This window comes from Nocardiopsis sp. NPDC007018 (assembly GCF_040635075.1).
Taxonomy (GTDB): domain Bacteria; phylum Actinomycetota; class Actinomycetes; order Streptosporangiales; family Streptosporangiaceae; genus Nocardiopsis.
The window spans coordinates 115343-173013 of sequence record NZ_JBEYHA010000005.1 but is presented as its reverse complement, the minus strand read 5'-3'; the positions used below and the strand labels follow the sequence as shown (position 1 = coordinate 173013).

The following is a 57671-nucleotide window of genomic DNA, read 5'->3' as shown; positions in this document are numbered from 1 at the left end:
TCGCCGGCACCCAGGCCGCCATCTGGCACTTCAGCAACGACATGGACCTCGGCGAGGGCAACTCCGATGCCGTCGAGAAGGTCTACGCCTACCTCGTCGACAACGCCGAGGACACCGAGCGCGAGCCCGGCGCGGCGCTGAGCGTCACCCCGTCCACGGCCGAGGGCACCACCGGCCAGGTCGTCGGCGAGTTCCTCATCGAGACCAACGCGTCCGAGATCCCCGTCGACCTGACCGCCCCCGAGGGCGTCACTCTGGTCGACGTGGAGTCCGGCGAGGCCGTCACCACCGTCGACGACGGCGACAAGGTCGGTTTCTCGGTGCCCGCCGACGCCGAGGCGGGTGAGGCGTCCTTCAGCCTGGAGGCCACCTCCACCGTCGAGACCGGTCGCCTCTTCCAGGGCAAGGACCCGAAGAAGCCCACCCAGACACTGATCACCGTGGACGGCGAGCCGACCAACGCCACCGCGTCGGCGTCGGCGACCTGGACCAAGGACACGCCCACGGTCCCGCCGACCGACGAGCCCAGCGAGACCCCCTCGCCGAGCCCCAGCCCGAGCCCCAGCCCCACTCCGGAGCCGAGCCCGACCCCCGAGCCGAAGCCGACCCCGCCCGCCGACGACAAGCCGACCCTGCCGGTGACCGGTGGCGCCCTCGCGGGCCTGGTCGCGGCCGGTGTGGCCGCGCTGGGCGCGGGCGGCGCCGCCCTCTACCTGAGCCGCAAGCGCAAGGCGGCCCACGGTGAGGGCACCGACGCCTGAGTGTCGACCCGCTGAGGCCGGTACTCCGGCCAGGCGGCACCGGCGTCCGTGAGGACGGCCGGAGCACCGCAGGGCCAGGAGAGAACCGACCGGGGCCCGTCCACGTGAGACATCACGGGGACGGGCCCTCCGTCTTTTTTGCCGTCGCCGCAGTTCAGGGCGACGGCGGCGAGAATTCCCCGAGTTCGGCTTGGAGGGACCCCGACAGATCGCTAATATCGGACAAGCACAAACCTCTGCTTCTGTGCCTCCGGGCTCTCTCGCAGCCCGAAGCCGCTCCGGCCCCTCCCGGACGCCCCCTCTTCCTCCGTTCGCCGCCGCACGACCCCGGTCCGTGCGGCACGGCACCTCATGACAGGACACGACGTGAAGCACTCCCCCAACCTCCGGACCACCGGTCGCGCGGGTCTCGCGGTCTCCGCCGCGGCGCTGCTGACCTTCGGCCTGGCCGCCCCGGCCGCCGCGGAGCCCGTGGAGACCTACGAGGGCTCCGTGCGCGCCCAGTACGTGGGCAACCACCAGACCGGCGAGACCGTCACCATGAGTACCGGCACGATCGGCACCAACCTCTTCAGGCTCCGCCTGGAGGACGGCAGCGAGCTGATCACCTACTGCATCGACATCGAGACGAACATCCGCTCGAGCGCCTGGTACAAGGAGGACAGCTGGGCCAACTACCCGGGCGAGGGCGCCTTCGCCGAGCCCGGCAAGGTCCACTGGATTCTCCAGCACGGTTACCCGGAGAAGAGCGCCCAGGAGCTGGCCGAGGCCGCCGACGGCGCCAACGCCGCCCGCGTCACCGAGAAGGAGGCCCTGGCCGCCACCCAGGCCGCCATCTGGCACTTCAGCAACGGCGCCACCCTCACGCGCGGCAAGGGCAACGTCAAGGCGATCTACGACTACCTGGTCGACAACGCCGAGGAGCTCCCCCAGGAGCCCGCCCCGACCCTGAGCGTCACCCCGAACAGCGCCACCGGCCAGGCCGGTGAGACCGTCGGCGAGTTCGAGATCTCGACCAACGCCCAGAGCGTCCCGGTCGACCTGACCGTCCCCGACGGCGTCGAGCTGGTCGACATCGCCACCGGCCAGCCGGTCGGCGACACCCTCAGCGACGGCGACAAGGTGGGCTTCTCGGTGCCCGCCGACGCCGACGCCGGCGAGGCGTCCTTCAGCCTGGAGGCCAACGCCACCATCAAGCAGGGCCGTCTGTTCAAGGGCGAGGACCCCGAGAAGGCGACCCAGACCCTGATCACCGCCGAGGACAGCGACGTCACCGTCAACGCCGAGGCCTCCGTCGAGTGGAGCGAGGCCGACACGCCCGCTCCGACGCCCGAGCCGTCCGAGACCCCCTCGCCGAGCCCGAGCCCGACCCCGGAGCCGACCGACGAGCCGTCGCCGAAGCCGAGCCCGTCCGAGAAGCCCAGCGAGGACGACAAGCCCGCCCCCGGCAAGGACGACGAGCCCAAGCTGCCCGTCACCGGTGGCGCGCTGCTCGGCCTCGTGGCCGCCGGTGTGGCCGCCCTGGGCGCCGGTGGCGGCGCCCTGTACCTGAGCCGTAAGCGTCGCAGCGGCAACGGTGCCGACGTGGAGGCCTAACCCCTCAGGTGTCCCGCTTCCCGGGGCCCGCTCCGCGCACCACGCGCGGGGCGGGCCCCTCGTCGTGTTCCACCTGACACGCGCGTCGGGCCCGAAGGTTCACACGCGGTCCCACATGGCTGATACCGGCCATGGCCCGACGGTTCCGTTGTGCGGCGCGCACGCTCCGTGAAATCCTCGGACGACGGACGCACCGCCCCCGCCCTCCTTCACCACCTGAACCGCACCGTTCCCCACGCCACAGGGGGACCACCTCAGGAAGAGAAGTGACGCACGTGTCCCTGCGCCTCCCCCCGCTCCTCGCCGCCGCGACCTCGGTACTCCTGGTGTCCGGACTCACGGCCCCCGCGGCGGCCGACCCCGCCCCCTACCAGGGGTCGGTGCGCGGCCAGTACACGGGCGTCGCCGAGCACGGCCACGCGGTCACCATGCGGGGGGAACCGTTCACCACCACCGCCACCTTCAACGTGCGTCTGGGCGAGGGCGACTCCGGCGGCGACCAGACCCTCACCGCGTACTGCATCGACTTCCGCACCGGGCTCGTCGAGGACGCCCCCTACCGCGAGGACCAGTGGGAGAACTACCCGGGCCAGGGCGACTTCGCCGAACCCGGCCGGGTGAACTGGATCCTGCGCAACTCCTACCCGGTGGTCGACGTCACCGAGTTGGAGGAACGGGCCGGGATGGCCCGCCTCACCGAGTCCGAGGCCCTCACCGCCACCCAGGCGGCCATCTGGCACTTCAGCAACGCCCTCGACCTGGAGCGCGTGGAGCCGAACCCCGAGCTCGACGTCAACGTCAACGCGGGCAACGTGACCCACCTGTACGACCACCTGGTCGACAACGCCGACGTCCTGGCCAACGAACCGACGTCCGCGCTCACCCTCACCCCCGGACGCGACTCCGGGCTCGCCGGTGAGGAGATCGGCGCGTTCACCGTGGAGACCAGCGCCGCCACCATCCCCGTCCGCTTGGAGGCCCCCGACGGCGTGGAACTGGTCGACGCCGAGAGCGGGGAGGTCCTCGACGAGGTCGCCAGCGGCGACACCGTGGCCGTCTCCGTCCCGTCCGACGCACCGGCCGGCGAGGCCGTCCTGGTCCTGGAGACGACGGCGTCCGTGGAGATCGGCCGCCTCTTCAAGGGCGAGGACCCCGACGAGCCCACCCAGACCCTCATCACCGCACAGGACAGCGACATCATCGTCTCGGAGACGGCCGCAGTGGCCTGGGACGCGGCGGGCGGCACACCGCCGCCGCTGGACCCGGAGCCCAGCGCCTCGGCGGACCGGGCCGCAGCCGCACCCGCCCGGGAGGGGCTGGCGCTCACCGGCGGAGCGGTGGCCGCGCTCGTCACCGCCGCACTCGTGGCCCTCGCCGGAGGTGGCGCGGCCCTGTACCTGGCCCGCAGGCGCCGGGCGCACACGCACACCACCGGTACGGAGTAGGCGCGTGGTGCCGTTGAGCCAGCGGCCGGTGACCTGTACTCGGGGCCGCGCGAAGCCGGGAACGCCCGGATGCCGGGGCGCACCGCGTTCGTTCGCGGTCCCCGCCCGCCGCGCCTTGGCTCCGCGCCTAGACTGGTCACCATGTGTGGCATCTCCGTGACCAGGTTCCGTCTCTCCTAGAGGCGGCGGCACCTCCTGATCGAGCCCGTCGCCCGAACACCTCACCCGGGCGGCTCCTCAGTGCTGCCCGGAACACCCCGAGACGACGGAGTTTCCGTGAACACGCACCGCACCCTGTCCGCCGCTCCGCCCGCGCCCGTCGCCGCCCCTCCCACCGTCCTGGCACGACGTGTCGCGCGCCTACGGGAGGTCGCCGAGGCCGACCCCCGCGTGGAGGCGGTCCTGCTCTACGGGTCCTGGTCCACGGGGGAGGCCGACGCCCTCTCCGACCTCGAGGCCTACGTGTACGTCACTGACGACCGGGACGGCCCCGACCTCCTCGGCATCCTCGACGGCCGGGAGTTCGTCTCCCGTGTCGCGCCGGTGCGGATCGCCCACACCAACCTCTTCGGCATCCTGGCCGTGGTCTTCGACGACCTCATGCGCGGAGAGTTCCACTTCGAGCCCGCCGGGACCGCCATCGCGGAGATCGCCTCCTGGAAGGGCATGATCCACTTTCCGGACCCGGAGGCCGCGGTACTGGTGGACCGCACCGGACGGCTCACCGAGGCCGTGCGTCCGCTCCGGGAGTTCGTCGCGCCCGACCCGGTTCCCACCGCCGAACGGCTCGTCGGCGAACTCGCCAACTGGACGCTCATGGCCGCGCACGTGCTGGCCCGCGGCGAGACCGCCCGGGCGCACGCGGCCCTGGCCACGATGGTCTCCCCTCCCCAACTCCAGCTGGTGCGGCTGTTGCGCGGCTCCACCGCGCACTGGCTCACCCCCAGCCGGGCGCTGGAGGCCGACCTGACCGCCGACGACGTGGCCCGGCACACCGGGACCACCGGTCGCGCCGAACCGGAGGAGATGCGTGCCGCGCTGAGGAACAGCTGGGCGTGGAGCCGCGAGCTGTGCGGCGAGGCCGCCGCGCGCTGGGGGGTCGGCGTTCCCGAGGACCTCCACGACGACGTCGCGCGACTGATCGGGTAGCCCGACGCGCACGAACGCCCTCCGGCTGGGCCGGAGGGCGTTCGTCGGGCGTGGCGGGCGCTGCCCGGGGCCGCGTCTAGGAGACCGCGTAGGGGCTGCGCGCGATCAGGGCGCCGTCCCGTTCGGTCAGGGCGCGCTCGACGGCGGCCGCGACCCGGTAGGTACGGTCGTCGGCGAGCGGCGGGGCCATGACCTGGAAGCCGACCGGCAGGCCGTCCTCCGGGGCCAGGCCGCACGGCACCGACAGCGACGCGTTCCCGGCCAGGTTGGACGGGATCGTGCACAGGTCGGCCAGGTACATGGCCATGGGGTCCTCGGCCCGCTCGCCGATCGGGAACGCGGTGGTCGGTGTGGTCGGCGAGACCAGCACGTCCACGTTCTCGAAGGCGGCGTCGAAGTCGCGCTTGATCAGCGTGCGCACCTGCTGGGCGCTGCCGTAGTAGGCGTCGTAGTAGCCGCTGGACAGGGCGTAGGTGCCGAGCATGATCCGGCGCTTGACCTCGGGGCCGAAGCCCTGCGCGCGGGTCAGCGACATGACCTCCTCGGCGCTGCGCGTACCGTCGTCGCCCACCCGCAGGCCGTACCGCATGGCGTCGAAGCGGGCCAGGTTCGAGGAGGCCTCGCTGGGCGCGATGAGGTAGTAGGCGGACAGGGCGGCGTCGAAGCTCGGGCAGGAGACCTCGACGACCTTGGCGCCCAGGGACTCCAGCAGCTCCACGGTCTCGCGGAAGCGCTGGCGCACACCGGGCTGGAAGCCGTCGTTGTCCAGCTCCTTGACGACGCCGACGCGCAGGCCCTCGACGTCACCGAGGCGGGCGGCGTCGACCACCGGCGGCACGGGGGCGTCGATCGAGGTGGAGTCGCGCGGGTCGTGGCCGGAGAAGGCCTCCTGGAGCAGGGCGGCGTCCAGCACGTTGCGCGCGAACGGGCCCGGGGTGTCCAGGGACGAGGCGAAGGCGATCATCCCGTACCGGGAGGAGCCGCCGTAGGTGGGCTTGCCGCCGACCAGACCGCACACGGCGGCGGGCTGGCGGATGGAGCCGCCGGTGTCGGTGCCGGTGGCCAGCGGAGCCTCGAAGGCCGCGACGGCCGCCGAGGAGCCACCGGAGGAACCACCGGGGACGCGGGCGGTGTCCCACGGGTTGCGGGTGATCTGGTAGGCCGAGTTCTCCGTGGAGGAGCCCATGGCGAACTCGTCCATGTTGGTCTTGCCGAGGATGACCAGACCGGCCCCGCGCAGGCGCTCGGTGACGGTGGCGTCGTAGGGGGGCTGCCAGCCCTCCAGGATCTTCGACGCGGCCGTGGTCGGCATGTCCTTGGTGGTGAACACGTCCTTGTGCGCGACCGGCACGCCCGCGAGGGGGCCGAGGTCGGCCCCGGCGGCGCGCCGGGCGTCCACGTCGCGCGCCTGGGAGAGGGCGGTCTCGCGGCGCACGTGCAGGAAGGCGTTGATGTCGCCGTCGACAGCCTCGATGCGGTCGAGGTAGGCGGTGGCGGCCTCCACGGCGGAGACCTCACCGGCCTTGACGGCGGCGCCGAGTTCGGCGGCGGTGAGCCCGATGACGTCGCTCATCTACTCTTCCTCCCCAAGGATGCGCGGCACCCGGAAGCGCTGGTCCTCCACCGCGGGGGCACCGGCCAGGGCCTGCTCGGGGGTGAGGCCGGTCCGGGCCTCGTCGGGGCGGTAGACGTTGGTCAGCGGCAGGGCGTGCGAGCTCGGCGGGATGTCGCCCTGGGCGACCTCCTGCACCTTGGCCACGGCGGTGAGGATGTCACCGAGCTGGGCGGCGAGCGTGTCGAGCTCGCTCTCGTCGAGCGCCAGCCGCGACAACCGGGCGAGGTGCGCGACCTCATCACGGGTGATGGCGGTCATCAGGTGAGAACCGTTTCTTCGGCGGACGGGTGATCAGGACAATCCTATGGTCCCGCCGCCGGTCCCGGTGCCGCTCCCTCGACCGGGACCCCCGCACCGGCGCGACCACCGGTCGGGCGGGATCGGGCCAGCGCCCCCCGGCCTACTGGACGGGCGTTCCGGTCTCGTGGGCGGCCACCCAGGTGAGAACGTCGCGGGCGGCCATCGGGCTGGCGAAGTAGTGCCCCTGCGCGGAGTGGCAGCCGGTCTCGCGGGCGGCCTCGGCCAGCTCACCGGACTGGACCCCCTCGGCGACCGCGCGCATCCCCAGCGCCCGCACCAGGGCGATCGCCCCGCGCACCACCGTGTGGCCGCTGGCGGTGCCGTCGACCAGGCGGGCGGTGAACGACTCGTGGATCTTCACCTCGTCCAGCGGCAGACCCGCCAGCTGGGCGAGGGTGAAGTGTCCGGTACCGAAGTCGTCGAGGACCAGACCCACCCCCAGCGCGCGCAGCCGTCCGACCGCCGCGGTGGCCGCCTCGGGGTCCTCGATGAGGGTGCGCTCGCTGATCTCCAGGACCAGCTGGTTCGGCGGGACCCCGTGTTCGCGCAGGGCGGCCGCGACCGCCTCGGGCAGGTCGGGGTCCAGCAGCTCGCGCACGCCCAGGTTGACCGCCACGGGCAGGTACAGCCCCTGGGCGCGCCACACGGCCGCCCGGGCCAGGGTGATGTCGAGGACCTGTCCGGTGAAGGCCCGGAACAGGTTGGAGTGCTCGACCACCGGCATGAACTCGTCCGGGGTGAGCAGTCCGCGTACCGGATGCCGCCAGCGGGCCAGTGCCTCCAGGCCCACGGGCCGGTCGTCGGCCAGGCTCACCTTGGGCTGGTAGTGCATCTCCAGGGCGCCCTCGGCGAGACCGCGGCGCAGTTCGCTGTACATGCTCAGCCGGGCGGTGGAGTTGCGGTCCTTGCCCGGGTCGTAGCACTCCACCCCCGTACGGTCGGCCTTGGCGACGTACATCGCGACGTCGGCGCGTTGCATGAGGAGCTCGAAGTCGGGGGCGTCGTCCGGGTACAGGGCGATGCCGGTGCTCACCTGGAGGTCGAAGTCCATGCCCTCGAGGCGCACCGGTTCGGCCAGCGCCCCCTTGAGACGCAGCGCCACCTCGCGCGCGGTGTCGGCGTCGCGCACCTGCGGGAGCAGGATGGCGAACTCGTCGCCTCCCAGGCGGGCCACCAGGTCGCTCGGTCGGACGCTGTGGATGAGCCGCCGGGACAGGGTCTGGAGGAGGCGGTCGCCGGTCGGATGGCCGAGGGTGTCGTTGACCTCCTTGAACCGGTCCAGGTCGAGCAGCAGCAGGCCGACCCTGCGGCCGCGCTGGTGGGCCTGGTCGATCTCCCGCCGGGCGCGCACGGTGAGGAGCTTGCGGTTAGCCAGGCCGGTGAGTTCGTCGTGGTTGGCCTGGTGGTCACGTTTCACCAGCAGCAACGCGCTCGTGTAGAGGGCCCCGAGGGAGAAGGCGAACAACGGCACGTAGAGCACCGAGTGGGTCATCGCGATGACGATGAGCGGCGAGAGGCTGAGCAGGACCGCGTTGACGTACACCTGCTGTCCCAGGCCCTTGAACATCACCTGGCGCATGGGGACGCGCTCGTGCATGGCCACGGCGCACAGCACGAGGACCCGGTTGACGACGAACGACGCGGTTCCGGCCAGGGCCACCCCCACCAACTCTCCTCCGGCGGGTACCCACGGGGTCGTGACGATCTCGGGCAGCGTGAGACGCAGGACGGCGTCGGCCACCCCCAGCGAGAGGACGTACTGGGCGGCGTTGAAGGCGGTGCGGTGGGGAGCGTGGCGGCGCGCCACCCCGGCGACGACGGTGGCGACGCACTGGAGGAGGGCGGCCACGGGCAGACCGTAGAAGATGACCAGCGCGAACGTGAAGGGCAGCGAGGTGGGCGCCCCGCTGCCGGGGGCCTGCCCCGGCATGGCGATGGGCCGGAGCTCACCGAGGATCACCATGCACAGCATCACCCAGACCAGCGGTTCCCTGGCCAGGTTGACGAGCTGCTCCAGGCCCAGTTCGACGCTGGACACGCCGAGCAGCGCCGCGCCCGCGACGGTGGACGCCGCCATGTAGAGCCAGAGCGGCGTCCCGACCCGCGGACCGATGTCCCGGGTGCTGATGGGGTCCTTCATCGGCGTCCTCGTGACTCAAGACCGTCATCCCGAATAGGGCTCTGTCCGTATCCGGTGGTGTTGTCGCACAGCTTACGGGGTTTCGTCACCAACTGTCGCACCACGTGAACTATCCGTGAAACGAATCGTCCGGGAGTAGGGGTCGGGGCCCGCGCGGGGCCCGCCCCGTACGGGCCCCGGGAGGCGCCCCCGTCCGTGACCGGGGCCGGGCGCCGCACCCCGCCCCGGTCGCGCCCCTAGGATTCCGGGGCCTCTTCGACGGGGTTCAGGCGCAGCCCCTCCGCGGCTTCGGGACCGGACTCCAGCAGCACCCTGAACCCGGCCTCGTCGAGCACCGGGACACCGAGCTTCACGGCCTTGTCGTACTTGGAACCGGGGGCGTCCCCCACCACCACGAACCCGGTCTTCTTCGACACGGAGGAGGTCGCGCGGCCACCGTTCTCGGCCACGGCCTCCTTGGCCCCGTCCCTGGTGAACCCCTCCAGGGAGCCGGTGACCACGACCGTCACGCCCTCCAGCACCCGGGAACCCGGCTCCTGGCCCTCGTCCTCCATACGCACACCGGCGGCCGCCCACTTCCGGACGATCTCGGCGTGCCAGTCGACGGCGAACCACTCGTGGATGGAGCGGGCGATGGTCGGACCCACCCCGTCCACCGACGCCAGTTCCTCCTCGGAGGCGGCGCGGATCGCGTCCATGGACCGGAAGTGGCGGGCCAGGTCCTCGGCGGCGCGCGGACCGACGTGCCGGATGGACAGGGAGACCAGCACCCGCCACAGCGGCTTGTCCTTGGCCTCCTCCAGCTGCTCGAACAGCTTCTCGACGGTCTTCTTCGGCTCGCCCCGCATGTTGGCGAAGAACGAGACCACCTTGGGTTCGCCGGTCCTGGGGTCGGTCTTGGGCTCGGTGGTGTCCGGGTCCAGGACGTGCGTGCGGATCGGCAGCAACTGCTCGACGGTGAGGTCGAACAGGTCGCCCTCGTCCCTGAGGGCGGGCTCGGCGGGCTCCAGCGGCTGTGTGAGGGCGGTGGCGGCGACGTACCCGAGCGCCTCGATGTCCAACGCCTTGCGCCCGGCGATGAACGCGACACGCTCGCGCAGCTGCCCCGGGCAGGACCGGGCGTTGGGGCAGCGCAGGTCGACGTCGCCCTCCTTCTGCTGTCCCAGTTCGGTGCCGCACTCGGGGCAGTGCTCGGGCATCACGAACGCGCGCTCGGTACCGTCGCGCCGGTCCGTCACCGGGCCGACGATCTCCGGGATGACGTCGCCCGCCTTGCGCAGCACGACGGTGTCGCCGATGAGCACGCCCTTGCGGGCGACCTCCTGGGCGTTGTGCAGGGTGGCGAACTCGACCTCGGAACCGGCCACCACGACCGGCTCCATCACCCCGTAGGGGGTGACGCGCCCGGTGCGGCCCACACCCACCTTGATGTCCACCAGCCGGGTGGTGACCTCCTCCGGCGGGTACTTGTAGGCGATCGCCCACCGGGGCGCGCGGCTGGTGGAGCCCAGCCGCCGCTGGAGGGAGATGTCGTCCACCTTGACCACGATGCCGTCGATCTCGTAGGCGGGGTCGTGCCGGTGCTCCTGGTAGTACGCGACGTACTCGCGCACCTCGTCCATGGTGGCCACGACGCGGTACCGGTCGCTGAGCGGCAGCCCCCACTCGCCGAGCAGGGTGTAGGCCTGCGACTGGCTGGTGAAGACGGTGTCCTCGGACCCGGCGGCGGGCGTGTGGGCGCCGACGCCGTGCACGATCATCGACAGCGGCCGCGTGGCGGTCACCCGGGGGTCCTTCTGGCGGAGCGAACCGGCGGCGGCGTTGCGCGGGTTGGCGAAGGGAGCGTGGCTGCCGTCGGCGGCGATGCGCTGGTTGAGCCTCTCGAAGTCCTCCACCGGCAGGAAGACCTCGCCCCGCACCTCCAGCAGTTCGGGGGCGGGGCGGACGCTCTCGTCGAGCTGCTCGGGGACCACCCCGATGGTGCGGACGTTGAGCGTGATGTCCTCGCCGACGCGGCCGTCGCCCCGGGTGGCGGCCCGGACCAGGCGTCCCCGTTCGTAGACGAGGTCGACCGCCAGGCCGTCGATCTTGAGTTCGCACAGGTAGGCGTCGACCGGTACCTCTGCGGAGGCGCGGTCGGCCCAGGCGGTGAGCTCCTCCGCGTCGAAGGCGTTGCCCAGGCTCTCCATGCGGACGAGGTGTTCCACCTCCGCGAAGTCGACGCTGATGGGCGCGCCGACCTTCTGGGTGGGCGAGTCCTGGCTGACCAGGATCGGGAAGCGGTCCTCGATACCGCGCAGTTCGAGCATGAGCCGGTCGTACTCGGCGTCGGAGACGATCGGGGAGCCCAGGTAGTACCGATAGCTGTGGTCGTCCAGCTCACGGCACAGCTCGGCGTGGCGGGCGCGTACCTCGTCGGGGACGGTGGTGTTGTCGGGCGCGCTCACTGCTGCCTTTCTTGTCGCTCTCACGGGGCCGGATCGGGGGGACGGGACGGCGGCCTTCTCGGGGGTGGTGCGGGCGCGTGGTCGGCCGGACCCGGCGCGGGGCCGGAGACCCCGCGGACGCTACCTGCGGGGTTCGTCCCGCAGGACCCGGGCGCCGCTCCGGGCCGCTTCCAGGGCGGCCCTGGCGTGCCGGGGGGAGGCCCCCGCCAGACCACAGGTGGGCGTGGTGACGACCACCCGGGACAGCAGGTCAGGGCTGAATCCCAGCCGGTTCCACAGCTCTCTTACGGGGTCGACGATAGCCGCCGGGTCCGACATTGCGGTGGACCCGCCAAGGGCGGTCGTGGCGACGCCGGGAGCGGCTTCGAAGGTCCGGGAGGCCGCGGTCGCGGGCGGGTCCGTCGAGGGGACGACGCCGAGCAGGAGTCCGACCCCCGCCTCCACCGCGTCACCGATCATGTCGTCGTGCGCCCGTCCGAGCAGGCGCGCGTTCAGGCTCAGGGCACGGGCCCCGCTGCGGCGCAGGAGGTCGACCGGCACCCCGGCCGCGCAGCAGTGCGCCACCGGAACGGCGCCCGCGTCGGCGATCGCGGCGAAGAGGGTGCGCAGGACCCCTTCGACGCGGACCCGGTCCACGGCGGGCAGGACACCGAGGCCGCTGGCGGTGGGCAGGACGCCGAGGAGCACCGAGGGCAGGGAGGGCTCGTCGACCTGGACGAGCACCCGGGCCCCGGGCACGCGTCGGCGCACGTCGGCTATGTGGGCGAGGACGCCCTCCAGGTGGGACTCGGCGAGGTCGCGGCGGGCGCCGGGGTCGGAGACCACGCGTTGGCCGTTGCGGAGCTCGATCGCGGCGGCCAGGGTCCAGGGCCCGGCGACCTGGATCTTGAGCGGGCCCTCGTAGGCATGGAGGTGCTCGGTGAGCGCGTCCAGGTCGTAGGAGAGGAAGCTGCCCGCGCGGGCGAGGTCGCGGCCGGGGGTGTCCACGACCCGCCACCCGGTGGGCTGGACCTCGACGGGGAGGTCGACGAGGAGGCCCGCGGCGCGGCCGATCATGTCGGCCCCGGCTCCCCGTGCGGGAAGCTCGGGCAGGTGCGGGAGGTCGGGGAGTTCGCCCACGATGGTCCGCATGGCCTCGTCTGGGTCCTCTCCCGGCCAGGAACCCACTCCGGTGGCGGACGCGGCGGGCCAGGGCTGGGGCTGGTGTTGACTCACGTTGCCCAAGGTTAGGGCAACCGGGACCGTGCGGCCCGGTCGCGGGGTCAGGGGGTGCTCAGGACCAGTTCCCCCCGGGTGGTCTCCAGGGCACAGAAGGTGAGGTTGTCGATGAGTTCCGTGGCGCCCAGGCCCTCCAGTTCGGTGCGGCCGTGCGAGGTGGCCACGGCCAGCACCGCGGCGCCGCTGGCCAGACCCGCGCGGATTCCGGCGGGGGCGTCCTCGACGACCAGGCACCGCGCGGGGTCGAAGCCGAGCGCGGCCGCGGCCCTCAGGTAGCCCTGGGGGTGGGGTTTGCCCTTGGTGACGTCGTCGGCGGTGACGAGTACTTCGGGGACGGGCAGCCCGGCGGCCTCCAGACGGGTGCGCATGAGCCGGCGGGAGCCGGAGGTGACGGCGGCCCAGCGGCGGGAGGGCAGGGCGGTCAACAGCTCACGGGTGGCGGGCAGGGCGGTCACGCCGTCGAGGTCCGCCAGTTCCAGTTCCTCGAGTTCGGCGGCGGCCTCGGCCACCTGCTCTTCGGGGAGGAACAGGGCGATGGTGTCCTCCGAACGTCTGCCGTGGGAGACCGCGAGGATCTCGTCCGAGTCGATGCCGTGGGCCTCGCCCCACAGGCGCCAGGTCCGTTCGACCGCTCCGGTGGAGTCCACGAGTGTGCCGTCGATGTCGAAGAGGACGGCGTCTACGGAGATACGCATGACCCCACGCTAGAGGGCGCGGGAACGGGGTCGGTTCAGACGCGGCGGGCGTCCGCCGCGCCTGAGTCGGCGCCCTCGCCGACGGGGCCCGGCCCGGCGTCCCCCGATCCGGGCTCGGGGCGGCCGCGGCGTGCCAGGCGCGCCCGCGCCACCAGCGCGGCCACCGCGACGGCGGCGGCCACGACGACGCCCACCGCCGTCCACGGCGACTTGAGGAACAGCTCCATCCAGGTGCCGACCAGTCCGGCGATCACCACGCCCCACAGGCCCGCCCAGGCGAGCCCGCCCACGAACACGGCCGCGAAGTAGCGGGGGAAGCGCATGCGCACGGCACCGGCGGAGAGGTTGATCGCCGTCTGCATGCCCACGGTGAAGAAACTGAGGGTCACCACGGGCGCGCCGTAGCGGTCGATGCGCCGTTTGGCGGCGTCCAGCTTGGGGCCGAGCCGTCGTCCCAGGCGGCTGCGGGCGACCCCGGCGCCCAGTCCGCGGCCGATCCAGTAGGTCGCGGGAGCGCGCAGGAGGATCACCACGAGCAGGGTGCAGTAGATGACCCAGAAGGGCTGACCCTCGAGAAACGCGAACTGCGGCATGGACCGGACCCCTTCAACACCGTGACCCCACAACTTTGCATTGCCTTACCTAACTTCAGCAAGGGTCACCGGCGAGAAAACGAGTGTTCTATGTCCTTGTGTGACGTTTGCGCACGCTGCCGACGCCCCTCCGTCACGCCGACGCGGCCCCCGCCTCCTCGGAGTCCGTCGAGCGCGCGGTCGACCGGATCGTCGCCGAGCCCAGCACCGTGTCGCCGTCGTAGACCACCACGGCCTGCCCCGCCGCCACGCCCCGGGCCGGCTCGGCCAACCGGACCACCAGCTCCGGACCGTCACCGGTCTCGCGCTGCACGACCGTGGCCGGGTACACCTCGCCGTGCGCCCGCAGCTGGACGTGGCACTCGGTGGGATCGGTCAGCGGGCCGCCACCGCTCCAGACCGGCCGCGTCCCGACGATCTCGTCCACCCGCAGCGCCTCGCGCGGGCCCACGGTCACCGTGTTGTTCACCGGTTCGATGGAGAGCACGTAGCGCGGGTTCGGCGCGCCGCCCAGTCCCAGGCCCTTGCGCTGGCCGATCGTGAACGCGTGCGACCCCTTGTGGGTGCCCACCACGTTGCCGTCCTCGTCCTGGATCGGCCCCGGCCTCTCCCCCAACCGACGGTTGAGGAACCCCGCGGTGTCACCGTCGGCGATGAAGCAGATGTCGTGGCTGTCGGGCTTGTCCGCCACCGACAGGCCGCGGCGCTCGGCCTCGGCCCGCACCTCCTCCTTGGTGCAGTCCCCCAGCGGGAACATCGCGTGGCCGAGCTGCTCGGCGTCGAGCACGCCCAGCACGTACGACTGGTCCTTGCCCTCGTCGACGCTGCGCACCAGGCGACCGTCGACCTTGCGGACGTGGTGCCCGGTCGCGACGGCGTCGAAGCCCAGCGCCACGGCGCGGTCCAGCACCGCCTCGAACTTGATCTTCTCGTTGCACCGCAGGCACGGGTTCGGGGTGTTGCCCGCCTCGTACTCGGCGACGAAGTCCTGGACCACCTCGCGGTCGAACTCCTCCGACATGTCCCACACGTAGAAGGGGATGCCGATGACGTCCGCCGCGCGGCGGGCGTCGTGGGAGTCCTCCACGGTGCAGCAGCCCCGGGCGCCGGTGCGGTAGGACTGTGGGTTCTTGGAGAGGGCCAGGTGGACGCCGGTGACGTCGTATCCCGCCTCGGCCACGCGGGCCGCGGCTACCGCGGAATCGACCCCGCCGGACATGGCGGCCAGTACACGCAAAGTCATAACGCCCTCCAGCCTATGCGCCCCTCGGAGGAGGGCGCCACGCACGAGGCGTCCGGGCGGCGCGCTCCGGGACTCGCCCCGGCCCGGGGCGGGGCGAGGGTGGTGGTCCGGTTCTGCGAAAATCATGGGCATGGCTCTGTTCCGTCGTCGCCGCTCCGCCGACTCCACCGACTCCACCGCCTCCACGGCCGCCGTCACGGCCTTCTGGGACGCCTGGCCCACCGTGCGCTCGCCACTGGCCGAGTCCGTCGAGTCCGACACCCCGGTCTCCGCCGAGGTGTCCGAGCGGGTCTCCGCACTGGTCAAGGCGGTCCACCCGGACCTGGACTGGGAGGTGGGCCGCGCGCCCCAGCCCCAGGGAGGGCTGGAGGACCTCGACCTGTCCGCCGACGTCGACCCCGCCAAGCTCCTGGAACAACTCGCCGCGCTGGACGACCCCTCCAAGCTCACCGACGCCCCCTCCTACGCGCTGACCCTGCGCCCGGGCGCCTCCGAGGAGGCGCGCATCCAGTCCGAGCGCTGGTCCCGATCGGCCCCCGGGGACTCCGAGTGGCGGTTCCAGCCGGTCCGCCCCGCCGACCACGACCGGCTCGGCACCACGGTGCGCTGGGACGACCACGAGCTGGACCTGTCCCACGTGTCCGTGTCCATGCGGGTCAACCAGGGCACCGGCCGGATCGAGGTGGGCGTCTACCACCCCGACAACATGTTCCTGTCGGGCGAGACCCGCCAGGCCGTCGCCGAACACGTCGCGCTGCTGGCCCTGGGCGAGGACCAGTACGTGCGCTGGGTCGGCGCGGTGACGTCGCTGGACGAGCGGCCGATGGACCCGCTGCCGCCGACCTCCATGCCCTCCGTCGCCAAGCAGATGGGCGACCTCCTCGGCGGGACCGACGGCTGGCTGACCCTCCACGGCAGGCTCCCCCTCCAGGGGCCGATCGAGGTCCAGCTCCGCCACCCCGTCACCCGCCGGGACTTCCCCGCGCTGTCCCTCTTCGTCCAGGTCCTGGTGCCGTACGCGGACGCCGACGCCGACCGGCTGCCGCAGGAGACCTCCGTGGTGTCGCTGGCCGACCTGGAGGCCCGGTTGTCCGGCCTGCTCGGTGAGAACGGCGCCCTGTTCATGCAGCAGACCGTGGCCGGGCAGCGGATGTACATCTACTACCTGGACCCGGACTCCGGCGTGCTGCCCGAGTTCGAGAACCTCCTCATGGACTGGCCCGAGGGCAAGGTGCAGCTGCGCACCCAGCTGGACCCCCGGTGGCAGCAGTTCCACCAGGCCAGGCGTCCGTACGTACGCAAACTGGGACACTGACGGCGATCGGGGCCGGGCCGGGTACCGGCCTCGGCCCCGACGTCTGGCGCCCGAGCGAAAACAGGCGTAACGTGGCGTCCCCGCGCAGGAGGATGGTTCGGGTCTGATGGACGGCGTGCTCACGCGAACGGCCACGGGCCGGCCCCGGGTCGCCGCGGTCGGCGCGCTCCTCTCCGTGTGCCTGGTGGGCGCACCTCTGATGTCGTTGTTCCCCGGCGCCGTGTGGAACCTGGCGCTGAGCCTGGACACCGGCCGACCGGAACTGGCCACCCTGCTGGTCACCCCGGTGGCGGTCGGCGGCACGGTGCTGATGGTCCTGTTCGTCGCGGCCGTGCTCGGGCTCGCCGGGATGCCCCAACCCACCCCGTGCGCCTGTCTGGTGGCCGGGACCTCGCTGGCCACGCCGCTGGTGATGGCGCTGCAGTCTCCCGTGTTCCGACCCGTGCCCGGCGACGCCCCAGCGAACGCCATGGCGGTGAGTGCCGTCGTGGCCACCTCGGCGCTGGTCGCGTGCGCGGTGTTCGGCCGGGGGCGGGACCACGGCGGCGTCCTCCCCGGTGTGGCCGTGGCCGCCGCAGGACTGATGATGCTGCCGCTGGCCGCCGAACACACCCGCGACCGGTCCACCGAACAGCGCTCGATCAGTCAGATCCACGGGTTCGGGCACACGATCGCGGTCCTGGACCACCCCCGGTGGGACCCGGTCCGGGTCCACGAGGTGCACGGCGGTCTGCGCATGACCTACGTGGCCGAGGACGCGGACGGCTCCCCCTCGGCGGTGCCCGAGCGTGGGGTGCCGCCCCACGACGTCGACACGGAGCCGCCCCGCGAGGCGCCGACCGCCGAGGACTCGCCGGCGGTCGGAGCGGTCTCGGCGGGCCCGGGGGTGGGGGCGGACCGGAGCGGGGAGAGCTGGCCCCGCGCGCTGCACGTGCTGAGCTGGACCTCGGAACAGAGCGCGGAGGGACCGCGCAGCGGATGCGGATACCCCGGGGTGGAGTGCACCGAACGGGACGAGATGGTGGTGGTGCACCGTGGCATCGACAGTCGGTGCGGACCGCGCCTGAGCGAGGTGCGCGTCCGCCTCGACGACGGGTCGGTGGCGAGTGTGCACCCCAGCAGCGCGGTCGCACCGGAGGTGCTGTTCGCCGTGGCCCGCACGCTGCGCGCCGAGAACGACGGCGAGCGCTCCGCCCTCGTCGAGGAGGTCCTCCGGGGCTAGCTCGGAGCCCGCGGGAGGCGAGGCCCGCGGAGCCCGGGGGAGGCGACGTCCGCCGGGCCCGACGGCAGACAGCTCCGGCGGCGCACACGGCGGTGGCTACTTCCGGACCGGCCGGGCGGAGGGGCCCGGGGCGGGCGGAGGCCGCCACGCACCGGCTACTACCCTGGTCCGACACGGTTCCCGAACGCTGACAGGACCCGATGACACCCCCCGCAACCCCGGCAGGACCCGACCAGAGCCGCGGGACCGCGCCGTCCGCGCCCGCCGGAGCCGCGGCCCGCTACGCGCGGGCCAACTGCGGTCCCGAGGCGCACCGCTGGCAGACCTTCCCCGACGCCACCGTGGTCCTGGCCCTGGCCCGCACCTTCACCTCCGCGGTCCGGGTCCTGGAGGCCCTCGCGGTCTTCCGAGGCGACACCCGGGTACGCGTGCTGTTCGCCTTCGACGGCACGTCCGCGTTCAACGCCGGGACCGAGGCACTGCTGGAAGGGGTCGAGGCCGGGCTCATCCCCTGGAGCGAGCGGCTGTCGGTGGAGCCGGGCCTGGTGGTGACCGCGACCGAGAACGCCGACCTCGACTCCTTCGCCTGCCCCGTCGTGGTGCTGCCGCACGGCATCGGATTCCAGAAGTACGTGCCGGACCACCGCACGCGCGAGGTGCGGCTGTCGGGCGTGCCCCGGCCCGAGTTCCACCACGCCGACAACATCCACCTCGTCCTGTCCCACCCGGCCCAGCGGGAACAGCTGCGCGCGGCCCGCGTCCCCCTGGCCGAGCACGCCCAGGTGGTGGGCGACCCGGCCCACGACCGGCTCGTGTCGGGCGCGCGGCTGCGCGACCACTACCGCTCACACCTGGGGGTGGGGCCCGACCAGCGTCTGGTGGTCGCGACCTCCACGTGGGGGCCGGGCGGGCTGCTCGGCAGCCGCCCCCGCCTACCCGGGGCCCTGCTCGGCGCACTCCCCCACGACGGCTACCGTGTCGCGGCCGTGGTGCACCCCAACGTGTGGTTCGCGCACAGCCCGTGGCAGGTGCGGCACATGCTCGCCGACGCCTTGGACGCCGGACTGCTGCTCATGCCCCCAGAGGCCGGCTGGGGCGCCGCCCTGGTCTCGGCGGACTGCGTGATCGGCGACCACGGCAGCGTCACCCTGTACGGGGCGGCCCTCGACCACCCGGTGCTCCTGGGCGCCCTGGGCGAGGAGTCGGTGCCCGGAACGGCCGTGTCCGAACTGGTCAGGACCGCCCCCTGGCTGGGCGGTGAGGGGTTGCGCGCCCAGGTCGAACGGGCCATCGACACACACGTGCCGGGGCGGCACCGCAGGGCCGTCGACCTCGCCTTCGCCCACAAGGGCCAGGGCGGGCACCGGCTCACGTCACTGCTGTACCGGTTGTTGGAACTGGACCCGCCCGAGGGCGCGGACGTCGACGGGACCGGGCGGGCGCTACCGGTCCCCGAACCGGACCCGTCGGGCCACCCGCCCCGCGCCTTCGAGGTGCACGGGACCGTGGAGGGCTCCGACGAGGTCGTGATCGAGCGCTTTCCCGCCGCGACGCGGGCGGTCCCGAGCCCGCCGAGGGGTGGTATCCGCCACCTGGCCGTCTACGAGACGGAGCGGCGCCACGGCCTGGTCAGCGCGGCCTCCGTGATCTGCCGCGCCTCGGACGGCGGGCGGGACGAGGGATGGCTGGAACGGGCCCTGGAGCGACACGCGGGCGCCTTCGCCAGCGCCGCGCCCGTGTCGGGGGGAACCCTGGTACTGCTACGGGACGGACGCCGCTTCCTGGTGCGCACCGACCCCGAGACGGAGCCGGTACTGGCGGCCGCCGTGCTGTACACGGCGTTGCGTGCCCGAGTGCGGATCGACGGTCCCGACACCGGCCTCAAGGTACGCAGCGGAGCGCGCCGCTGGGCCTGCGTGCTCACCCCCGTCGAAGGTGCGCCGCCGGACCGGGGCGCGCGTCCCTGAACCGGCTCCGGGCGCGGGGCGGCGAGCGGTCGCGGAACCGGCTCCACGGCCGTCCCGTGGCCGGCCCCGATTCTCGGGTCACTCCCCGAGGCGGTCGGCCAGCTCCCGTGCACGCGGGCTGCCGAGGGCGCGGAAGTGCCGTTCGGCCTCCTCCAGGTGGGTACGGGCCTCCCCGGCCGCCCCAAGCCGTTCGTAGTGGTCGGCCAGAAGCTCGCGCGCCTCGGCCTCGTAGTAGTGCCAGCCACCGGAGCGCAGTCGCCGCACCGCCGCCAACAACGTGTCGGTCGCCTCCTGGGGGCGGCCCGCCGCCGCGTGGGCGCTGCCCAGCCAGACGAGCCCCCGGGCCACCATCCGGTGGTCCGGCTCGTCCAACGCCCGCAGCCGTTCGATGGCGTCCCCGATATCGGCCGCAGCCGCCTCCGCCCGCCCCGCCGCCAGGTGGGCGTTGCCCCGGTAGAGCACGCCCAGTGCCTCCCCCCGCACCGAGTTGGGGTCGTCACTGGCGCGGTTGGCCTCGACGCAGCGGTCGAAGGCGGCCACCGCCGCGTCCGGGTCCGCCGCCGTGAGGTGGCGACCCTGGAACTCCCACACCGAGGCACGCAGCAGCGGGTGCTCCAACCCGGCGGCCAACTCGACCGCTCGGTCGAGCCGTTCCCCCGCCTCCGCCAGGCGGCCGAGGTCGGTGAGGGGGCGTGACGCCAGGGAGCTGAGCCGGGCCTCGGCCGCCGCGTCCCCGGCCAGGCGCGCGGAGTCCGCGCCCAAGGTGGCGGTGACGGCCCAGTCGTGCACGAAACGGTGGTCCAGGTACAGGGCGGTCGCCAGCTCGGCCAGCCGGTGGGCGTGGCCGTGCAGGCCCCGCTCGGCACTGTCGACGACCGTGGCGAGCAGTGTGGGGCGTTCCCTCAGGAGCCAGGCTCGGGCGTGCTCGGTGTCCCCTCGGAAGGGGTCGGTCTCCCCGTCGAGGAGCGCGTCGAGGTCGACGGTGCGCAGCCGCTCGCCCCGCGCGGCGCGTTCGGCGAACCCGATCCGGACCAGGTAGCCGTCGAGGAGTGCCACCAGGCGGCGATGCCGTTCCTCCGGTGAGTCCTCGGCCTCCGCCCGGTCCCGGGCGTGTGTGCGGATGAGGTCGTGTCGGAACCGCAGGGCCGGGCCGTCGGTCTCCTCGACGACGTTGGCGGTGACGAGTTCGTCGAGGGCGGCCGTGTCGCCGACGACGGGCAGGAGGTCGTGGTCCAGGAGGGCTCCGGGCCACTCCCCCAGGGCTCGGTACAGGCAGGAGGCTCCGGGAGACAGGGCCTGGTAGGAGGTCTGGAAGATCACGTCGAGGTTCCTCCGGGGGTCGCCGATGGCACGCAGGGTGGAACGGGTGCGTCGGACCTCGGCCGCGAGGTCCGCGGCGGTGCCCGGTCCCGACCGGCAGAGTCGGCCGCCGACCAGCGCGATCGCCAGAGGCAACCCGGCGCAGACCTCGAGGAGCTGGCCGACCGCGGCGGGGTCCTCCCGGGTGAGGTCGATCGAGGCACGGCTCTCCAGGAGGCCGCGCGCGGGCTCGGCGGAGAGGGGCACCAGGGGTCGGGACTGGGCTCCGGTGGAGTCCTCCTGGAGCTCACCCAGGTCGGGGCCGTCTCCGGAGACCAGCACGAGGCTGCCGTCGCCTCCCGGTACTAGCGCCCTGACCTGGGCGGGCTCCCAGGCGCCCTCGACCACCACGAGGAGCCGGTGGCCCCGCGTCCGGGTCAGGTACTCCTTGGCTCGCAGGGCGGGGTCACTGGGGATCGCGGCCGTGTCCACGCCCAGGGTGCGCAGGAACCCGGTGATGGCCTGGTCGTGGTCCTCATAGTGGCCCCGGCGGTACTCGAAGCTGAGCTGGCCGCCCGTGAAGTACTCCCGCTGCGCCTCGGCGACCTTACGGATGAGGGTGGTCTTGCCGATGCCGCGAGGGCCCTCCCAGACGACCACGCGCGGCGCGGACGCCGAGTCCAGCGAACCGCTGATCCAGTCCAGAAGGGACTCGCGGTTGACGAAGTCGTGCGGGGGCGACTTGACCTGCATCGGACGCTCCCGTTCCGGCTCCCGGTGGCCCAGGTTCACGCTGACGTCCCGGAACCTCTCCCCCTGGAATGTCACCCCGTGGACGTCCCCGCCCACCGATGAGCGTGTGTGGCGCGGCCCGGGGGTGTCGGCGTTCATACCTCTCCTGAGGGGTCAAGGGAGTCAGCACGGAGCGACTTCGGAAAGTCCCGGTCACCCTATCTACCGGCTTTCGTGGCGGAGCACACAGCGGTGGCCGCTTCCGGACAGGCGGGCGCGCGTCCACGTTCACGAAGGGTTCACCCGCGTCCCCGCAGGCACGGCACCGCACCCGCGAAGCACTGACCTGGTATAGCGCAAACGATGGGGTTGACTCCCCTGCGTGAGGGGAACTGGATCGACCGAAACCCCTTTGCCCCTGGGGTTCCCCGATCCCGATCGGGGCATACGACACGTAAGCACGCTGAGCGCGCGACTCCCTCGGACCCCGGGAAGGGTGTGGCTGTTGAGCTCTGGCCACGAACACGGCAACGGCACGGCCGGGGCGGACGACCCGCGAGGTCGACGCCCCGACCACCCCGTCCCCCCAGGAGTTCCCACCACCGGAACCGACTTCCACACCAGCCGAAACCCGGTGAATTGGCCGATCAGCGTGGGGCTGGTACCCGAGCCCGCCGAACACCTCCGCCGCCGTGCCCTCTCCGACCCGCTCGACGCGGTCCTGGGCGGCTTCGGAACACCGTCCCCGCACCAGGTGCTGTGCGGCGCGAGCGGCGTCGGCAAGACCCAGCTGGCCGCCCACCACACCCGGGCCCTGCGCGACCACCCGGTCCCGCACCAGCGCCCGGAGGTCGTTCTGTGGGCGGACGCCGCCACCCGGGACGGCGTCGTCTTCGCGTACGCACAGGCGGCGCGGAGGCTCTTCGCCCACGTCCCGGACGACGCCGAACTCGCCGCCGGACAGTTCCTCTCCTGGCTGCACGACCCCGTGGACGCCTCGGGACGCCGCTGGCTGGTGGTGTGGGACGACCTGACCGACCCGGCGCAGGTCCAGGACCTGTGGCCGCCCACGGAGCGCCCGCACGGTCGGATGATCGTCACCAGCCGCCACGCACCCGTCGTCCACGGCCCGCACACGCACACCGTCGGGGCGTTCTCGGCGGCAGAGGCGGACGGCTACCTGCGCGCCGCTCTCGTGGAGGCGGGTATCGCCCACACCGACGCCGAACTGCGCCCGCTCGCCGCAGCCCTGGACCACCTGCCCCTCGCCCTCTCCCAGGCGACCGCGTACATGGCCGACCTCCACCTCACCCCGGCCGCCTACCTGGCCCTCTTCCACCGGCGCACGGCCGCACACGCGGCGTCGTACCCCCAGTGGGACACGCGCTCCCCCGTCGCCGCCACCTGGGAACTGGCCGTGGAACGCGCCGACGCCCACCGTCCCGAGGGGGTGGCCCGCCCGCTCATGGGCCTGATCGCCCTCCTCGACTCCGCGGCCACCCCCGAACAGGTCGCGGTCTCCCGCCCGATCCGCAACTACCTGGGGCGGCGCACCTTCCCCGCCCGGACCCTGACCCGCCACGAGGTGCGGTTGGCGCTGGCCTCCCTGGAGCGCCTCAACCTGGTCGCCCGCGACACCCCGCTGGTGATCGGCGCCCACCACCTCACCCAGCGCGCCACCCTCGAACACACCCGCACCCGCCCCACCCGGGAGGCCGTGCGCGCCATCGCGGACGGCCTGGTGGACGTGTGGCCGGACACCGCGCGCGACTCCGCGCTGGGCCGTCGGCTGCGCTCGAACACCGCCGTGCTCCGCGAACGCACGGCGGGCCGGGTGCGGGTGTGGAGCTGGCTGTGGGAGGAGGGCATCCACCCCGTGCTGTTCCGCGCGGGAAGCGGACTGGACTCCTCCCGCGAGGTCGAGTGGGCCGTGACGTACTGGGAGGTGCTGGCCGAGGCGGTCGCGCACACCCTGGACCCGGCCCCCGCCGACCGCCCCGAACACACGGGCCACTTCTTCCGGCACGGCGCCCAGGGCGGAGTGCCCGCCGTCACGGACCCCCTCGCCTACTGGACGGGGGCCAGCGCCGACCTGTCGCAGGCCCAGCGGGCCTTCGAGAACCTGTACGAACGCCAGCTGCGGGTGCTGGGCCCCGACCACCTGGACACCCTGCGCACCCGCCACGGCCTCGCCCACCTCCGCGCCCAGGCCGGGGACACGGCCGGCGCGGTCTCCCGGTACCGGGAACTGCTCGCCGACCTGGACCGCGTGGTGGGCCCGGACCGGGTGGAGACACTGAGCACGCGCGGCAACCTCGCCGTGTGCCATGCGGAGGCAGGCGACCTGCCCACCGCGGTGCGGGCCTCCCGCGCACTCCTCGCCGACCAGCGTGAACACCTGGGGCCCGACCACCCGAACACCCTCAGCACCCTGCACAACCTCGCCCACTGGCGGGGGGTGGCGGGCGACCCCGAGGGCGCGGTGAACGGGCTGCGGGAGCTGGTGGCGATCCAGACGCAGGTGCTGGGCGAAGACCATCCGAGCACCCTCACCAGCAGGCACAACCTGGCCTGTTGGCAGGCACGGGCGCACGACGCGGTCGGCGCCGTGCACGCCCTGGAGACACTGGTGGCGGACCGTCGGCGCGTCCAGGGTCCGGAACATCCCGACACCCTGTCGAGCCTGCGCCAGCTGGAGCGGCTACGCCGCGAACAGCGGGCCCGAGCCCACAGCGAACCGGGCGACCGGCAGCCGGACCACAGCGGCGCCCGCGAGGACGGGGCCCACGGCAACGGGGGCAACCACGAGGTCGACCCCAACGACGAACCCACCGGCCCGCAGGCCCTCAACCAGTCATGGATGTGAGCCGTTCAGTCCCGCAGGGGCGAGCCGACCACCGTGAAGCGCTCGCCGCCCACGCGTCCGGTCAGTCGCGGGCGCGCCTCGGCGATCGCGGCGCGAACTCCCTCCAGGTCCAGGGAGGCCCGGTGCGCCCGCTCCGACTCCCAGAGCTCGACGACGTACACGGTGTCAGGGTGGTCGTCGTTGACACCCACCTCGTAGAGCAGGCACCCGGCGGCGCGGAGCTCGGGGCCGGACCGGGTGAGCAGGGCGACCACCTCGTCCCGCCCGCCCGTGACCGTTTCCAGGGTGGCGACGTTCGCGAAGGTCATGGCAGGCACACTACCGACGCGTCGTCCACGGCACGGGGCCAGACACGACACACGCGTGTCCGACGACTCCTCGTGGCCTCGCCAAGGGTCCGGACCGGGCACCCCGGTACCGGGGCCGCGTGTTCCGCCACGCGGGCGTCCGTCCGGGGAGGGAACCCGCCCTGGGAGGAATCCGCCCGGGGGAGGCGTCTCAGAGCCGGTACTCGGCCCGCAACCGCGCGGCGAGCCTCGGGTACTCCTCCAGGATCTGGTCCTGTTCGGCCGCGGTGAACCGGGAGACGGTCTTCTCCACCTCTCCGTGGTAACGCCACAGGCGGTCGAACTCGCCCCACTCCAGAGAACCGCGCTGAGCTCGGTGCCGCAGGCCCTGGTAGATCAGCCGCACCTCGGTGACACAGCTGTCGAGCCGGTCCCGGCGCTGCACCCGGGCGACGTGTTCCCGGTACTTGCGGTCCCGGTCCCGCTGCCTGGGGGTCCGGCCGTCGTTGTCGGGCTCAACGTCCATTGATGTCCGCTCTCTCCTGGGCTGGGAGCGCGCAGCGTCCCACGTGGTCTACGTCCCCGTCGTTCCTATACCGCTTTCGGCCCCCGGAACAGAGAAAACACGAGATCGAAGCCGACCCAGAACATTCCCGCCACCCCGCGGACACCGGGCGTACCAAGGATGTTCCCACCCCAATCGGACACGCCGTGCGGCGCCCCTCCCCCACGGGCCGCGGGACCGACACGTCGGCTCGGGAAACGTCGGGGACGGGCGGTTCACCGTGGGGAGTCGTCCTGCCACGCCGGACACCGGCGGAGGACGACAGAGAAGGGGCAGGGGGTCACGGCGATTCAGGACACCTCCCGCCACTTTCAACTTATAGCTCACCCCAGGGCTTGCCGCAAGACCCCCCCTCGCCCCTCACAATGGTCGACCGTGAGCAGAACCAACGACACGGGGGATGTTGTGAACTCGCAGGCCAGCAGCGTTTTTGAGCTATCCGACCCCCACTCTCCCAAAGCCGACCCGGCCCTGGTCGCCGACGACGATCGTCACCTCACGACCATCCGCGAGAGCCTCCGGCGGTCAATCGACGACCTCTCCGCCCGGCTCGACGAACGACGCAGGGCACCCACCGGAAAGGTCCGCGAGGTCCTGGACCGTGACATGGAGGTACACCGGATGTCCGCCCGGCTGCGCACCCTGCGCAGGTTCGGCTCCGACCTGTGTCTGGGCCGCATGGTCGGAGAGGACGACCCCACCCCCGTCTACGTCGGTCGGCTCGGGCTCACCGACGAGGAGGGCCGCCGCCTGCTCATCGACTGGCGCTCCCCCGCCGCGGAACCCTTCTTCGCGGCCACCCACGCCCGCCCGATGGGCCTGGCCAGCCGCCGCAGGTACCGCTGGCGCCTCGGCCGCGTCAGCGACTACTGGGACGAGGTCTTCACCGAGGACGGCTTCGAGGGCCACGCGGCGCTCGACGACCAGTCCGCCTTCATCGCCAGCCTCGGAGCCCACAGGTCCAGCCGGATGCGCGACGTGCTGAGCACCATCCAGGCCGACCAGGACGCGGTCATCCGGGCCGGGGCCGAGGGCGCCCTCGTCGTCGACGGTGGCCCCGGTACCGGCAAGACCGTGGTGGCTCTGCACCGCACCGCGCACCTGCTCTACTCCGACTCCCGCCTGGGCCACCGCAGGGGCGGGGTGCTGTTCGTCGGCCCCCACCAGCCGTACCTGGCTTACGTCGCGGACGTCCTGCCCAGCCTCGGGGAGGAGGGCGTCCAGACCTGCACGGTGCGGGACCTCGTGCCGGAGGGGCGTAGCACCGCCAGGACCGAAACCGATCCGGAGGCCGCGCGGCTGAAGGAGTCCGTGGACCTGGTGCGCGCGATCGAACCGGCCGCGCGGTTCTACGAACGGCCCCCCGAACAGGCGACCGAGGTCTCCACCCCCTGGGGCGACCTCTCCCTGGAACCGGCGGACTGGGCGGAGGCGTTCGGCTCGCTGGACCCGGGCGTCGCACACAACGACGCCCGCGAACACATCCTCGACGAACTCGCCGAGATCCTCGCCGAGCGGCTCCCCGAACGGTACGAGGACGAGGTCACCCCCGAAGCGCTCCGAGCGGTCCTGTCCCGCGACGGCGACCTGATCGGCGTCCTGCACCGGGCCTGGCCGCTGCTGGAACCCACCGACCTCGTCGGCGACCTGTGGAGCGTCCCCGCCTACCTGCGACTGTGCGCACCCCAGCAGGACGCCCACCAGATCCGGGCGCTCCAACGCGAGGACGCCCAGGCCTGGACCGTGTCCGACCTGCCCCTCCTCGACGCGGCACGGCGGCGGCTCGGCGACCCGAGGGCCGCCGGGCACCGGCGCCGCCGGGCGGCCTCCGCCGCCGCCGAGCACGAGCGCCGGTCCTCCGTGATCGACAACCTGATGGCGGCCGACGACGACGGCGAGGGGCTGGTGACGATGCTGCGCCACCGGGACCTCCAGGAGGCGCTCATCGACGAGGACGGGCTTCCCGGCTCCGACTCCGACCCGCTCGCCGGACCGTTCGCGCACATCGTGGTGGACGAGGCCCAGGAACTGACCGACGCCGAGTGGCGCATGCTGCTGTCGCGCTGCCCGTCCCGGAGCTTCACCGTCGTCGGCGACCGCGCCCAGGCACGGCGCGGATTCACGGACGCCCTGGGCGGGGCCGAGACGTGGGAGCGGCGCCTGGCCCGGGTGGGGTTCGACCGGATCGCCCTGGCCTCCCTGAGCGTGAACTACCGGACACCGGAGGAGGTCATGGCGGAGGCCGAGCCGGTGATCCGCTCCGTGCTGCCGGACGCCAACGTCCCGACCTCCGTCCGCGCCAGCGGTGTGCCCGTCCGGTACGGGGCGGTCTCGGAGCGGGACGCGGTCCTGGAGGCCTGGCTGGCCGAGAACGCGGAGGGAACCGCGTGCGTGATCGGCGATCCCGCGTTCGGGGACACCCCGCGCGTACGTTCACTGACCCCGGCGCTCGCCAAGGGTCTGGAGTTCGACCTGGTGGTGCTGGTCGCTCCCGAACGCTTCGGCGACGGCGTGGAAGGGGCGGTGGACCGGTACGTGGCGATGACGCGCGCGACCCGGACCCTGGTCGTGCTGTCCGGATGACAGGGGCGGCACGGGCCGGGTCCTGAGGCGGCGGAGCGCTCAGACCGCCCCGCCGCCGGACCCGGGACCGGGGTGGGTGTCGTCTCCGTCCGCGGGGGCCTCACCCACCGCGGCCGCCACCCGGTCCCCCTCACCGGGCCCTTCACCGTCCTCCTGGTCGCGGAGCCTGCCCTCCAGTCGGCGGACCTGGTCGCTCAGCTCGGCCAGACGGTCCATGACCGCGTTGTGCTGGACCAGCTCCAGTTCCTGGTCCTCCTCCCACCGGCCCTTGCTGAACTCCGCCTCCATCGACGTGACGATCACACCGATCACCAGGTTCAGGATGATGAACGCGGTGAGCACGATGTAGACGACGAAGAAGATCCACGCGTGCGGGTGGTGCTCCAGGACCGCGTCGGAGACGTCCGGCCAGTTCTCCGTGGTCATGAGCAGGAACATCGTGTACAGGGTGACGCCGAGGTCGCCGAAGAACTCCGGGACCTCCTCGCCGAACATCTGCTGCGCGAGGATCGCGGAGGTGTAGACGACGATGAGCAGAAGCCCGATGACCGTGCCCATGCCGGGAACCGCTCTGAAGAGCGCCCCGATGATCTGGCGCATCTGGGGCACGGCGGTGATCACCCGCAGCACGCGCAGCACCCGGAGGATGCGCAGCACCGCGAACGGCCCGGTCGCCGGGACGAGGGAGATCACGACCACGGCGATGTCGAACCAGTTCCAGCCGTCGCGCCAGAAGGCCCCCCGCCACGCGTACAGCTTGAGGACCATCTCGACAACGAAGACACCGACCACGAACCGTTCCACGGCTTCGAGATACGGAAGGGCGGAATCCCCATATGTCGCCCAGCCCAATATCACGGCATTGCCCAGAATCACGGCAAGCATGACGTTGGCGAACCAACGGCTTTCCACCAACTGGGTGACCTGATCCCGCCGCAACGCCACATTCCCCCTCACACCCGCGCCTTGAATGAGCACAAGACGCGCCCAAATATATCGAAGGTGTTTCGGTCGCTTCCCAGCGCGTCACCCTCGAACGCGACACCCGGCCGCGAGGAGAACCCGGGCCCGCGAGACCCCGGGGACCAGCAACCAGCGGATCACGACGCACGCACCCGGCCGATCCGAACGGAACAGCACACGTGCGACTTCCCACACGACGCACCCACCGGTTTCGGGCCGCCCCCTTCCCCGACCGCACCACACCGCAACCGGGCGACCGCCCCTCCTCCCCGCACCTCCCCCTCAGCCCGACCAGGCAGGTGAAGACCCCTCAGGATGGGACCGGCCCCGCCCCCCGCTGGTATCTTCGCTGACGGCCCGGTGACAGCCCGGCCTCCCCCAAGCGGCGCCCGCGACCGAGGAAGAGACATGGCGGAGCTGAAGTACTTCACCGGTTCGATGAACTCGGGCAAGAGCACCATGGCCCTCCAGGAGCACCACTCCCGCGGCGGCGAGGGCGTGCTGTACACCAAACAGGACCGCGCGGGCTCGGGCATCATCTCCTCGCGTCTGGGCCTGACCTCACCGGCGGTCGAGGTCGGCGACACCCTGGACCTGTACGACGACGTCGCCGACCGCAAGGCCTCCTACGTCATCTGCGACGAGGCCCAGTTCCTGTCGTTCAAGCAGGTGGGGCAGCTCGCGGGCGTCGTCGACGGCATGGGCATCGACGTGTACTGCTACGGCATCCTGACCGACTTCCAGGGCGTACTCTTCCCCGGGTCGAAACGGCTGGTCGAGCTGGCCGACAAGATAGAGATCCTGCCCGTCTACGCGCGCTGCTGGTGCGGGAACCGCGCGACGCACAACGCCCGCGTGGTCGACGGGGTCATGATCTACGAGGGCGAACAGGTCCACATCGGCGGAAACGAGTCATACACGACCCTGTGCCGCCACCACTTCATGGCCGGCGTGGCCTAGAGCAGTACCAAACCAATCGACAGATCCAGCATAGAGCTACTTTGGAATTCTGTTTACTAACGTGATTCTCAGCTGCGGACCAAACTTACGAGCTTCACCAGCAAAAGCTTCCACCGAAACGTCATCAACCGAAGTCATATGGATGGCATACGTAGCACTACGCTGCCTCACAAGGATGACATAGGAATTACCCGGAACCCCATCAACAGCACCATAGTAATAATACGATTCATCGCCAAGGCTTCCAGCGCCCGAATCCGAGATCACAAGATCGGATTCTTCGACTTCGGCACGAAGATCTGCGAGATCTGCTTCAGCTAGAGCATCCCGATCCCCCTCGGGGGAGAAAATGATGGCTCGATAGGAGAACTCGAACTCCCAAGGGTTGAGATGGGACCCCATGGGAGTAACTTGCCCCCCGCAGGAATCAGCTCGCACAAGGCTTCCATCCCTTGGCGCACCCCCCTCAACAGAGGAATCCTGATATTGGCCAGCAACATGCTCATAGGTCAAATTTATATCAGGAATTGTACGCAATGTACTACCACAAAGATCGAATTTATCCTCCAGGAATTCTTCCCGCGGCTTGACACTCTGATCCGCGCCAGGAACCGGACCGACACTTCCCGAGGTGCCGCCGGAAGCCGCACTCAATACGAGACCCAAAACGCCGACGATCACGCCGAAGACACCGAAGGCCGCAAGCGTCCCGCACCCGAAGACCGCGAGTGCCGCCTTCCAGCCGTGCAACCCCTTCTTCGCAGGCCTCCTGCTCTGGTCTTCCCTTTCCTCGCTGTTTGTCACGGTTGCGCCTGTGCCTCCAGCTGAGCCTTCACTTCGGGGTGCTCCAGCGGACGGGTGAACCCGGTGATGTCCGCTCGATTGGGGTCATCGTACTCGCGCACCGCGATCGGCCCACAGTTGGTACACCAGGCCTCGACCATCAACCCGTCACCGATCACCATTCCCATATGTCCCGGCCCCGGGGGCTCCCCCGCGCGGCTGACGTCAAAGAACACCAGGTCACCCGGTTGTTCCTCGCCTTGGGGAATCTCCGGGCCGAAGGTCCACTGGTCCTGGGAGACCCGCGGAACGGTCACTCCGATGCTTTCGTAGGCCTTCATGGTGAGCCCCGAACAGTCGTATCCGTCCGGACCGGTCCCACCCCAGATGTACGGCTTTCCGCGCTGGTCGAGGGCCCAGTCCACGACCGCCTGGGTCAGTTCGTCTGGTGCCCGACCGATGGGCACCCCGTCCTCGTCGAGTTCGCACAGCACGGCGGTCCGGATGGAGTCGGAGGTGTCGAAGTCGCCGTCGGCGTAGCGTTCCGCCCACTCCAGGACGTCGTCCACGTACCACCAGGCGCGGTTGTACCCGAAGATCGCCTGCCTGACGTCGTCCTCCAGGCCGTGCGCGAGAAGGTAGTCCGCGGCGGCAGGAATGGCGTCGGCCGGGTCGTAGACGTTGACGACTCCGTCTCCGTTGCCGTCCACCCCGTACCCCAGCTCCGGCCGTTCCTCCACGGGCTGGATCGGTTCGCCGCCCCAACTGTTCCCTGCGGCCGACCCGTCCAGTGAACCGAACTGCATGGGCCCGGAGGCCCCCCAGTCGTTGTGGCCCTCGGTGATGCCCGGACCGTCCCAGCGCCCGTGGTGGGACTCCACCTGCCCGATCCCGGCGAGGATGTTCCACGGGACCCCGCGGTCCTCCCCCGCCTCCTGGTACAGCTCCAGGTAGTTCTCCGGAATGGTGTCCATCGCGTAGGCGCTGCTGTCCGGCTGGGCGGCGTCCGCGTTGGGCGCGCAGACCACGCCGGAGGCCAACCAGGAACCCACCTGTGTGTTGTTGGTGAGCGCCGGGATGACCATGAGCGTCAGGAAGACCAGCCCGGCCACACCGACGGCCGCCAGCACCGCGACCCTGGTCAGACAGGAACCGGTGCGCGCGTCGGGAGCGGCCGTGCGGAGGGCGGAGATCACGTGGTCACTCCTCCCCGAACTGCCCGGCGTCAGCGGGCTGGAAGTCGAAGACCGCCCAAGTCCCCCGCTCACGGACCACGGTGACCGCGAAGTCGCCCAGGTCCTCGTCGAACTCGTCGTTCCTGGTCTCGGTGATCGACTGGGCGGTGACGACGAAGGTGACCGAATCGGCACCGAAGGTCCGGATCTCCCGAACCTCGGCACGTCCCTCAGCCACCGCCTCGGCCTCGCTCATCTCGGCCCAGAAGGCTCCAGCCCGGTTCACGTCGGACAACACCTCGGCGTACTCCTCGGTCGCCAACGCCTCCATGACGGCGTAGTAGACCTCGGGGTCCTGTGCGTAGTCGATGGTCCCGTAGGCCTCGGCGAAGCCCTGGGCCGTGGCCCCCGCCGCCTGGAACTCCTCCTCCGAGAAGGGGAACCAGCCCAACACGTCCAGGTCCTCTGCGGCCGTGGTCGGGATCGGGCTCGGGGCGACGGTGGCCAGTGCGCCCGGATCAGAGGAGGGCGGCTCCTCTCGCGCCGTGGCGGGATCGCGCGGCGGGGCCGCAGCCTCCTCGGTTCGGTCATCCCCGAACCCGGCGAGGCTGAAGTAGATGCCGAAACCGGCGAGGGCGGCGATCAGGCCGACGACGACCAGTCTCTGGGTGCGTTCGGGGAGAGGGTTGGGCATGGTGCTGGACTGCCTTGTCGTCTGTTCAGCGAGCGGTTCACTAGTCGTCGTTCAGCCAGAAGGGGACGTCACGCTTGCGGTCCCGCGCGCCGGAGGAACCGCTCTCTCCCCAGAAGGGGGTGATGGGGGCGTTGTCCTTCTTCCGGCCCGAACCGGACAGCCAGCCTCCCTCTCCGTCTCCGCGCCTGCCCCGGTCCGCGGGGGCCGGGCTAGCCGGTCGCTGGGGAGCGGGACGCTCGCGCTTCTCCTTCGGGCCGCCCCACCGCGATCCCCGGTTACCGAGGTTCCCCTTGGCCGGGGTGTCCTCACGGCCGTTGAAGATGCCGCGACCAGTACTGGGTTCGGGACGTTCGGCGCTGGCCGCGCGGGAGTTGACCGATCCGCCCCCGAACGAACCGCCACCGGAGCGGTGGTCCGAGCCCCCTCCGTCGTTACGGTTCGATCCGCCACCGCCGCCACCCGTGCCGAAGACGGCCGCCCAACCGCTGTCGCCGGTCCCCGTGTAGCCTCCGGCAGGCCGGGGCGGAATCGTTCCGCCACCGCTTCCGCCGCCACCGCTCCCGGCCGAACTCGGACCGCCGTTTCCGGAAAGGCTCGGGGCCTGTTCTCCGCTACGGGCACCGGCTGTCGGACGTGGGGCTCCGGTTCCGCCACCACGGCTGACGTTGAGCGGCGGCGCGTTGTCATTGCCCCTGACCCGCCCGTACCCGGCGGCGCCACGGACGCGCGCTCCGTCGGCTCGCGTGTTCCCGCCGTCGGTGACCTCCTCAGCGGTGTCGGCGGCACCAGCGGGGACCCCGCCGCCCGCCGGGACCCCGGCGGCCGCACCGGCGATCATCCCGCCGCGTTGACGACCCCAGTTCTGTGCCTTGAGGTAGGCCACCGGGGGAAGCACCATGGCGCTCTTGTCCAGGGCCTGGCTCCGAGCCGCGTCGCCAACGATCCGCGAGGTGAACGTGTTGGCGTTCACCGAGGAGAAGAGGTAGGCGAAGGTCTTCCGGTAGACGAACAGGGCCAGCGTGAACAGAGCCAGCAGGATCATCTGGAGGCCCCAGCCCAAGGGGGTGGACATCACCAGCCCATAGCTCATCACCAGAAGGGCGATCAGCAGAACCACGAAGATCTGCTTGAGTAGGAACCCCACCATGAGCTCCACCCACCGCAGGAGCACCATACGCCCATAGCCAGGGTGAATGCCAATCAAAAGAAAGATCGGAGCCAACATAAAGAGCAGCATGAAAGCGATCTTCAGGACAATGAGCGCCACGGACCCCGCCAAGATCAGTCCGCCTGCGAAAATGGAGGCGAACAAAGCCAGGGTCGCCACTCCCATTCGACCACCCTGATCGTCTCCCGCAAAAAGAGGGTAAACACTCGGGTAGTTTTCTTGGACATCTGAAGAAATCGCCTGGTAGCTCTCCTGCTTGTCAGAGACCAATGCAGAAGCATCGACTTCACCATCTGATATCTGCTGTTGTTCTATCCTGCTAATTGCCTGAGCTGCAAGCAGATCCTCCGCATGCAGCTCCGCTGCATTGATAGCCATGTCATCATTGCCAAACTGCCCCGCCATCCATGGCTGACACACCAGACTCGACCACATCATGTCGGCATTTCTACGAACCTGAAAGTCGGACTCTGATTCCCAGGACGCCTTTTCTGGAGGAGCCGCGCCAACTGGACAGGAAACCGCGTTGGCGCCATAGGGAACCTGACCAACAGCACTCGTCACCAGTTGAGTGCCGGAATTCACGAGCGAGCTCCCTAGACCCATAACTTGGCTCGGATTAACAAGTATCCACATACCAAGCGCAGTCGCGACAACCATCCAGACAGAAGACTCCAACGTGAGAGTCATCCGCTTTCTAACCAGGCCATACCAACCTAGCCAAATCGCTCCCAGGATCACAATAGTCGGGATCAGGGGCCGCCAGACGCCCTCTCTCAAAGCAACGATCACGCTTTCAACCGTGCTAGTGAAACTGGAGAGGAGCCCGTCCGACGTGGCCGCCTGGTAGACGGTGATGGTGGACTGGTTGATGGTCTTGGAGAGGTCCCAAGCGGAGTTCGCGATGGTGGCCTGAGCGCCCAGTCCCATCTTGTCCACGCAGGACTCGGTGATCATGTGCCACTGCTGCCCCGCGGTGCCGTACTGGCCGTACATACTGGCGTCGGGGGGTAGTCCGTCAGGCGATCCCTCGATCGCCGACTGGGACTGCGGGGGGACCAGGAGGCCGTCCGAGCCGCTGCCCGCGGACTCGGGGAGGGGCGCCGGGTTGCCCGGGCACATCGGGTTCGCCTGCGCGGAGCTCAGCGGGACGAGGATGAGTCCGCACAACACCAGGAACGTCATCAGGATGCGTCGCCAACCCCGCCGGTGGACGTGCTGATGCCTCATCTGCTGAGCTCCTGCGTCGTGGTTCGGGCGGGGAATCGTTGGCAGACACCGGGGCCTCCCGGCCGTGCGTACGCCACGCACCGTCCGGCGCCCGACCGTCGTGGCCACAAGGCCCCCGCATGTCTTTACCCCATCCTCTATGGTGCGTCATCACCGGGTCGGGAGATGGCTGCAACGCGACCGGTTTTTCGGTCGACCCCCGGGAACAGGTCGCAGACACAGCCCCCATTGGGGATACTCTCCTCATTTCCGCAGGTAGGAGGCGCATGGGGCGGTCCGTAACGCCCAAAAACCACGAGGACACAATGTACTCACCCGAGACGCACTATGAGGGGCGTCACAGCTCCCTTCGCACCCAGAAGCAGACAAACAACAATCAAGCGGACTGAGACTCAGTTCCACTTCACGCTTCCGTGGAACCCGCAGTCCCTATTGGAGAAGGACCGAAACGGAGGGCCGCCCCTACCCCCCGCTTCCCCTCCCCCCGCTCTCCGTCCGGTGCACCTCTTCGGCGAGGCCTAGTCGGCGATCCAGTTGCCGTTGGAGTCCACCTGCCAACCCGGGGTCTTGAACTCGTGAATGTACAGCTCGCCGTCCTTGCCCGCTCCCCGCATCACGCTGACCTCGGCGCTGGCGATGCTGCTGCGGGTGTCCTCCTCCTGGTTGTGGTAGGCGAGGGACACGCGAACGGTGGAGTCGTCGTCACGCGGCGACGAGGCGCAGTCCACGTCGACCACCGCGGAGCCGTAGCCCTCCTCCACGGTGGTCCGTTCCGCGCTCGTCTTCACGTGGGTCAGGAGGAAGCCCATCTGCTCTTCCAGCGTGTACTCGCCGTCGCGGACGTCCTCCGAGTTCTCCGCGATCTCCAGGAGGCGGTCCAGACCCTCCTTGGCGAAGTCGTAGCGGTACTCCACGGCGCACATCGACGGGTCCTCGGATTCCACGGCGGTCAGGGTGATGGCGTCGTAGAAACGGTTGTCGAGGTAGTTCTCGTTCAGTTCGGCGAGATCGGCCGGAACGCTGAACTCGATGCTGGCGGGCGCCTCCGCAAGGTGCTCCGTGAAGTCGAAGCCCTCCGACCCCGAGCACGCGGTCAGGGCGAGCACGGCGGTCGCGCCCACAGCGGTGAGGGCGGGGGTTCTCGTGATCTTGACGTTCTTCATCGGGCGATCGCACTTTCGTTCTTCGACTTCGGGGGAACCTGCGCCACTCTCGTCACCACAGGCGTGGAGAGCCTATCGAAACCCCGTACCAGGCTTCCGATTCCCCCCGAATCCCGAATGGTTCACACCGGATCTCCATGGAAGGCGAACGCACCCGGCGCCCGGCACACCCACACTGAACTCCGCCTTTCCGATTCCGAGAGGAGTCCCGCGGGAATCTCACATTCCCGTCGCGCCCCCAGGAATTCCTCCGCTGGAAACTGAGGGGCAGAAACGCTGTGGTCGTTGGGTACCGACACCCGGGCCCGACCATCACCTCCGCGTGAACACGGCCGGGACGCCACCACTGGGCGGAAGCACCCGGCGTGTATCGCGCGGGGATGCTCACCGCCCCGCTCCTCGGCCCGGCGAACGAGGCGGGTTGACCCTCACGCGGCGTGAGGCCGCACGCTGGACCCATGAGCGAGAACTTCCCCGCCTTCAGCATCAGCCCCGTACCTCAGCCGGGGCCCGACACCGCGCCCCCGGAGCTCTTCAGGGGGGTCTACGGCATGCCCATGTTCGTGACCGCGCCGACCAGCGACCTGGCGGCCTCCTTGGAGTTCTGGGCCGAGGGGCTCGGCTTCTTCGACTTCTTCACCGTGCCCGGCCAGGTCACCCACCTGCGGCGCTGGGCGTTCCAGGACGTCCTCCTGGTGCCGGGCGAGCGTCCCGGCGAGGCTCCGGCGTCGAGCGTGACCTTCTCCTGCCTCCTGAGCCAGGTCGACGCCATCGTGGCCGCGTGCGAGAAGCTGCGTCCCGGTTCCACCCAGGGCCCCCGGCAGATGCCGTGGGGCACGGTCGAGGTCGAGGTCACCACCCCGGAGAACACCCGGGTGATCATGACCGCGGCCCGCCCGTTCGACCCGCGCAGCGCCGAGGCCGCCTACCTCGGGGAGTCCGGCTTCGACCTCCCGGAGGCCCCCGGAGCCTGAGCCCCGGGCCGGAAACCTGACCCGGAATCCACACAGCGAGGGGGCGCGGCCGGTCGGCCGCGCCCCCTGAACCCCTCGCCCTGCGACTACTCGCCGTCGCGCATCGCGTGGGCCATCGCCCGGTCGAACTCGCCCCGGGCCAGGTCCAGCCAGTTGTCGCGCTCCGCGAGGAACTCGTAGAACGCCCCGTGGACCCGGAACCCGTGCAGGTCGGCCAGCTGCCCGGGGTCTTCGGCGTACACGCGCTCGTGGCCGCTCTCGCTGGCGTGCTGAAGCCTCCGCATCGCGTCCGATTCGTCCTGGCGGGAGATGTAGACCCGTAGGCCGTCCGCGCTGCGCAGGGCACCGTCGTGGCCCACCGAGAAGTGGACACCGTCCTTCTCCATGGCGGTCCGGGCCATCTTGTACGCCTCGATGATCTGACTGTCCAGGGTGCCGTCCAGCGCGCCCGCGTGCGGGCGTTCCGGGTCCGAGGAGAAGTTGACCAGCATGTCCCTGCTGACCCGCCGGTCCGCGAACCGCGGGGTGCGGAACTCGTCCATCCGCGACTGCTGGACGTCGACGAGCCGTTGGAGGGCCTCGTCGAACTCCCAGTCGAGGTCGTCCAGGTCGGCGTCGTCCTGGATGTCCTCGGGGTTGACCTCCTCGGAGCTGCTCATGCCCTGCTCCTCGGCGTACTCCTCGCCACGGGCGGCGTCCACCAGCTCCATGACCTCGTTGGCGTAGGTGTCCGGGTCCAGCCGGGAGACGTCCAGGGCGGACAGCCCGTGCGCCTTCTGGTACTTCTCACGGCACGCCACGGCCAGTTCGGCCTGCTGCATGCGCTTGGCCAGCATCGCCTCGAAGTCGGGCTGGTTCATCCGTACGTCGAAGTCGAGCGCGCTGGACAGGGTGGGGATGGTCTGGAGCGTGTAGTCGTGGCCCGGGTGCACGATCGTGTCCTTGAACAGGCGCCAGCTCATCGGCAGGATCATCTCGTTGCGGTTCCACACGGGTGAGTCCCCCGCACGGAACACGATCGAGTTCCGCTCGGAGATGAAGGCCAGGTCGTTGTAGCTGATGACCGGCTCCTCCTTGGTCGCCATGGTGTAGGAGACCTTGCCCTCCACGCTCAACGCCTTGACCAGGTGACCCTTGTCCTGGGTCACGGTCTTGGAGTCCATGTAGGTGGTGTGGCGCTTGCCGGACATCTTCTCCAGCGTCTCCAACATCGAGTCGTCGGTGCTCTTGAGGAAAACGATGTTGGAGGTGTTGCCCTGCACGATCTTGTCCACACTCTCGCCGTAGACCTCGCGCAGCTGTTGGAGGGTCTGGAGGATGAGTGTGAACTGCTGGTCCTGGCCCAGACCGATGGAGAGCATGGTCTCGAACCCGGAGATGCCGTGCCCCTCGGACTGGAGGTTGCCCAGCTCGTCGAGCATGAACCGGGTCTTGTAGAGCGGCTTCTGGTTCTCCTTGGTCATGTACGACTTGTCGAAGTTGAGGTCGACGAGCTGCTTGATCAGGATCAGGATCAGCTTGGCGTACTTCATCAGGTGCGGCGGGGTCACGAGGAAGACCGCCTTGGGCTGCTCCGAGTAGCGCACCATCGTGTTGATGATGGCGTTGGCCTGGCCCGTCTCCTTCTGGGGGAGGTCACCGGTGATGTTGGTCAGACGCACCTGCGGGAACGTGGTCTGCCCCGGCGCGTACGAGCCGTCGTCGCCACGCTTGAGCTCCACCAGGATGCCGTTGCGCACGATCTTCTGGTCGGTCACCGGGTCGGTGATGAAGAACCTGCCGTTGAGCGAGGTCTGGTAGTCCTTCGTGTACCGGAAGTAGAAGGTACGGATCAGCATGCCGGTCTGCGGGTTCAGCAGTCGCAGCCGCACGTGGGCGACGTCTTCGGGGAACTTGCCCTGGAAGTAGAAGCGGGCCCACCCCTCGCGGGAGACGATGTCGTCGTGCTCGAACTCCTCGCCCAGCGGCTCCGTGAACCCGGCGTCGGCGTAGGCGTCCCACCTGGCCTGCGCACCGGTCAGGTGGTCGCGCTTGAGGTAGTTGCTCGCGAACCGCACACCCATGCGCCGGGGGAAGCTCAGGCCGCCCAGGTCGGTGTTCTGGCTGGGCGTGCCGGAGGTGAGCGTGGAGATCGTCGGGTCGGTGAAGAAGCTCATCGCGGTGATCGCGATTCCGTACACGGAGGCGAGCATCTTCTCGGCCGCGCCCATGGCGCGCAGCGCGTTGTCCGCGTTGCCCACCAGGGTGCGCATCGAGTTGGTGGGAAGCCCGTTGGTGGCGTTGAAGAACAGGGTGAGCATGTCCAGCTCCTCCTTGCCCTCCCACAGGAACTCCCGGCGCTGGGCCTCCTCCATCTCGGCGACGGCCTCGTCCTCGCGGAAGGTGCCGTCGTCCGGGCTGCCGTACTCGCCGTTCTGCGCCTTCTCCTCGACCGCGGTGACCGGGTTCTTCACCTTCTTCGCCGAGAGCTGCACGAACAGCTGGTAGCAGTTGTACAGGGTGACCTTTCCCCATCGCTCGTCGAGCTTGGTCTCCAGGACCTTGGGGTCCATCTTCACCCGGGCGGCGTAGTCGCGGAGCTCGCGCTCCTCTTCCAGGTAGTAGTCGATGAGGCCGTAGGCGGCGCGCTTGAAGGCGTTGTTGGCGGCGTTGGGCCAGACCGGGTCCTCGCCGCCGTCGAGGGGGAAGAAGACGTCGGCGATGTTCTCGATGTACATCGCGCACTTGGTGGAGTCACCCTCGCGTGCCGCCTCCGCCGCCATGCCGAGCGGGTTGTAGATGTCCGTCTTCATGGCGTTGATGAGGTTGAACTGCACCACCTGGAAGCCGCGCATGGTGGCACGCACGTAGTGCTTGACCAGCAGCTCACCCTTGGGGTCGTTGATGACCATGTTGTTGGGGCGCTTCTCCCGCAACCACATGTCGACCATCGGTTCGATGTAGGTCTGGCCCTTACCGGCCCGGGTGATGGCCAGCACCATGGTGTTCACCGGGGCGGTGTCCACGATGTAGGCGCCGGCGGGGCGCTGCACCTCGTACTCGGGGAAGATCCAGTCGTCGTTGATCATGTCCGCGACGGTCTTGTACTTCCCGAGTTTCTCGCGGTCCTTGCCGTCGGGGTTGTAGGGGATGCCGGTGGTGTCGAACCTCTTGCGGAGCGACCTGTCCTTCGGCAGGCCCGAGGCCTCGAACAGCTCGTCGCCGAACCTCTCGTCGATGAGCGGCTTCTTCTTGGTGATCGCCCGATCGTCGTCGTCCAGCAGGATCTCGCCCTTGAGGTACTCGACGTCCCCGTCGGAGTCGAGGACGTCCTTCGTGGCGCGCTGGGCGACCGGGACCTGTTTGAGGCCCTTGTTGGTCATCATGACGTGGCTGATCATCGAGTTGGGCTGCACCGCGGAGTGCGCGCCGACGTCGGGGAACCAGTCGAACTTACGCACGATCTCCTGCGGCAGGGCGATGTGCTGGTCACCGTGGTACTGGTTGATGTCGCTGGTGTCGTGCAGCAGGTTCTGGGAGTCCCGGTTGCGCATGAGCAGCATGTAGGAGAGGGCGAACGTGATCAGGCCCCCGCCGAGGCTGACGCCCAGTTTGGTCCCGTCGAGGAGGAGGAACCAGCCCCCGTACGTGTCGGGCTGGTCCGCGCGTGCCGCGTCGAGCTCGGCCTGCTGCGCCGAGATGTCGTCGAACACCCACTGGGGTGTCTCCTCCAGGGCCTCGGCCTCGGTGTCGTAGCACGGATGGTCGGCCATCGGCTCGCCGGACTCGTCCAGGAGCCGGTAGCAGAACCGGGTGGGCGAGGGCCTTTCCTGCTCGACGAAGACGGGGACCTCGGGCTCGCTGAACGAGGCGGCCACGGCGGCCACCGCCTGTTGGCCCAGGGACCAGATGGCCCACAGCAGGGCGGTCACGAGAGCGCCCGCCAGCACGGCGAGGACCGTACGTGTCGTGCGGGACCGCTGCCGTGTGATCCTGGTGCGGTCGAGCTGTTGGGACTCGTAGACGTTGCGGTTGGCGAGCGTGTCCTCGGTCTTCTGTGAGGAGAGCTTGTCCCAAGCACCCGCTTTGGGGCTAGACCTCCTGGCCATGGTGCGCCTTTCCTTGATGCGAGCGGCTGCCTAGTCGAACCAGATCGGGAGGACCATCGCGCTGCCGCCGAAGGTGTTGTAGCTGATCCACCAGCCGACGATGACGCCCACGCCGATGGCCGCGAGCGCGAAGACCGCCATGAGCACGAAGAGGATCTTGTTGGCGCGCCGCTGGACCTGGTTGGCTCGGTTCAGCTCTTCGATGCTGGCCTGGTTCGCGCGGTTCACCGCCATCAGCTGATTGGTGTACTCCTGGTGCATGGTGTCCGTGAGACCGCGGGTCCGCTCGGCCAGGCCGGAGTACATCTGGTTGTTCGTCTCGGCCTTGTGCTGCCACTCGCGCTCACGTTCGAGCATCCGCGCCTCGGCCTTCTCACGGGTGCGCTCCAGTTCGGCGGTCACCGCGTTCAGCTCGCTCCTGAGCCTGCGGATCTGGGCCTCGTGTTCGGCCTTGAGTTCCGTGGTCCGCTGGGTGTTCGCGGACTGAATCCTCTCGATGCTGTTGTCCAGCTGGAGTTGCGCGGCGAGAGCGTCGGCGCGGGCGATGTCCTGCTTGCGGTTCTCGTCGATATAGCGGGTGAGCTTGGTGTTCCATCGCTCGAGGAGGTCCATCTCGGTCGCGCGCTGAACGGCCTCGCGCTCGGCCAGGAGCTGGAAGGCGCGCGTGGTGCCCAACTGCATCCGCGTGTGCGCGTCCCTGCGGCGCATCTCCAGTACCAGCTGGCGGCGCTGGGTGTAGCGTTCCTCGTTGCGGCGCTCGACCTCCAGGGCGACATCGGCGATCCTGCGCTCGAACTCGGGCCGGGACCGATCCCAGAAGACCTGCCGTGCCTGGGCCGCCGCGACCTCCGCCCGACTGTCGGCGTCGGCTTCGTACCTGCGGCTGATCTCCGCCCGCTGGGCGCTGATGTCCTCGGCCGCCCGGGTCTTGAGCTCCCTGAACTCCTGTTCGGCGGCGGCGGCGAGTCTTTGGTAGACCGCGCCTTCCCGGTGCTCGTCCACCTCCCGCATGACCGACTCCGCGTGCAGGCCCATGGTCTCCACGAAGAGCTTGCGCAGTTCCTCGCGGTGGTTGCGGTGGAGCTTGGCGAGTTCGGCGTTGGCCTGTCGGGCCAACTGGTGCACCTGCTCACCGAGCCAGTCGGTGGGCTTGTCCGCGACGTTGTGGTCCAGCTCCAGCAGGACGGTCGGGGCCTCGGTGTCGAAGGTGGCCTCGAACTCGTCGAGGGCGACCGCGAGGTCCAGGTCGCTGGAGAGGAACCGGCGGGCGATGGTCTCCCGCACCTCGTCCTCCGTGAACTCCCGGTCCCGGTTGTGCTCCGCGTACTCCTCCCAGATGGCGGAGTCACCGCCAGGCTCCGCTTCGGTTTCCTCCGCTGTCCCGTGCGCCTCCTCGTACTCCTCCTCGAAGCCGTCGAAGGCGTTCAGTGCGTCGTCCTCGAAGTCGTCACGATCCGATGCCTGGTTCTCGTCGAGCACGTCGTCGGTCTCTTCGCTGAACATCAGTGAACCTTCGCTCCCCGCGGAGATGTCGCCGTCGGGGGCCGCGGCGCCCTCGTCGTCCTCGGGCGGTTCGGCGTCGGGGAAGGGGCTGCGACCAACGGGAGCGGGCGTGCCGTGGTAGACGGGGGCCGCCTCCGTCGGTTCCGGGGACGCCGGGGGGGCGTACGCGGACGGCGAGGGAGAGTACGGGGAGGGCGATGGGGTGGGGTTAGCGGCGGGGTTCGGGGGACTCTGCGGGGCGGCGGGGGTGTCGATGACGCTCGTCCAGGCCCACACGTGCGGCAGGAACTCGGAGAGCGGGCGACTGCCGTTGGCGACGGCCACCGCGTCGGCGTAACTGGCCGTCTTGTCGTTGACCGGGTTGACCACCAGGTCGGTGCCGTCCTGGTTGGGGCTCAGCACCATCCAGAAGTACGTGGCGTTCGTGAGGAGGGAGTACTCCTCCATTCGCTCGAGCGTCTGGGGGGTGGGGATGATGCCCAGGACCTCTTCGTCGAGGAGGAGCCTGGTGGTGACCGCCTGGATGAGGTCGTGGTTGATGAGCTCGATGAGCGAGCCCTTGGCCTCGTCCTTCTGCTGCTTCTTGCTCAGCCCACCGATGTTGGCCACGGGCAGGGCCAGCGCCGCCCAGGAGTTGTTTCCCGGCAGGGCGAAGGGCGCGTTCTGTCTGAGCAGGTCGACGGCGGCGTTGACCGTGGTCTCCCGGACCACGCTGGCCAGCATCTCCTCGGGCTTTCTGCGCTTGCGGCGCTTCTTGCCGTCTCCGCTCTGGGGGACGGCCGCCTCCGCAGGGTCAGAGGACGTGCCGTCGCCTGCCCCCTGCTGCCGCATGTTGTCCATGAATCCCATCGGCACATCCTCTCCTATTCGTACCGTTGAATGTCGAACTGGTTTCGTGTTACGGCTTGCCATTCGGTCATGCCGTCGCTGAATTCTCGCGCTCTCGGCACGTCGCCGACAGAACTCTCCGGGGCGTGATCAGCCTGATCCCGCTGTCCCTAGCGGGCGGCCGTCACCTCCACGTAGGAGTCGCTCTTGCGCAGCGCCTTGTTCTCGCTACGCATCGTTCCTCGCACGTCCACGCGCAGGACCCGTTCATTGGGGTGGGCGTTGATGAAGGCCGCGAGGGAAATGGTGACCTCGTCGGTCATCTTCGCGATCGCCGCTCGCGCTCCACCCGCGTTCGAATCGGTGTCGGCGTGGTCGTCGATCAGGTACTGGAGCACCCGTTCGGCGATCTCGACCCTGACACCGTGCTTGACCATGACCTCGCGGCGCATCTGGCGCAGCTTGTTCTTGACGATCTTGCGCTGGGTCTCACGCGAGAGCGGCTGGAAGGGGACGATCGCGTCGATACGGCCCAGCAGTTCGGGCGGGAACTTGTTGTCGCCCTGGGTCGTGGAGATGGAGCGGCGGATCTCCTTCATCTTCTCGACCAGTTCCTTGCCCGAACCGGTGTCGTCCTCGTTGTACTGGGCGATGGTCTCGTAGATCTCCGAGCCCGCGTTGGTGGTGAGCACGATGTAGGTGTTCAGGAACGACACCTGACGACCGTTGTCGTTGGTCAGCCTGCCGTCGTCGAGCACCTGGAGGAGCACACGGGTGATCGCGGAGGCGGCCTTCTCGATCTCGTCGAAGAGCAGGACGGCGTGGCCCATGTCCCACACCCGCTTGGTCAGTTCCGAACGGAACAGGTCCAGGGACTCCTCCCGGGCGAACTCGGACATGTCGAAGCGGACGAGGTGTCGTTGGTCGTCACCGAACAGCAGTTTCGCGAGCTGTTTGGTGAGCTCCGTCTTTCCCGTACCGGTCGAACCGGTGAGGAGGAAGGAGGACATCGGTTTGGTCTTGTCGTTGAGGTCCGCGACGCACAGCTGCAACCTCTTGGCGACCACACTCGTCGCGAAGTCCTGGGAGAAGACCGCGCTGTCGAGTTGTTGCTTGATGCGCACCGCGTCGACGCTGAAAGCCACGTTGACGTTGGTCGACTCCATGAGGACATCGGCCAGGAGGGCGCGGTCCATCGGGCGCCCGCTGTACCGGTGCCAGCCCACCATCGAGTCGAGCACGAGGATGGACTTACGCGGCTGGGTCGAGGCCGGTATGTACCTGTTGGTGTACTCGTAGATCAGCTCGAAGAGATGGTCGTCGTAGAACTGGTTCTCCACGCCGTAGCGCCGGGCCATCCCCTTGAGAATCCTGACCGTGGTGCTCTGGTCGGGCGGGTTCACGTTGATGCGCTGGAGGCGCTCCATGAGCGGCTGGTTCGGGGCCACGTACTTGTGGAACTCGTCGAACGTGGTGGCCGCGATGACCCGGATACCGCGCGCTCCCGAGGCCGCGAGCACCGGCTTCAATGCCTCGACCGAGGCCGCGCTGAGCTGCACCACCTGGTGGAACTCGTCGATGAAGAGTACGAGTTCGACCTGTTCCTCGATGCAGAACACTTCGGCCTCGTCGAACAGGCCCTTGAGGAGCGCCGCCATTTCGTCGGGGGTGCTCAGGCCCGCGATCATCCGCGCCAGGTCGACTTCGAGGTAGAGACGCTTGGTGTCCGCCGACATCGCGGCCTGGACCAGGGCCGTCTTTCCCGACCCCGGAGGGGCCAGCAGGAGTGCGTTGCACAGTTCAGGCCGAGCCATCGCGGCCATGAGCTGGGAGATCTCGCGTTCACGGCCGACGATCTCGCGCTCTGCGGGCTTCAGGGGGTCACTGAACTTGGCCAGCTTCGGATAGAGCTCGTTGAGCCCGTCATCGAAGGAGCCATCGGAGCGGGTGAACAACCAATACCACCTTTTGTGGACGAGAGTGTTACGACTTCGTCTCGATTCCACTCAATTCATGCCCATAAATCATCGTGATTCTAGCATGCGGCGCCACAAGCAGGACAATCCAGAAGGCTGGTTATGAGATGACCATAAATAGCGTGTCGTGAACACGCCGTTCCCCTTCAAGGCACCCCGGGGCCCTCGGCGAAAGATGAAAGAGAAAGGCGGTGAATCGGGATCGCCCCGAGCCTTCCAGGCCGGGCGACTCCACGCCCCTAGTCGTCCAGGTCCAAAAAGCCGCCGTCGTCGTCACCGTCTCCCTGGGCCGCGTGTGGCACCGCACGGGACGGGACGGTCCGGTACTGGTCGGGCAGCGCGCCCCTCACCCGCTCCCGAAGTGCCTCAGGGCTGTTCGGTGCGTAGTCCACCCCGGGTTCCCCGACGCCCCCCTGGCGCTGGGCCTCCACTTCCTCCAGCACCTGGTCGAACACGCTCTTCGGAACCTGCCCCGCCGCGCTTCGCACCGAGGCCGGGGCGTACCGGTCGACCCCCTCCTGGCCTCTGGGGAACTCGTTCAGATCCTCCTCTCCGGCGAAGAGGTCGTCGATCTGCTCCGAGCGCGTGGGGACCACGGGTCGGCTCTCCACCGCCTCCTGCGCCGAGTTCTCGGCCGTGAAATCGGGGAAGTACTCGGCGAGGGTGTACCCGCTGCCCTCTTCGTCGAGTTCGGCGCTGTTCTGGTCGCGCACACCGGCGAACACGACGGGTGGATGTTCCGGGCCCTCCGGCGAGACCACGAGGAAGTCGGTCACGGCGGGCAGCTCCCACACGATGCCGATCATGGACTCGGGTACCCGGAACCGGGGACCGAAGTAGCCCTTGCGGACCAGCTCGCTCAACTGCTCGGTGTCGAACTCGTAGAAGGCGTCGAAGGTCGGTTCGGAACCGGAACGATAGGGCAGTTCGGTGATACCGAAGGGCAGAGGGAAATCCGGGAGCACCCGGATGATCTGTCCCCGCAGGTGCAGATAGGGACGGTGGTTCAGGTCGGTTCCGTGGTGGAGGATCGCCACCACCTCCATACGCACGGAGATGTCACAGGGAAAGGCGCGCAGGGCCTGGGTGCGTACCTTGTCACTGTGCGCCAGGCGGTGCAGCCAGGGGTCGGTGAACTTCAGGGGTGCGGTCTTCACAGGGGAAACTCCTGCTCTCGGAACGGGGGTTCAGGGAACGGGGAAACTCTTGGCGGACGAACTAACGGGGCCGCGGACCTACTGGTCGCCGACCTCGCCCAGAAGGGCTCGCCTGGCCCTCTCGGCCACACGGCGCTGTGCGCGCCAGAGCCAGCGCACCGCGACCAGCACCAGGACGAAGATCAGACCGATGAGGAACAGACTGGGCGACAGCCAGTACGCCATCTGCATCTCGAAAGGCGAGGCGGGACCAACACCTGTTCCGGACGAAACGACCAGGAAGACGTTGGGCACCACGGTCACGGCGACGAACATGGCACCCACATAGCTGAGCAGGGCCACACCGAACACCAGAGCGGCACGGATGCCCCAGAGCAGTGACCGAGTCCCGGACTCGCCGAAACGGGCACGGACGCGGGCTCCCAAGGGGAGCTTCACCGCGTCCTTCCTCTCCTGTTGGGAGGCGGCCGCGCGTTGTTCAGGCTGCTTCCGAGCCAAGCGCTTCCTCTCACGCTTGGCCGATGCGGTCGCAGCGGACTCCGCCTTCTTCTTGCCCGTGAGTGGGGCGGGGCTCATGGGTGTTCTCCCGGGGATGAGTGTGGGCAGGTCAAGTCAGGTCAGGATTCTTCGGGAACCTGGTCGGCCCACTGGACGTCGAGTTGGGTGATCACACCCGCGTAGTCGGTCTTCCAAGCCACCGACAGAGTCGCACGTGCCGACGCCTCCTCATCGTCCTCTTCCGCGGCTTCCTCGACCTCACCGGCGTCGAAGACGTCAACGTAGGCGAAGTAGGAATAGCTGGCGCTCTCGGCTCCGACCACCACCGGCTCGAACGCCCCCAGACTGGCCTGGGCGCCTGAGCCCAATCGGGGAACCCCCCTATCGGCAAGGTCCTGGAAGGCGGCGAGGGTCTCTTCCTCCTCCGGGACCGTCGGGTCGAGCGGAACGGCCCCACCGTCCTCCAGCGCCGAGAGGAGCAGTTCGTGCACGCGTTCGGTGTCCTCCTGAACACGCTCGACGCGCACCGTCGAGGAACTCTCCAAGGACTCGACCCAGTTGACGTGCAGCTCGGACTGAGCATGGTCGGCCTCCTCTACGAGTTCCTCCACCAGGACGGCGACCTGGGCGCGGTCCTCTTCGTGTCCGGACGAGGCAATCCACACGGCGACGCCTCCGGATGCCAACAGCAGAGCTGCCAAGCCCAAGGGAGTCCAGGACAGGACGAGACGCACCCGTCGGCGGCGAAGCTCACGCTCGCGCTCGTAAGCCTCCAGTTCGGCCAGGCTCATCGCTAGTCGTCCCCTCCCTCATCCTCAGTGCCACCATCAACGTCACCGGGACTCCCGACGTCCGTACCCGGTTCGTCGTCCGTGGCGGCGTCACCGCCCTCGTCGTCACCCGCAGTCTCGGTGCCCTCTTCCGCATCGCCCGGCGTGACCGTGCCCAGCACCATACGTTCGAACTTCTTGACGACCGGGTCGTAGGTGCCGTGCAACCACGCCACCATCTGCCCCGTGTCCTCGTCGGTCAGGGTCCAGACCACGGGGATCAGCCCGTCCCGTTCGAAGACCCGCGCCTCGTGAACGCTCCAGGAGAAGTCGCTCATCGAGGAACCCTCGTCCAGCTCGTCGAGAGCCGGAACCTCGGCGTGCCACTGGCTCACCGCGTTGAACCCGTTGTCGTCACGCACCTGCGGGGCGAAATGCGGTATCAGCTGCCGGTCCAGCCCTCTGACTGCCTCTTGACGCAATCCCTGAGCGCAGGTGGTGAGCTCCGCGTTGGTGTACTCACGGGGCTCATCGGGCCTTTCATCCAGGTAGGAGACGCAGTCATCGGTGTCCCCTCTGCCCGGGGTCTCTGTTGGGAGACCGTCCAACGACAGCGGTCCGGAGTGTTCCAGAAAGGTGTTCTGTGTCTCGGCGATGCCGGAGCTGACCGTGGTGGCCTGCTCCAACCATCGCTCGGCTTCGACACGGGTCGGAAGGTCCTCCAGCCCCTGCTGGGCCGCCGTGGTGTTCCGCTGAGCCTCGAACCCGTCCTGCGCCTGCTCCTCCAACAGACTCTGGTGATAGGAACTGATCGCCCCCGCGGCGACGATCAGGACGAGCCCGCCCAAGAGCCCCAGACCGGTTCCGGACCAGTAGGCGATGCGCGCCAGCAGCCGTCTGCCACCGGCCCCCGAACCACCAGCCGAAGAGTCCTCGTCCCGCTCGCCGGGGGAGGCCGGGTCCGAGTCCTGGTCGGATTTACCAGTCGTGTCCAAGAAGAACAACGGACGGCGTTCGGGTTCTTCGGGTTCGCGTTTGCGAGCGGCCACGTTGACCTCCTCCCTTATGTGACAACGAGGGCTTATCCCTCATGAAAAGAACAACTGGATCTGTGTACACACACTAGTGATCACTGTTGTGCTCCTGACACGGAGTCATACCTGTTCCCACACCGACGCGGCGCTGATCGGACGCGAACGATTCCACATCCGACCGAAACAGTTCAGTTGGGTCCGGACTGGCGCATGGGAGAGGTGGCAGCGTATCCCTCGACCTCGGTCACTCCACCATCGCCGTCCGTGGTCAGCAGGACCGTCGACGTACTGTTGGCACCGCCCTCACCGTCGTCGGAAGTGGTCCGTACGTCGACAAACACCAGATAGGAGTACTCGGTTCCGTGTACTGTCATGAGGAGGGAACGGAAATCGCTCACTTGCGAGTCAAGCCCGAGAAGGTCGATGAGCGCGTACTCGTTACCCTCCCGGTCAACGTTGAACGGAGCCTGGGGGAGAAAGGCGGTCATGAACGCCGAGTCTTCCGGAAGACCATAGACATTCACCATCGCGGCACGCGCCTGTTCGTACTCGGCGTGGCTCTCCCATGTCAGCGCGGTGTCCAGCACAGCACCGATGAGCTCCTGGTCGGCCTCCAAGCGTGCCGAGTTGGTGCCGAACACCTCGTCAGCAGCGAGATGACCCCTCTCATCTCTCTCCGCTTCGAGTTCGGCGAGGCGCTCCTCCAAGGCGGAGATCTCCTGCTCCTGTTCGAAGCGGGAGGCCTCCTGGGCTCCCCTCGTGGCGGCGAAGGAGCCGGCCGTCACCATGAGGAACGCCGCTGCGGCGAGGGGCAGGGCGTTACGTCGTAAGAACCCCATCAGATCTCCTGCGCGTCCGTGTCGGAATCCGTGTCCGCGCCCTCGTCGCCATCTGTGCCCGCATCCGGGCCCGTGTCGCCGGCGGGACGCTCACCGATCGTGGTCACTCCGACATAGACGCTGTGGAACATACCGGTCTGGACGTTGTAGTTGGCCTTGGCCCATGAGAGCACTTCACCGCTGACGGCGTCACGATTGAGCCAGCCCACGTCGATGCTGTCGGGAGATTCCTGACGCGGGGCGGCCGAAACCAGTTCCCACGAGTTCAGCGACGGCTCGGAGTACGTGATCCCGTCCTCTTCCAAGCGGACGTACCAAGGGGCGAGCACATCGATCTCCCTCGGCCCGTAGATCGTGTGTGCGTCGGGGTAGTACAGGTCCTCGTTCTCGACGATGCGCGCAGATTCGTCGAAGAGGTCCACCAGTTCCTTGCGCAGGTCGTCCATCGGGGCGTAGACCCCTTCCGGGTCCCCCTGTCGACCACCGGGCTCAGGCCGTTCCGTGTCATTCAGGTCGAAAAGAAGCTCCTGGTAGGTGTTCTGCGCCTCGACGACCTGCTCACCCTTCTCCCGAGCCTGTTCTACTGCCCCTTCCATCTGGCTCACCAGAGCCGAGGCATCCTGTTCGTCCCAGGTATCGGACTCCATCGCGCGGATCTCACCCTTGAGGAGGGCTATGGTGTGCTCGTTGCGCTGGGACTGCCCCTCACTCGAGTCCGTACTGGAAGCCGCCAATGCGCCCGTTCCGACCGCACCGACGAGAAGCGCTCCGCTCAGGCTGAGCCGCACGGTCCGCGCCACATCCCGCTGTGACGAACGGCCACTCTCACGTCGTTCCCTGCGTTCCCGCCTCCGCTGGCCTCTCAGGGCGCGACGCTCACGCAGCAACTCCTGCACATCGTCCCCGGTCAACCTTCTACGGTTGGCACGTTGTTTGGCCTGGTAGTTCTCGAGGCGTTCCATCACCTCCTCGCGGCTCAGCTGGTGCCAGCGCTTCCTGTCTGTTCCACGGCTCTCATCCGTCGGGGCGGAATCTTCTGACGGCCGCAGGGCACGAGCTTCGTGTTCCTCATGTTCTTCGGCCGACACCGCGGACCTCCATTCCCATCAATCCGATCACCTCAGTCCACAAGAGCCCCACCCGACAGAACCGCGACCCGCCCCCGCACAACGAGTCACATGAAGGGCGAAGGGCCAGCAGAAACATGGACATGATCGATGTGATTCTGTGTGTTACTACCCCGGTCTTTAGCGTGAACGCTCACGTCGTCCCACGCTCCAGACATACCCTGATTCTGCCTCAGGCTCCAAATGCGGTGATTCCACACAACACCCTTGATCTGATATTCCTCGTGATTCTCAACGAGCCATGCGGCAACAACGTCCCCTGTCCTCTTCATCTCGGGCGTCGGGATTCTGTCCGCATCGTTTTCGATTCCAGGCGGAATCAGCATATAGTCAATGGCCTCCCCCGTATTGTGATTATCCATCGCACCCCCCGAAAATTCACGAAAACCTCCAGCGTGGTCATAGAATCCACCGAACTCTTCATGAAGGCGTTCATGCAGTTCGCACGTCACTTCATGAATCTGCAGATTCCCGCACTCGATCAGGTCACCCGCACTGAAGACACTCCCGCTCGCACCTTCAGCAACAGTTCGGCACTGAGCAATGACGGCATCACGGCGATTCTGGTTGGCTTCACCCAGGTTGGCTTCGGCCTGCTCAATGATGGAGTCAGCGAGCTCTACGTCAGCTTCCCAATCTCCCATCTTCGAAAACCACATCGAAGCATAGCCTTCTCGCTCGCTGATTTCCGCCGACCCCATGTCGCCAGCGATCTCCCACTTCTTCAACCACGTTTCGGTGGACGCGCTCACTGAGGGCGATGAATCATTGATGAACTGGTCGACAATACTGACGTACTGGGCATCATCACCAGAAATCAAGAACTGCATCTGAGTTTCAAACTCATGCCATTCACCGCCGGTCTCCTCAGCGTAGTCCCGCAACTTCGTATTTCGAGTATTGCTCCACTGCCCCAACCCGATACCGAGAAGGTCAACACCACTACCCTCTGGATAGTCATTATCTTCGAGCTCGGAGAGCTTGAAGTTTTTCTCCTCCGCATCCCTCTTTGTCGAATCGATCCCAAAACTCTCGCCCCCGATGAATTCGACCATAGTCGGATCCATCCGGGATTCCTTGTGGAAGTTCCCAAGAATACCGGCAATATTCTCGTCAGGCATTCCGAGTCCAGCGAGGAACGCGTATACCTGCTCAGCGGACTCCTCCATCCTCTTGTCAACGTCGTCCTCGACGCTGTCGTCGATCTCACGGATGGTGGCCTCCGCTTCCGGGCGGCAGTCGGGAGGCAGTCCGTCACGCTGGGCCGTGGTATTCCCGCTGGCAGCCACCGCACCCGCGCCTATGCCCACCAGGGCCAGGAGCGACATGCCCACCGCGGCCACAGCTCCGGTCGTCGCGCTGATCGCTCCGCCGACGACCGCAGCGACCCCGGCCCCCACGGCCATGACCGCGCTGACCACGGCGTTCACCGCCGTCATAATCGCCGCCATGATCATGCTCATCAGGTTCGCCGCCATGGCAACTGCGGCAGCCATCATGGCCTTGAGCCAACTGAGGAACATCGCGAAGACCATGAGCTGGGCGGCGATGCCCGCAGCGGGCACAGCAGCGACCGCCGCCGCGCCCTTTCCCACACCCTTCATGCTGTCCTCGGACCCACCCTTACGAGCCGTGGAAGTCCCCCCCGCCCCCAAACCAGAAGGACTTTCACCTGGCTCACTGCCGGGCACCTTCCCAGGTCCCGCTCCCACACCCTCCCCAGCAGCACCGGCCCCGCCCCCGACAGCTCCTTCGAGACCGGGAATCGCCTTGCTCACCCCGCCCGAGTCACCTGCTCCCGGCACCGGTGGCTGCGCTCCTCCAGCTCCACCGCCTATTCCTGTCATAGCATCCTCACCTTTCCCTTTCACATCGTCTGAGTTGCCGGGGCTGCTCACGAGGTGTCTTACATCAGTAGGTCAGCAGGACCTCCTCATCAGAGTTGACCGACCCGGCAGAATCAACTCCGCGCAAAGCCACCTCCAACTCCAAAAGCTCGCTGTAGGAGTCGACCTGGTAGGCGGTCTTCAAACGGAAATAATCCTGATAAGCCTGCGTGGTGTTATTCATGATGTCGTTCAAAGGTTGCATCGCCTGGCTCGAGCGCCCGTACTCCCTGAGGTCACTGCCATCAGTCAAGCTCCAGTCGATGTCGTTCGCGGAGAACTGATGATCACCCTGAGTGTCAGATTGGGCCTTTTCGTTAAGGAAAGTGATATAGGAACTCTGCCCATCAGGCATGATCCCCTCCAAATAGCCCTCTTCAACCGTGCCCAAGCGCCAATCGAAGTCGTATCCGCGCGGATGCACCCAGCCAGCGTTCAGCTTTAGAGTCGAATCTGAATCACCCTCCGCTGGCTGTCCTGTGACCGCGTCCCCTGCAAGTTGAATCGGAATCTCTGGCGGCTCGATGAAGACACCGTCGACGTTCACCCGACCCATTTCGCTCTCATACTCGCTGACGCGAGCAAGTACCGCACGCATCTCCAGCAGCTGCTCATCCATTGCCGCACGAATTTCTTCTTCCTGTTCGGCCACCACGAGCTCGTAATACAGGGAAGTAGGGCTGATCCGGCTGGCTTCCAGGGAACTCGCCTCTTCGATACCGGAGGCACCAGGATTGAGAAAGAGCCGCCACTGGTCGAATTCAGCGAACGAGCCGTCATCCTGCAAATCCTCACGCAGTTCACGACCGGTGCCTTCCTTGTAGACCAGCTCGCTGTTGGCCCGCACGGTCAGACTCATGATCTGCTGAGTGAATGGTGCGTCGGAGTCGAGCACCACCCCCAGGTAGCCAGATGATCCGAAGGAGACGATCGATCCCGTGATATTCGTGTTGAGCGCCTGGGTATCGAGCCGCTCAGAGGACCCGGTGAGAAAAGCCTGGTAGTTCGCCGCGTCCGCTGAGAACGATCCTGCGTCCGCATTGCGGAAGCTCATCAAAACCAAGGCTCGGGTTCCAGCACTGTTCCTGTAGATCCCCGAGACATCACCTGAGAGTTCGGTTCTGGACGTGGTGAACGAAGTCGTGTAGAGAGCTGTCTCATCCATCCGGGATCTGTTGTTCACGGTGGCGGAGGCGATGGTACCGACCAGGAGCACGGCAAAAGTGACGGCGAAACAGGTGGTGATGACCCCAAAACGCTCGATGGCATGATGGGGGCCCAGCTTCATTTTCGCAGCATACGTCGTTATAGATTCCTTCAGGCTCATGATGACGTACTCCCGACATATGACTCGATCATAAGTTGGCGCTGTGGAATACACAAAGGGTCGACGGCCATAGCGCCGCCGACCCTCACCAGTACCTATCGATACACGACCGTGCTAAAGGGTGTTGATGTACGGCGGCTTATCTCAGTTGATCGATCCCGAGAACGATCATGCCACCACCCAAATCCTCAATGGTGGTCTTACCACCTGCGGCGATACTGGAAATCAAGTTGAACCCGCCGACCATGAGCGCACCGCCGATAAGGATCAATGCGATGATCTTGACCCAACTGGTCTGGTCCTGCTGGGAGGCCATGAGTTTCTTGATGAGCAGGACCCCGCCCCAGACGACGCCTGCGGTTCCCATAAGCACGAGCAGAGCTCCGCCTGCGCCCTGTACATAACTGGTAGCGCTTTGCAGGAAGGAGAGAAGGTCCCATGACGCTGAAGGGAGATGGGTCATGTTCATGTTTGCTTGTCCTTGTCCTCTGGTCCTGGCCTGATACGACTTGCGGGGGGCGGCGGCTAGATCTCACAGGCCTGGAGCACTGGTGAGGGGCCCAGCACTTGGGGTTCGAATACAGATACCGATACAGGTTGTCGGAAGCAGATTCTAACGGCGGCGAGTTGCCGCCGGCAAGTTTGTCTACTCTTCCTTGAGCAGGGTTACGAGTACCTTCAAGATCTAGTTTTCGTCCTCCCCCCGAGCGAGACAGCGTAGATCCGTCGACGCCATTCGTGACAGGTTCCAGGCCTTCGATCACCACAGACGTCGCTTCTTGGTGGGCTTAGGTGCTGAGGCCCTGCCTGGTCCCGGCTTCTTCGCCCCTGCACCTGATCCCGTACTCCCACCGGTACCACCGCCGGGTGAACTCGTTGCATTGGGCAGGGTTCTTCCCCCCTGCGAAACCTTGTGGCCCCGGCCGCTCTGCGCTTCGTGACTGGCACTGGTCTTCCCGCTGTCGAGGGACGACTGCCCCGCCTGTTGCGAAGCCCTATTGGCCGCGGCGTTCATACGGTTGGCCTTATCAGCCTGCATCACGGCCTTACGTCCGTGCTCCAGAGCTCCCTTGCTATCTCCGCTCATACCACGCACAGTCCCCGCAGCAGCGTTGCCCACTGCCTTGGTTCCCTCCACCGCGGCACCCGCTCGACTCTTGTCGGCGTCGGCGTAGCGTTGAGCGGAGTCGTCCACGGACTTGGCCAACGCCTCCGAGGGGTCATCGGAAAGACCTTCGGATTCCACCCGTCTACCGAGTTGAGCCTGTCCGTCGGCTTCTCGATCTTCTCCATTGGAGCCGAGACCTGAGCCCGAATGATCATCACCAGCGGATGAACCGCCCGGGCCCTCCAAAGTGCCGTCCGTGTCAACGTCTCCGGTAACCGTGCTGTTCGAGGAGGCAGGTCCGCCACTGGTACCGCCGGCGCTCGCCCCACTTCCACCCTTCGCGGCACCGCCGCTCATGGTCCGGCTAGCGCCTCCACCCTTCATCCCCGGAGAGGCACCACCCGGCAGCCTCCCACCGGTTGCGCCTGGAGCCCCACCACCTCCCGCACCACCCGACTCGCCGGTGAACTTCTCAACAAGTTTGCTGCTGGCATCCTCCACGGCCTTCACCATGGTCTTCCTCAGACGCATCGCCATAACGGTGAGCAAGATGATCACGAGGATCGAGACTGACGTGATGATCATCATGATGAAGCCTCCGCTCGCCAAAAAGGCAAGGAACGCGGCTTCTTGCATCTCGTTACTGTCAAGGAGTTCGACGAACGGGGCCTGAATAATCGACGGAATGCTGAGCAAGAACTCCTGTACAAACATGTACAGGAACAAGGTGATGACGACTTCCATGAGCAAGGCGATCGTGTAGACGATGACCTTTGTAATACCAGAGATCACACCCAGCGTCGCAAAGGGCACAGCCGTGATCAACTGGAAGCTTCGCCGGAGATTTCCCATAATCATGGCGAAGGCGTATCCGTAACCGATGACCACAAAGGCACCCAGCACCACCACTGCATGAAGCCAGTAGACAAGGCTCATCAGCCCGCTTCCCACCAGATTCACGGAGTTGTGAATCGACCTAGTCGCTTCACTCGTGGTCTTACCTGAAGAGTATGCGGTATAGGAGGTTTCCCCGAAGTCAGTATTCAGATAGTTGTACATGGCCATGGGGGAGAGATTGCAAGGCCTCGGGCTACCCCTGGCGCTTAGGTTCAGGCCACAGTCTTGAACATCATCACCCTGGGTAGAGAAGCTAACGTTGTCCGTTCCTCGATCACTATAAGCCACGAGTCCGGTTCCCGGAGCGACGGCGAGCAAAGGGTTTTCTTCAACGGGAATCAGATTGCCCTCGGTTTTGACGACATCTTCCGGATCTCCAATGTACTCTTCGAACCAAGTGCGTTCATTGCTGCAGTTCTCGGGCACATTGCCTTCCGCGTCGGGCTGGCAACTAGTCGAGGACTCTCGCAAAGTGGACTTAGCCTCGGTCTCGAATGAAGATCCCAGAACATGAGAGTTCCTCATGTAGCGTTTCAGCATGTCCGAGATCTCTTCATACTTTGCTTCGCTAAGATCAGGCTCCTCCCCGCCCAGGGCGGTCCCGCCCCAGATCTCGTCCGCATCGGATCCCTGAGGAACTAACTCTCCCTCCATTTTCAGGACTTGAGCGTTGATGAGAAGTGCGAGATCCCGAACGCTGGTCTGAGACCGACCGGAAGGGGAACTCGAGTAGTGGTTCCACTCAATGAATACCCCATGAGACTGATCGGGGATTCGCAGCCGTTGATCCGTTGCCCATCGTTCGAAATCCACGAAGGTTGAGAGCACAACACGAGTCCCCCCGCTCGTCTGCCCTTCAGTTGCAACCTCCATAGCATTGAGCATCCCCGTATACATGGATCCGAGAAGAGGGAGTCCCAGAACCAGAAAGAGCAATCGGATGACAAGCTTCTTGAATACCCCTCCTTTATTCAACTTCTGGAACATCATGATTCCCAGAAGGAAGGTAGCAACGAAGAGCGGCACCATGACCGTCCAGGATATGTTCACCAGGACGAGATACCACTCACCAAACCACTGCGAAATTTCCCCGAGGAACCCTTCGGGCGGTTCGCCTCCCACCATCCCGTCAGCGAATTGAGGGTTCAGCCCATTCACTGCCCAATAGAAGAGCTTGAAGGGATTGATGAAAATCAAAAATGAGATGATCCACGACCACAGGAGGTCCAAGAATGCCATCGCAGTATACAGGAACAGAATGATACCGCCGGCGAACATATTCATAAAGGCGATGGACAGTCCAGTACTGGTGCTATCGAGCCCCAGACCGTTCAGAGTTGCCCCAAAGAGGGCGTAATTTCGAGCCCCGTCGTCACCTTCATGAACTCCGAGTAGAGTATTGTAGCCCACGCTGTCCGACGATTGCGCCACACGTGAATTGAGCCAGCCGGAGATCGGATTATAGTTCTCATCGGCGTATCCCAG

41 protein-coding genes (2 of these 41 running past the window's edge) are annotated in these 57671 nt (G+C 68.2%); 11 read left to right on the top strand and 30 right to left on the bottom strand.

The window, feature by feature from the left end; all coding sequences use genetic code 11:
• From ABZ635_RS04420 to ABZ635_RS04405, 4 genes are all read left to right on the top strand, one after another.
• Positions 1-761 carry the 3' portion of a thioester domain-containing protein gene (locus ABZ635_RS04420; RefSeq protein WP_357758747.1) on the top strand. 439 nt of this gene lie to the left of the window's left edge, so only the last 761 of its 1200 coding nucleotides appear in the window; its start codon lies beyond the left edge, outside the window; its stop codon occupies positions 759-761.
• 366 nt (positions 762-1127) lie between these two features.
• The gene (locus ABZ635_RS04415; protein ID WP_357758744.1) at positions 1128-2357 is read left to right on the top strand and encodes a thioester domain-containing protein; all 1230 of its coding nucleotides are present in this window, start codon (positions 1128-1130) and stop codon (positions 2355-2357) included.
• Positions 2358-2623: 266 nt separating this feature from the next.
• On the top strand, positions 2624-3802 hold the full coding sequence (locus tag ABZ635_RS04410; protein WP_357758741.1) for a thioester domain-containing protein: 1179 nt from the start codon (positions 2624-2626) through the stop codon (positions 3800-3802).
• A 276-nt stretch (positions 3803-4078) separates the two neighbouring features.
• The gene (locus ABZ635_RS04405; RefSeq protein WP_357758738.1) at positions 4079-4951 is read left to right on the top strand and encodes a nucleotidyltransferase domain-containing protein; all 873 of its coding nucleotides are present in this window, start codon (positions 4079-4081) and stop codon (positions 4949-4951) included.
• A gap of 76 nt (positions 4952-5027) precedes the next feature.
• Here the strand turns inward: ABZ635_RS04405 and gatA are convergent, their stop codons facing one another.
• The 8 genes from gatA to mnmA form a co-directional block, all read right to left on the bottom strand.
• Entirely contained in the window at positions 5028-6524 is a 1497-nt protein-coding gene (gatA, locus tag ABZ635_RS04400; RefSeq protein WP_357758735.1) for an Asp-tRNA(Asn)/Glu-tRNA(Gln) amidotransferase subunit GatA, read from the bottom strand.
• The gene (gatC, locus tag ABZ635_RS04395; protein ID WP_191274162.1) at positions 6525-6824 is read right to left on the bottom strand and encodes an Asp-tRNA(Asn)/Glu-tRNA(Gln) amidotransferase subunit GatC; all 300 of its coding nucleotides are present in this window, start codon (positions 6822-6824) and stop codon (positions 6525-6527) included. It lies immediately after the preceding gene.
• Between the two features lie 142 nt (positions 6825-6966).
• Positions 6967-9006, bottom strand: coding sequence for an EAL domain-containing protein (locus ABZ635_RS04390; protein ID WP_357758731.1), 2040 nt, complete (start codon positions 9004-9006; stop codon positions 6967-6969).
• 236 nt (positions 9007-9242) lie between these two features.
• On the bottom strand, positions 9243-11453 hold the full coding sequence (gene ligA / locus ABZ635_RS04385; RefSeq protein WP_357758728.1) for an NAD-dependent DNA ligase LigA: 2211 nt from the start codon (positions 11451-11453) through the stop codon (positions 9243-9245).
• Positions 11454-11573: 120 nt separating this feature from the next.
• The gene (locus ABZ635_RS04380) at positions 11574-12677 is read right to left on the bottom strand and encodes a methionine synthase (protein WP_357758725.1); all 1104 of its coding nucleotides are present in this window, start codon (positions 12675-12677) and stop codon (positions 11574-11576) included.
• 38 nt (positions 12678-12715) lie between these two features.
• The gene (locus ABZ635_RS04375) at positions 12716-13366 is read right to left on the bottom strand and encodes an HAD family hydrolase (RefSeq protein WP_357758722.1); all 651 of its coding nucleotides are present in this window, start codon (positions 13364-13366) and stop codon (positions 12716-12718) included.
• 35 nt (positions 13367-13401) lie between these two features.
• Entirely contained in the window at positions 13402-13959 is a 558-nt protein-coding gene (locus ABZ635_RS04370; RefSeq protein ID WP_357758719.1) for a VTT domain-containing protein, read from the bottom strand.
• Between the two features lie 133 nt (positions 13960-14092).
• Positions 14093-15202: a tRNA 2-thiouridine(34) synthase MnmA gene (gene mnmA, locus ABZ635_RS04365; RefSeq protein WP_357758716.1), complete on the bottom strand. Its 1110-nt coding sequence runs from the start codon at positions 15200-15202 to the stop codon at positions 14093-14095.
• Positions 15203-15332: 130 nt separating this feature from the next.
• Between mnmA and ABZ635_RS04360 the strand changes: the two genes are divergently transcribed.
• From ABZ635_RS04360 to ABZ635_RS04350, 3 genes are all read left to right on the top strand, one after another.
• Positions 15333-16517: a DUF695 domain-containing protein gene (locus tag ABZ635_RS04360; RefSeq protein WP_357758713.1), complete on the top strand. Its 1185-nt coding sequence runs from the start codon at positions 15333-15335 to the stop codon at positions 16515-16517.
• A gap of 106 nt (positions 16518-16623) precedes the next feature.
• Entirely contained in the window at positions 16624-17739 is a 1116-nt protein-coding gene (locus tag ABZ635_RS04355; protein ID WP_357758710.1) for a hypothetical protein, read from the top strand.
• A 200-nt stretch (positions 17740-17939) separates the two neighbouring features.
• A complete protein-coding gene (locus tag ABZ635_RS04350) occupies positions 17940-19706 on the top strand; it encodes a hypothetical protein (protein ID WP_357758708.1) in 1767 nt (588 codons plus the stop codon).
• Between the two features lie 78 nt (positions 19707-19784).
• On the opposite strand, the gene ABZ635_RS04345 is transcribed toward ABZ635_RS04350, so the two are convergent.
• Positions 19785-21896 (bottom strand): ATP-binding protein, encoded by a 2112-nt coding sequence (locus ABZ635_RS04345; protein ID WP_357758705.1) that lies wholly within the window; start codon positions 21894-21896, stop codon positions 19785-19787.
• 475 nt (positions 21897-22371) lie between these two features.
• Here ABZ635_RS04345 and ABZ635_RS04340 point away from each other — a divergent pair, with 475 nt between their 5' ends.
• Positions 22372-24603 carry a tetratricopeptide repeat protein gene (locus ABZ635_RS04340; RefSeq protein WP_357758703.1) on the top strand — a complete coding sequence of 744 codons (2232 nt, stop codon included), beginning with the start codon at positions 22372-22374 and terminating at the stop codon, positions 24601-24603.
• Positions 24604-24608: 5 nt separating this feature from the next.
• Here the strand turns inward: ABZ635_RS04340 and ABZ635_RS04335 are convergent, their stop codons facing one another.
• On the bottom strand, positions 24609-24911 hold the full coding sequence (locus ABZ635_RS04335; protein ID WP_357758700.1) for an antibiotic biosynthesis monooxygenase: 303 nt from the start codon (positions 24909-24911) through the stop codon (positions 24609-24611).
• A 190-nt stretch (positions 24912-25101) separates the two neighbouring features.
• Positions 25102-25416, bottom strand: a complete 315-nt coding sequence (locus tag ABZ635_RS04330; protein WP_357758697.1) for a hypothetical protein — start codon at positions 25414-25416, stop codon at positions 25102-25104.
• A gap of 444 nt (positions 25417-25860) precedes the next feature.
• Between ABZ635_RS04330 and helR the strand changes: the two genes are divergently transcribed.
• On the top strand, positions 25861-28038 hold the full coding sequence (helR, locus tag ABZ635_RS04325; RefSeq protein ID WP_357758772.1) for an RNA polymerase recycling motor ATPase HelR: 2178 nt from the start codon (positions 25861-25863) through the stop codon (positions 28036-28038).
• Between the two features lie 39 nt (positions 28039-28077).
• Here helR and ABZ635_RS04320 read toward each other — a convergent pair whose 3' ends face one another.
• Positions 28078-28977 (bottom strand): ion transporter, encoded by a 900-nt coding sequence (locus ABZ635_RS04320; protein ID WP_357758694.1) that lies wholly within the window; start codon positions 28975-28977, stop codon positions 28078-28080.
• A gap of 432 nt (positions 28978-29409) precedes the next feature.
• Between ABZ635_RS04320 and ABZ635_RS04315 the strand changes: the two genes are divergently transcribed.
• Positions 29410-29961 carry a thymidine kinase gene (locus tag ABZ635_RS04315; RefSeq protein ID WP_357758692.1) on the top strand — a complete coding sequence of 184 codons (552 nt, stop codon included), beginning with the start codon at positions 29410-29412 and terminating at the stop codon, positions 29959-29961.
• Between the two features lie 36 nt (positions 29962-29997).
• On the opposite strand, the gene ABZ635_RS04310 is transcribed toward ABZ635_RS04315, so the two are convergent.
• The 5 genes from ABZ635_RS04310 to ABZ635_RS04290 form a co-directional block, all read right to left on the bottom strand.
• Positions 29998-30765, bottom strand: coding sequence for a hypothetical protein (locus ABZ635_RS04310; RefSeq protein WP_357758689.1), 768 nt, complete (start codon positions 30763-30765; stop codon positions 29998-30000).
• The gene (locus ABZ635_RS04305; RefSeq protein ID WP_357758686.1) at positions 30762-31940 is read right to left on the bottom strand and encodes a bifunctional lytic transglycosylase/C40 family peptidase; all 1179 of its coding nucleotides are present in this window, start codon (positions 31938-31940) and stop codon (positions 30762-30764) included. Before ABZ635_RS04305 ends, ABZ635_RS04310 begins: the two co-directional genes overlap by 4 nt.
• Before the next feature lie 4 nt (positions 31941-31944).
• Entirely contained in the window at positions 31945-32613 is a 669-nt protein-coding gene (locus ABZ635_RS04300) for a hypothetical protein (protein ID WP_357758683.1), read from the bottom strand.
• A 40-nt stretch (positions 32614-32653) separates the two neighbouring features.
• Positions 32654-35011 carry a type IV secretion system protein gene (locus ABZ635_RS04295; protein ID WP_357758680.1) on the bottom strand — a complete coding sequence of 786 codons (2358 nt, stop codon included), beginning with the start codon at positions 35009-35011 and terminating at the stop codon, positions 32654-32656.
• A gap of 518 nt (positions 35012-35529) precedes the next feature.
• Positions 35530-36174, bottom strand: a complete 645-nt coding sequence (locus tag ABZ635_RS04290; RefSeq protein ID WP_357758677.1) for a hypothetical protein — start codon at positions 36172-36174, stop codon at positions 35530-35532.
• 458 nt (positions 36175-36632) lie between these two features.
• Between ABZ635_RS04290 and ABZ635_RS04285 the strand changes: the two genes are divergently transcribed.
• A complete protein-coding gene (locus ABZ635_RS04285) occupies positions 36633-37148 on the top strand; it encodes a VOC family protein (RefSeq protein ID WP_357758674.1) in 516 nt (171 codons plus the stop codon).
• Positions 37149-37234: 86 nt separating this feature from the next.
• On the opposite strand, the gene ABZ635_RS04280 is transcribed toward ABZ635_RS04285, so the two are convergent.
• The 13 genes from ABZ635_RS04280 to ABZ635_RS04220 form a co-directional block, all read right to left on the bottom strand.
• Complete coding sequence (locus tag ABZ635_RS04280) at positions 37235-41236, bottom strand: type IV secretory system conjugative DNA transfer family protein (RefSeq protein ID WP_357758671.1); 4002 nt, start codon at positions 41234-41236, stop codon at positions 37235-37237.
• A gap of 30 nt (positions 41237-41266) precedes the next feature.
• Complete coding sequence (locus ABZ635_RS04275; protein ID WP_357758668.1) at positions 41267-43588, bottom strand: hypothetical protein; 2322 nt, start codon at positions 43586-43588, stop codon at positions 41267-41269.
• A gap of 149 nt (positions 43589-43737) precedes the next feature.
• Positions 43738-45522 carry an AAA family ATPase gene (locus ABZ635_RS04270; protein WP_357758665.1) on the bottom strand — a complete coding sequence of 595 codons (1785 nt, stop codon included), beginning with the start codon at positions 45520-45522 and terminating at the stop codon, positions 43738-43740.
• Between the two features lie 260 nt (positions 45523-45782).
• Positions 45783-46700: an AAA family ATPase gene (locus ABZ635_RS04265; protein WP_357758663.1), complete on the bottom strand. Its 918-nt coding sequence runs from the start codon at positions 46698-46700 to the stop codon at positions 45783-45785.
• Positions 46701-46778: 78 nt separating this feature from the next.
• Positions 46779-47276: a hypothetical protein gene (locus ABZ635_RS04260; protein ID WP_357758660.1), complete on the bottom strand. Its 498-nt coding sequence runs from the start codon at positions 47274-47276 to the stop codon at positions 46779-46781.
• 41 nt (positions 47277-47317) lie between these two features.
• Positions 47318-47989, bottom strand: a complete 672-nt coding sequence (locus ABZ635_RS04255) for a hypothetical protein (RefSeq protein WP_357758657.1) — start codon at positions 47987-47989, stop codon at positions 47318-47320.
• A 2-nt stretch (positions 47990-47991) separates the two neighbouring features.
• Positions 47992-49017 (bottom strand): hypothetical protein, encoded by a 1026-nt coding sequence (locus tag ABZ635_RS04250; RefSeq protein ID WP_357758654.1) that lies wholly within the window; start codon positions 49015-49017, stop codon positions 47992-47994.
• Between the two features lie 173 nt (positions 49018-49190).
• A complete protein-coding gene (locus ABZ635_RS04245; protein WP_357758651.1) occupies positions 49191-49841 on the bottom strand; it encodes a hypothetical protein in 651 nt (216 codons plus the stop codon).
• A complete protein-coding gene (locus tag ABZ635_RS04240) occupies positions 49841-50929 on the bottom strand; it encodes a hypothetical protein (RefSeq protein WP_357758648.1) in 1089 nt (362 codons plus the stop codon). The genes ABZ635_RS04245 and ABZ635_RS04240 overlap by 1 nt, the downstream gene beginning before the upstream one ends.
• A gap of 86 nt (positions 50930-51015) precedes the next feature.
• The gene (locus ABZ635_RS04235) at positions 51016-52572 is read right to left on the bottom strand and encodes a phage tail tip lysozyme (RefSeq protein ID WP_357758645.1); all 1557 of its coding nucleotides are present in this window, start codon (positions 52570-52572) and stop codon (positions 51016-51018) included.
• Positions 52573-52879: 307 nt separating this feature from the next.
• Positions 52880-54181, bottom strand: coding sequence for a hypothetical protein (locus ABZ635_RS04230; protein ID WP_357758642.1), 1302 nt, complete (start codon positions 54179-54181; stop codon positions 52880-52882).
• 139 nt (positions 54182-54320) lie between these two features.
• Positions 54321-54650 carry a hypothetical protein gene (locus tag ABZ635_RS04225; protein ID WP_357758639.1) on the bottom strand — a complete coding sequence of 110 codons (330 nt, stop codon included), beginning with the start codon at positions 54648-54650 and terminating at the stop codon, positions 54321-54323.
• Between the two features lie 291 nt (positions 54651-54941).
• On the bottom strand, positions 54942-57671 hold the 3' portion of the coding sequence (locus tag ABZ635_RS04220) for a hypothetical protein (protein ID WP_357758636.1). 366 nt of this gene lie beyond the right edge of the window; 2730 of the gene's 3096 nt are visible here — the last part of the coding sequence; its start codon lies beyond the right edge, outside the window; the stop codon is at positions 54942-54944.

What these genes read in the sequence shown, in the direction of transcription:
- ABZ635_RS04275 (WP_357758668.1), bottom strand. Translation starts at nt 43,588, where the DNA reads ATGGGATTCATGGACAACATGCGGCAGCAGGGGGCAGGCGACGGCACG.
- ABZ635_RS04350 (WP_357758708.1), top strand. Translation starts at nt 17,940, where the DNA reads ATGACACCCCCCGCAACCCCGGCAGGACCCGACCAGAGCCGCGGGACC.
- ABZ635_RS04330 (WP_357758697.1), bottom strand. Translation starts at nt 25,416, where the DNA reads ATGGACGTTGAGCCCGACAACGACGGCCGGACCCCCAGGCAGCGGGAC.
- ABZ635_RS04335 (WP_357758700.1), bottom strand. Translation starts at nt 24,911, where the DNA reads ATGACCTTCGCGAACGTCGCCACCCTGGAAACGGTCACGGGCGGGCGG.
- ABZ635_RS04225 (WP_357758639.1), bottom strand. Translation starts at nt 54,650, where the DNA reads ATGAACATGACCCATCTCCCTTCAGCGTCATGGGACCTTCTCTCCTTC.
- gatA (WP_357758735.1), bottom strand. Translation starts at nt 6,524, where the DNA reads ATGAGCGACGTCATCGGGCTCACCGCCGCCGAACTCGGCGCCGCCGTC.
- ABZ635_RS04285 (WP_357758674.1), top strand. Translation starts at nt 36,633, where the DNA reads ATGAGCGAGAACTTCCCCGCCTTCAGCATCAGCCCCGTACCTCAGCCG.
- ABZ635_RS04315 (WP_357758692.1), top strand. Translation starts at nt 29,410, where the DNA reads ATGGCGGAGCTGAAGTACTTCACCGGTTCGATGAACTCGGGCAAGAGC.
- ABZ635_RS04260 (WP_357758660.1), bottom strand. Translation starts at nt 47,276, where the DNA reads ATGAGCCCCGCCCCACTCACGGGCAAGAAGAAGGCGGAGTCCGCTGCG.
- ABZ635_RS04390 (WP_357758731.1), bottom strand. Translation starts at nt 9,006, where the DNA reads ATGAAGGACCCCATCAGCACCCGGGACATCGGTCCGCGGGTCGGGACG.
- ABZ635_RS04360 (WP_357758713.1), top strand. Translation starts at nt 15,333, where the DNA reads ATGGCTCTGTTCCGTCGTCGCCGCTCCGCCGACTCCACCGACTCCACC.
- ABZ635_RS04300 (WP_357758683.1), bottom strand. Translation starts at nt 32,613, where the DNA reads ATGCCCAACCCTCTCCCCGAACGCACCCAGAGACTGGTCGTCGTCGGC.
- ABZ635_RS04245 (WP_357758651.1), bottom strand. Translation starts at nt 49,841, where the DNA reads ATGGGGTTCTTACGACGTAACGCCCTGCCCCTCGCCGCAGCGGCGTTC.
- ABZ635_RS04345 (WP_357758705.1), bottom strand. Translation starts at nt 21,896, where the DNA reads ATGAACGCCGACACCCCCGGGCCGCGCCACACACGCTCATCGGTGGGC.
- ABZ635_RS04290 (WP_357758677.1), bottom strand. Translation starts at nt 36,174, where the DNA reads ATGAAGAACGTCAAGATCACGAGAACCCCCGCCCTCACCGCTGTGGGC.
- ABZ635_RS04230 (WP_357758642.1), bottom strand. Translation starts at nt 54,181, where the DNA reads ATGAGCCTGAAGGAATCTATAACGACGTATGCTGCGAAAATGAAGCTG.
- ABZ635_RS04255 (WP_357758657.1), bottom strand. Translation starts at nt 47,989, where the DNA reads ATGAGCCTGGCCGAACTGGAGGCTTACGAGCGCGAGCGTGAGCTTCGC.
- ABZ635_RS04280 (WP_357758671.1), bottom strand. Translation starts at nt 41,236, where the DNA reads ATGGCCAGGAGGTCTAGCCCCAAAGCGGGTGCTTGGGACAAGCTCTCC.
- mnmA (WP_357758716.1), bottom strand. Translation starts at nt 15,202, where the DNA reads ATGACTTTGCGTGTACTGGCCGCCATGTCCGGCGGGGTCGATTCCGCG.
- ABZ635_RS04235 (WP_357758645.1), bottom strand. Translation starts at nt 52,572, where the DNA reads ATGAAGGGTGTGGGAAAGGGCGCGGCGGCGGTCGCTGCTGTGCCCGCT.
- gatC (WP_191274162.1), bottom strand. Translation starts at nt 6,824, where the DNA reads ATGACCGCCATCACCCGTGATGAGGTCGCGCACCTCGCCCGGTTGTCG.
- ABZ635_RS04375 (WP_357758722.1), bottom strand. Translation starts at nt 13,366, where the DNA reads ATGCGTATCTCCGTAGACGCCGTCCTCTTCGACATCGACGGCACACTC.
- ABZ635_RS04370 (WP_357758719.1), bottom strand. Translation starts at nt 13,959, where the DNA reads ATGCCGCAGTTCGCGTTTCTCGAGGGTCAGCCCTTCTGGGTCATCTAC.
- ABZ635_RS04355 (WP_357758710.1), top strand. Translation starts at nt 16,624, where the DNA reads ATGGACGGCGTGCTCACGCGAACGGCCACGGGCCGGCCCCGGGTCGCC.
- ABZ635_RS04295 (WP_357758680.1), bottom strand. Translation starts at nt 35,011, where the DNA reads ATGAGGCATCAGCACGTCCACCGGCGGGGTTGGCGACGCATCCTGATG.